Origin of the sequence: Pseudomonas fluorescens (genome assembly GCF_000968015.1) — a bacterium.
In the GTDB taxonomy this organism is placed as follows: Bacteria; Pseudomonadota; Gammaproteobacteria; order Pseudomonadales; family Pseudomonadaceae; genus Aquipseudomonas; species Aquipseudomonas fluorescens_W.
Genome location: NZ_LACH01000053.1, coordinates 57,672 through 113,489 on the forward strand (window position 1 = coordinate 57,672; position 55,818 = coordinate 113,489).

The window sequence follows — 55,818 nt, forward strand, 5'->3', positions numbered from 1 at the left end:
CGCGTTGCTGTAGAAAAGACGCTCCTGATCGGCGCTGGGCAGATCAGCAACGATGGATTTGAAACCGCTGTAGATGTCGTCGAATGAGCCGCACAGGCCGTCCACGGGGAAGTTGCTGGCGAACATCGCCCGATCAGTGCCGAACATGGCAATCACTTCGCGCACGATCCAGGCGTTGTCTTTGGCGCGCCACGCTTGGCCGGCCTGGCCCAGGCCGGAAATTTTCACCTGCACGTTAGGCCACTCAGCCAGCCGCGCCATCGCCAGACGCCAACCCGCCAGGCCTTCGGCACTGCGATCATTGGGCAACCCGGCGTGGTTGAGAATCAGCGTGGTGCCGGGAAAGTCCCGGGCCAGCCGTTCGGCCTCGTGCAGGTTCCACCACGGTGCCTGCAAATCGAAATGCAGCCCCAGCCCTTCGAGCGCGGCGAAACTGCGCCGCCAATATTCGTCGCTCATCAGGCTGCGAACGTGGCCGACCTGCGCAGGCGAAGTCGGTCCTCCAGGTTTGTGCCGCACGCTACGCACACACTTGAAACTGGCTTGCTCGCTCAGTACCGCGATGGCGTCCGGGTGGTCAAGCCAGGCCTGCGCCACGACTGCGTTCGGCACGCCGTATCGGGCGGCCAACCCCTCGATAAAAAGGGTTTCGCCAATCGGGTCTTGCGGGTCCCATTCGGTCTCGACATACACCGTTTGCACCACGCGATGCGGGCCGACGTCAGCGAAATAGTCGTCAGGAAAATAGCGGCGCTTGATCGCGCTGTAATCACCGTAACGAAACGGGATGCTGGCTTCGGGCGCCAGCCATGGATGGTCATTGATCGATGGGTCCCAGAAGTGATGATGGGCATCGATGATCGGGCCGTTCCACACATTAACCATGACGCACCTCGTCGAGGCTGATGAACAACGTCGCTAGAACAAACACCGCTGAGCACACTGCAAAGAACCCCAGCACCGGCGCAAAACCACCGGTCATCTGCAGAATGATTCCCACCAGAATCGGCACCGCAATGCCGCCGGTGCTGCCGGCCATGTTCATCACGCCGCCGATCAAGCCGACCCGCGCCGGTGCCGCCAGCAACGCCGGGAAGCTCCAGTAGAGGCTGCCCCACATCAGAAAAAATGCGGTCATGGCCAACAACGCCACGGCCGCAAAAGGATTGCTCAGGGTTGGCAGCAACAGGAACGCGCCGAGGGCTACCAGCCCGGAAAACGCCAGCAGGCTCTTGACCGCCACGCCACGGCTGACGCCTTTGCGGATCAGTCCGTCGCAAAGGAAACCACCCGTCAACGAACCCAGTGCGCCGCACACGAAGATCACGAACGTCGCAGCGCCAATGCCCTTGATATCGAAGCCGCGAGCCTGCGCCAGATAACTCGGCCCCCAAGTCAGCAGCCCGAAATACACCATCGCCCAACTGGCGCGACCGATCAGCAAACCGCTCAAGGATCGTGCCGCGATCCCCAAGCCTTTGACCGGCACACGCGCGGCTTCGGCAGCAGGCGTCGCGCGCCAGGCGTTGATCTTTTCCAGTTCTTCAGCATTCACCTGTGGATGACTGGCCGGGTCATCACGCAGATAACGCCGTGCGAGCCAGGCCAGCACCAGCGTCGCGATACCGGCGATCACGAACGCCAGACGCCATGAATCCAGCGAAGCAATCAAGTAGGCAATGATCAATCCGCCCAGCGCCACGCCCAACGGGCTGCCGCTGTCCATCAGCACCGCACCGCGACTGCGCTCGCTCGGGGCCAGCCACAGGGAAATCAACTTGCCGCCAGACGGAAACAACGGTGCCTCGGCGGCCCCGAGTGCGACCCGGGCGAACAACAATGACAACCCTCCGCTCGCAAACGCCGCCAGCACCTGGAACGTCCCCCACAACCCGGTGGACCAACTGATGACCCGGTGCGGCCCGAAGCGATCGATCATCCAGCCGCCAGGAATCTGCAACAGCGCATAGGCCCAGAAGAAGCTGCTGAGGATCAACCCTTGCAGGCTCGGCGACAGGGAAAATTCATGGGCGATGGTGGGCATCGCAATGGACAGTGAGACCCGGTCGATCAGGTTGACCATGGTCAACGCAAAGATTATCGCGAAGATCCGCCAGCGCACGCTGCTGGCTTTGGTCGTGCCGGTCAGCGGTGTTGCCGCTGCCGCCGCTGGCTGAGCAACTGCGCCAGGCAGATGCAGGGAAGCACTGGAACGAGCCATGGTGCGTACCTCGTTTTATTATTGTTGTGGATTGCCACGCTGCCGCTACATGACCGCGCTGGTGAGCACTATCGAAGGCTGCGTGATAACCGTCTAATCAAAACTTGAAATAAGGCGATAGCCTCGGGTTATGGCATGCCCTGCTTTCACGGCGCTTTCAACGTATGAGGCAACCCCCGGTTTTTCTCGCAAATGGCTCTGGCGCAAAGCCTTGAGCGATAACCGCGATTTTGGCTGCCATGACCTATAACCGCAGGCTATCGGTGTATGTATTGTTTTGACTAGACGCGGGCTCCGAGGCTTCACACACTCACTCCAGGCTTGCAGCTTTTGAGCACCGACAAGTCACTCATAACAACTACAAAAACGAGGCCCTTCCATGCGAAATGCATTCGTCCGTCGCACATCCCGTCTGTTTCTTGGCTGCACCCTGATCGCCGCCGGCGCCCTCCCCGCACTGGCCAGCGCTGCCTGGCAACCAGACAAGAACGTCGAAATCGTCGTCGCTGGCGGCCCCGGTGGCGGCACCGACCAGCTCGGTCGGCTGATCCAGTCGATCATCACCACCCACAAATTCCTCGACGTGAATACCATCGTCCTGAACAAGGGCGGCGGCAACGGCGCCGAAGCCTTTCTCGACTTGAAAATGAACAAGGGCGATCCCGAAAAACTGGTGATCGGCACCAACAACATCTACCTGTTGCCGCTGGTTTCCAAGCTCGGCTATCAATGGCAGGAACTCACCCCCATAGCCGCCGTGGCCGAGGATGATTTTATTCTCTGGAGCTACAAGGGTGCGCCGTGGAAGGACGCCAAAAGCTTCTACGAAGCGGTCAAGGCTGACCCGTCGAACCTGCGCATGGGCGGCAGTCAGTCCAAGGATGTCGACCAGACCCTGACCCTGCTGCTGAACCAGACCACCAACAGCAAACTGGTGTACATCCCGTTCAAGAGCGGCAGTGAAGCCGCGACCCAACTGGCCGGCAAACACATCGCCGCCAACGTCAACAACCCCAGCGAAAGCATCAGCCAATGGCGCGGCGATCAAGTCGAACCACTCTGTGTGTTCAGTAAAGAGCGCATGAGCTACACCGAGAAAGTCGCCGGCGAAAAATCCTGGGCCGACGTTCCAACCTGCCACGAACAGGGGCTGGGCATCGATCAATACCGCTTCCCGCGCACCGTGTTCATGCCCGGCGAAGTCACCGCCGAACAGCGGGCGTTCTATGTCGAGCTGATGCGCAAAGTCACCGAGACTCCGGAGTTCAAGGCCTACGTCAAACAGAACGCGTTGGTGCCGACCTTCCTCGAAGGCGAGCCGCTGACCGCCTACATTGAGAAAGACACCGCACGGGTCACGCCGGTGTTCAAAGAAGCCGGCTGGCTGAAAAACTGAGTTGTCCACGGCCGTCCGCCCTGCGCACGGCCGTCACCTCTGGAGGTGCTTTTCATGTCCCATTCTTCGGATTCACCAGCGCTGGTCGGTACCCGCTGGGTCGAACTCGGCCTGGCACTCTTCACCACGCTGATTGGCGCGGTGGTGATGTTCGGCAGCGTCGAACAAGGTATCGGCTGGGGCGATTCCGGCCCCGAGCCGGGTTACTTCCCCTTCTACATCGGCCTGATGCTGAGCGCCGCGAGCGTAGCCAATGGCGTGTTGACCGTGGTGCGCTGGCAAGCCCTGAGCATTTCATTCGTCAGCCGCAGTGCGTTCAAGCAAGTGTTGTCGGTGTTCATCCCGATTGCGCTGTTCGTCGGTGCCATGCCATTCACCGGCATCTACGTGGCCTCGGCCTGTTTCATCGCGTGGTTCATGTGGCGTGACAAGGTCCGCGCCAAGCCTTACGGCAAACTGATGATCGGCAGCGTGTCCCTTGGCGCGGTACTCGCCAGCTACCTGATTTTCGCGTTGTGGTTCAAGGTCCCGCTGGATGCCGGCCCGATGGGCGACTGGATTGCCCTGGCCGGGAGAACGTTCAAATGAGCGAATTCGATTCCCTGCTGCAAGGCATGAACCTGATCCTGACCCCGGGCCACATCGGCCTGATGGTGATCGGCGTGCTGCTGGGCATTCTGGTCGGCGTGTTGCCCGGCCTCGGCGCCCCTAATGGCGTGGCGTTGCTGCTGCCACTGACGTTCACCATGTCGCCGGTGTCGGCGATCATTCTGCTGTCGTGCATGTATTGGGGGGCGCTGTTCGGCGGTTCGATCACCTCGATTCTGTTCAATATTCCCGGTGAGCCCTCATCGGTGGCGACCACCTTTGACGGTTACCCGATGGCCCGCGAAGGTCGCGCTGCCGAAGCCCTGACCGCTGCGTTTAGTTCAGCATTGATCGGCGCGTTGGCCGGGGTGTTGTTGCTGACGTTCCTGTCGACAAAGATCGCCGCGTTCGCCATGTCGTTCAGCTCGCCGGAGTTCTTCGCGGTGTACCTGTTGGCGTTCTGCACCTTCATCGGCATGAGCAAGAACCCGCCGCTGAAAACCGTGGTCGCGATGATGATCGGTTTCGCCATGGCCGCCGTCGGCATGGACACTGTGTCCGGCAATCTGCGCCTGACCTTCGACCAGCCGATTCTTATGACCGGCATCAGTTTCGAAGTGGCGGTGATCGGCCTGTTCGGTATCGGCGAAATCCTCTGCACCGTCGAGGAAGGCCTGGTGTTTCGCGGCGAACATGCGCGCATCACGCCGATGATCATCTTGCGCACCTGGGCCAAGTTGCCGCGCTACTGGTGGACGATTGTGCGCAGCACGTTGGTCGGTTGCTGGATGGGCATCACGCCCGGCGGGCCAACGGCGGCGTCGTTCATGAGCTACAGCCTGGCGCGGCGTTTCTCGAAGAACCGCGAGAACTTCGGCAAAGGTGAACTTGAAGGCGTGATCGCCCCCGAAACCGCTGACCACGCTGCCGGTACCAGTGCCCTGCTGCCGATGTTGACCCTGGGCATTCCAGGGTCGGCGACGGCAGCGGTGATGCTCGGCGGTTTGATGATCTGGGGTCTGCACCCCGGCCCGACGCTGTTCGTCGAGCAGCATGATTTCGTCTGGGGCCTGATCGCCAGCATGTACCTGGGTAACGTCGTCAGTCTGATCGTGGTATTGGCCACCGTGCCGCTGTTCGCTTCGATCCTGCGGATTCCGTTCTCGATCATTGCGCCGATCATCATCATGGTCTGCGCCATCGGCGCCTACTCGGTGCACAACTCGTTCTTCGACGTGGTGCTGATGCTGGGCTTCGGCGCACTGGGTTATCTGTTCAAGAAACTCGGTTACCCGATCGCCCCGCTGGTGCTGGCTGCGGTGTTGGGGGACAAGGCTGAAGACGCATTCCGTCAGTCGATGCTGTTCTCTGACGGGCACCTGGGGATTTTCTGGTCCAACCCATTGGTGGGCAGCCTGACCACGGCGGCGCTGCTGATGCTGTTCTGGCCGTTGATTTCCAAGGTGCTGCAAACCCTGATGGGCCTGCGCAAACCACACATCGCCAAGCCAAAATCGGTGCTGTGACACAGCAATGCTGGCAACGCCTGACATTTGTTGTCAGGCTTGCCGCAGTCCTTTTTACGAGCATGGCCCATGACCCGAATTCCTGAAGCCAACGTGATCCACAGCCGACTGCGTCTGCGCCAACTGCGGCTGATGCTGGCGTTGCAGGAATTCGGCTCATTGCGCCGCGCCGCCGACCACATTGGCATGACCCAACCGGCGGCGACCAAAATGCTGCACGAGGCCGAGGACCTGCTCGGTGTCGAGCTCTTCGAACGCCTGCCTCGGGGCATGCGCTCTACCCCCTTCGGGGAAACCGTCATCTATTACGCGCGCATGGTGTTTGCCGAACTCAGCGGCATGCGGGAAGAACTGGTCGCGCTGGAATCCGGCAACCTTGGCCGGGTCGCGGTCGGTGCGATTCCGGCGCTGGCTTCGGGGCTGTTGACCCGCACCATCGCGACCTTGAAACAGAGCCATCCACGCCTGTCGATGAGCATCCAGGTCGATACCAGCGACGTGCTGGTGCAGGCACTTTTACAGGATCAACTGGATATCGTATTGGGCCGGATTCCGGCAGGTGCCCGGGCCGAAGAATTGCTCTTCGACAGCCTCGGCGAAGAAGCTTTGTGCGTGATTTCCGGTGCGCAAAATCCACTGGCACAGGAGACGCAGTTGAGCTGGGCGGAACTGCAAAACATGACCTGGGTACTGCAACAACATCCAAGCCCGATGCGCGCGATCATCAATCAGGTGTTTCACAATGCGCGGGTCGACATTCCCAGCAGCATCGTTGAAACCACCTCGATCATGACCCTGCTCTCGTTGGTGCAGCAGACCGACATGCTCGGCGTTACACCGGTGTCGGTGGTCGAGGACTATCCTGGCCGTGATTTGCTGGCGGTTTTGCCGATCAAGTTCGAAGCGCGGTTGCCGCCGTTTGGGCTGATCACTCGGCGTCATCGTATTCAATCGTCGGCGATGCAGGCGTTCATGAATTCGGTGCGGGCCGAGCATGCGCTGGCCAAATAAAAAAGGCCTGGAGCAATGCTCCAGGCCATTTTTTTATGCTGCTTTACGGAATACGAATACCAATCCAATGATGATCATCAACATGCCCAGCATGCTCAACGCCGCCAGCCGGTTGCCGAAAATCAGGTAGTCCATGACCGCCGTCACCGCCGGCACCAGGTAAAACAGACTGGTGACATTGACCAGGTTGCCCCGTGCAATCAACCGATACAGCAACAAGGTCGCCAGCACCGACACCACCAATCCCATCCACAACACCGGCACGATGAAACCGGTGCTGTGTTCGAAATGAAAGGGCTGGAAAGGTACGAAGATCCCGCAAAGCAACAGCCCCGCCAGGTACTGCACTGGCAACGTGCCGAGTGGATTGTCGGTGATGCGCTTTTGCATGATCGAACCGAACGTCATGCTCGCCAGCGCCAGCAAACCGAAGAGCATACCGGCCAATGACATACCGGCCAGACCGATGCCTTGGTAAACCACCATGATCAACCCGGCCAAACCCAGGGCCAAACCAAACATTCTGCTGGCTGATCGCTGACGCTCCATGATCACCACGGTAAGAATGGGCTGCACGCCCATGATCGTGGCCATGACGCCGGGTGTGACTTTCAGGTCCAGGGCCAGTAGATAGAAAATCTGATAAGCCCCCAGCAACACCACGCCCGTGGCCATCGCATACATCATCGGCTTGCCGCCCCTGGGCAGCTTCAACTTGAGCAACGGCACCAGCAGCACCAATCCGCAGATTGCGATAGCGAAGCGAATCAACAAAAAAGCAAAGGGTGACGCGTGGGCCAGGCCCCATTTGGAGAAGATCGCCCCGCTGCTCCACAGCAAAACGAACAGGCTCGTGGACGCCGCCGCGAGCGCGGTTTTTTTCGAAAGGACAAACATGAATACCACCTGTTGTCAGGCAAAAAGCCAACTCAGCCGAAGCTGAAATTCAGTAGTTTTTTTCAGGCGTGAGCTTTTTCAGACGGGCATGCGAACAGCAAAAAGAAGCTGATCAGCCCGAGAAGCCAACGCCTGGCGGTGATACGACTGCGCACACCGGCGTGCTACTGACAGGTGGAGGGTAATGACTGATCTGCGCAGGCTGCTGATTCCCGCACGGCACGACGCCAGCGTTGACCGCTGAATCGACTACCGCGTTGATGAGGGAAGCTGGCATGGGCTGATCTTTTTTGAGGGCCGTACTCGGGAAAGCAGGCGAACGCCGACTATAACCAGCGTGTGAGATGGATTGCAATGACTAAGCAGGAAGAACCAATAAGCAAGAGCCTTACACCAATCCCAGTGGCGAACCGGCGCATAAAAAAACCGCTCCCAACGAGCGGTTTTTTTATTCAGGAATCGGTATCAGCCAAACAACCAATACCCCAACAACGTCAATATCACCACCGCCAGCACCGGTCGCAGCACACGGTAGGCCTTTGGATTACGACGCTTCCACCGCTTGACCACACCGCTGAACTTGTCGCTGGAGTTCTTGCTCCAGGCGTAAGCCTGGTTAATCCCGCCAACACGTTCATCATCAAGATTCTGCGGTGCAGTGGCGCGCCCCAAAAAGCCACTGATCCAGCGGTTGATGCGGGTCATCAGGCGGTTGCTCAGCGGTCGTTCGATGTCGCAAAAAAGGATGACCCGAGTCTTGTCGGTTTCGTTCTTGACCCAATGCACGTAGGTTTCGTCGAACATCACGTCTTCGCCATCACGCCAGGCGTAGACCTGACCGTCGACGAAGATCCGGCAATCGTCGGAGTTCGGCGTCGACAGGCCCAAGTGATAACGCAGGGAACCGCCGAACGGATCACGGTGCGGGTTGAGGTGGCTGCCGCCTGGCAGCAACGCGAACATCGCGCCTTTGACGTTGGGAATGCTGCTGACCAGTGCCACGGTTTTCGGGCACAGGGCTTCGGCCGATGGCAGTGGTTTGTCGTACCACTTGAGGTAAAAACGCTTCCAGCCTTTCTTGAAGAACGAACCGAAGCCGGCGTCGTTGTTCTTTTCGGCGGCGCGGATGTAACCCTCGTCGAACAAATGCATCGCTTCGTCGCGGATGACTTCCCAGTTGTCCTTGAGCACATCCAGTTCCGGGAACTTGCTGCGGTCAAGATAGGGCTTGGATGGCACGCTGGAGAACAGGTACATCAAGGCGTTATAGGGCGCGAACAAAGCCGAGTGGTTGACGAACTGACGCAAGACCGGCAAACGCGCCTTGCCGCGCAAATGCACATAGAGAGTGCTGCAGAAGAACAGCAACAAAAGCGACGCCTTCGCGGCAAGGGAAACGGTCATCAACGACTCCTTGATAGTAGACAACTTTGCACAACGCCATTTACCCGACGTGGCAGTCAGCCATGATAAACACTACCGGCCTCGGGAAGAACCCGTGTATCTCAACATTCAGTGTTAAGGATTGTGCAATAAAGCACTTCTTAACATAAGGTTCCTGAACGGGGGCTGACCTGAATCACCCCCCTTACACAAGATCAAAAGATCGCAGCCTGCGGCAGCGCCTACTGCTGATTCTCCTGTTCGGTAAACAGATCACTGAACAGCATGCTCGACAGGTAGCGTTCACCGGAGTCCGGCAGGATCACCACGATGGTCTTGCCCTGCATTTCCGGGGTTTCCGCCAGGCGGACGGCCACCGCCATGGCGGCGCCGCAGGAAATGCCGCTCAAAATCCCTTCTTCCTGCATCAGGCGCAGGGCCATGGCCTTGGATTCTTCATCGCTGACCAACTCAACCCGATCGACCATCGACAGATCAAGATTCTTCGGCACAAAACCGGCCCCAATACCCTGGATCTTGTGAGGGCTCGGCTTGATTTCTTCACCGGCCATTGCCTGGGTGATGACTGGCGACACCACTGGCTCCACCGCCACCGAAATAATCGGTTTGCCCTGGGTATTCTTGATATACCGCGAAACCCCGGTAATGGTTCCACCCGTTCCAACGCCTGCCACCAGTACGTCGACTGCACCGTCGGTGTCGTTCCAGATTTCCGGACCGGTCGTTTTTTCGTGAATGGCGGGGTTAGCCGGGTTCTCGAACTGCGACGGCATGAAGTAGGCAGCCGGGTCGCTGGCGACAATTTCAGCTGCCTTTTCAATCGCTCCTTTCATGCCTTTGGCCGGTTCGGTCAGTACCAGTTCGGCCCCCAGTGCCTTGAGCACTTTGCGTCGTTCGATACTCATGGACGCCGGCATGGTCAGCATCAGCTTGTAACCGCGAGCCGCAGCAACGAACGCCAGGCCGATACCGGTATTGCCTGAGGTCGGTTCGACGATGGTCATGCCAGACTTGAGTTTGCCGGTGCTTTCGGCGTCCCAGATCATGTTTGCACCGATCCGGCACTTGACCGAGTAGCCAGGGTTACGCCCTTCGATCTTGGCCAGGATGGTCACGCCGCGCGGGGCGATACGGTTGATCTGCACCAACGGCGTATTGCCGATGGAATGGGCGTTGTCAGCGTAGATACGGCTCATGGCTGGGTCCTTATACAGCGTTAAATAAGCCCTCCAAGGTATTCCTGTTGCCCTTGATCGTCCAGTCAGTCGAACGTCCTGTAACCGCAGCAGTCAATGGCTTTACAACGCCAGAGATTTGCCATCATGAAACGCAGATACAGTTGGCCCCTATGGACCCTCGCCGGCCTCGTCGTGTTGCTGATTGCCCTGCACATCGCCCTGCCCTACATCGTGCGCGACTACCTGAATGACAAGCTGGCGAACATGGGCGACTACCGTGGCCAGATCACTGATGTGGACCTGGCCCTGTGGCGCGGTGCGTACAAAATCAACGGGCTGAAAATCGTCAAGGTCGAAGGCAAGGTCCCGGTGCCTTTCGTCAACGCGCCGCTGATCGACCTTTCCGTCAGCTGGCACTCGCTCTGGTACGACCACGCCGTGGTGGCCGAGGTGAAGTTCTTCAAACCCGAGGTGAACTTCGTCGACGGCGGTGCCAACAAGCAAAACTCCCAGACCGGTCAGGGCACCGACTGGCGTGCGCAGTTGAGCAAACTGGCACCCATTACCTTGAACGAAGTGCGGATCAACGATGGCAAGATCAGTTTCCGCAACTTCAATTCCAAGCCCCCCGTGAACATGAACGCCACTCAAGTCAACGCCAGCATTTACAACCTGACCAACGTGGTCGACACCAAAGGCAAACGCGACGCTCGCTTCGACGGCAAGGCTCTGCTGCTCGGGCACGCGCCACTGGAAACCACCGCCACTTTCGACCCTTTAAGCAACTTTGAAGATTTCGAGTTCCGCCTGCGGGCCAAAGACATCAAGCTCAAACGCATGAACGACTTTGCCTCCGCCTATGGCAAGTTCGACTTCAATGCCGGTCACGGTGATGTGGTCATTGAAGCGCAGGCTAAAAAAGCTCAATTAACGGGTTATATCAAACCGCTGCTGAAGGACGTCGACGTGTTCAATTGGCAGCAGGACGTCGAGAACAAGGACAAAGGGATTTTCCGCTCCATTTGGGAGGCCATCGTCGGCGGCTCCGAAACGGTGCTGAAAAACCAGGGAAAGAACCAGTTTGCGACTCGCGTGGAACTGAGCGGCAATGTGCATCGCCGAGATATCAGCGCATTCGAGGCTTTTTTGCAGATTTTACGCAATGGCTTCATCCAGGCCTTCAATGCCCAATACGAAAGGCCCAAGCCGGACGCCGGTTAAGGGTCAAGATGTGACGCCCCATTCAGAGACTGAATAAGCCGTCTGCGTTCACAGTCGACCGGGCACCGCGTTATAGTCGGGTACTACAATTATTGCGCCCCGCCCTGCTTCGTTCAGGTCGGCGTTACCGTTCGAGGATTAGCAGATGAAGTTCGAAGGCACCCAGGCCTACGTCGCCACCGATGACCTGAAGCTGGCGGTCAACGCCGCCATCACCCTGGAGCGTCCGCTGCTGGTCAAGGGCGAACCGGGCACCGGCAAGACCATGCTCGCCGAGCAACTGGCCGAGTCCTTCGGCGCCAAATTGATCACCTGGCACATCAAGTCCACCACCAAGGCGCATCAAGGCCTGTACGAGTACGACGCGGTCAGCCGTCTGCGCGACTCGCAGCTGGGCACGGAAAAGGTTCACGACGTTCGCAACTACCTGAAGAAAGGCAAGCTCTGGGAGGCTTTCGAGTCCGAAGAGCGGGTGATCCTGCTGATCGACGAAATCGACAAGGCCGACATCGAGTTCCCGAACGACTTGCTGCAAGAACTCGACAAGATGGAGTTCTACGTTTACGAGATCGACGAGACCATCAAGGCCAAGAAACGCCCGATCATCATCATTACCTCCAACAACGAGAAAGAACTGCCGGACGCGTTCCTGCGCCGCTGCTTCTTCCACTACATCGCCTTCCCGGATCGCACCACGATGCAGAGGATCGTCGATGTGCACTACCCGAACATCAAGAAAGACCTGGTCAGCGAAGCGCTGGACGTGTTCTTCGACGTGCGCAAAGTGCCGGGCCTGAAGAAGAAGCCATCGACTTCCGAACTGGTGGACTGGCTGAAGCTGCTGATGGCCGACAACATCGGCGAAGCGGTGCTGCGCGAGCGCGATCCGACCAAGGCTATTCCGCCGCTGGCAGGCGCTTTGGTGAAGAACGAACAGGACGTGCAATTGCTTGAACGTCTGGCGTTCATGAGCCGTCGCGGCACTCGCTGATCCCTCTGTTTAACAAGATAGAGGGCGATAGCCATGCTGCTTAACCTGTTCAATGAAATGCGCGCAGCCAAAGTGCCGGTCTCGGTACGGGAGCTGCTGGACCTGATCAACGCGCTGAAGCAGCGCGTGACCTTCGCCGACATGGACGAGTTTTACTACCTGTCCCGGGCGATTCTGGTGAAGGACGAAAAGCATTTCGACAAGTTCGACCGGGCGTTCGGTGCCTATTTCAACGGTCTGGAAAAACTCGACGACCACCTCCAGGCATTGATCCCGGAAGACTGGCTGCGCAAGGAGTTCGAGCGTTCGCTGACCGACGAAGAGCGGGCGGCGATCCAGTCCCTCGGCGGCCTGGACAAGCTGATCGAGGAGTTCAAGAAACGCCTCGAAGAACAGAAAGAACGTCATGCCGGCGGTAACAAGTGGATCGGCACCGGCGGCACCAGCCCGTTCGGCTCCGGCGGCTTCAACCCGGAAGGCATTCGGGTCGGCGATGCCGGCAAGCGTCAGGGCAAAGCGGTCAAGGTCTGGGATCAGCGCGAGTACAAGAACCTCGACGATTCGGTGGAGCTGGGCACGCGCAACATCAAGGTCGCCCTTCGCCGGCTGCGCAAATTCGCGCGCCAGGGTGCGGCGGAAGAGCTGGACATCGATGGCACCATCGACCACACCGCGCGCGATGCCGGGCTACTGAATATTCAGATGCGTCCAGAGCGGCGCAACACCATCAAGCTGTTGCTGCTGTTCGACATCGGCGGCTCGATGGACGCCCATGTGAAGATCTGCGAAGAGCTGTTCTCGGCCTGCAAGACCGAGTTCAAGCACTTGGAGTATTTCTACTTCCACAACTTCATTTATGAATCGGTGTGGAAGAACAACATGCGCCGCACGTCCGAGCGCACTTCGACCCAGGACCTGCTGCACAAATACGGCGCCGACTACAAAGTGATCTTCATCGGTGACGCCGCCATGGCACCGTACGAAATCACCCAGGCCGGCGGCAGCGTCGAGCACTGGAACGAAGAAGCGGGTTATGTGTGGATGCAGCGGTTCATGGAGAAGTACAAGAAGGTCATCTGGATCAACCCGTATCCGAAAGATACGTGGGGCTATACGTCGTCGACCAACATCGTGAGGGACTTGATCAACGACCAGATGTACCCGCTGACGTTGCGGGGGTTGGAGGAAGGGATGCGGTTTCTTTCCAAATAGAGCGCGGACCTTGTGGCGAGGGGGCTTGCCCCCGTTCGACTGCGCAGCAGTCGCAAAACCAGAGCATGCGGTATTTCTGAAACACCGCGGTTTCAGACTTTGGGGCTGCTTCGCAACCCAACGGGGGCAAGCCCCCTCGCCACAATTAAAAGCGCTTTAAATACTCGACTTGCTCCCGATGCGCCACATCCTGCACCACCGGTTTCAACCGCACCTGCGTCCCCGGCAGACACTGCGCCAGCCGTGCCAATGCCAACGGCGTCAACGCCCCTAATCGCGGATAGCCGCCAATGGTCTGCCGATCATTGAGCAGCACAATCGGCTGCCCGTCCGGCGGCACCTGAACCGCACCCAGCGGGATGCCTTCGGAAATCATCGACTTACCCTGATACTGCAACGCCGTTCCCAGCAAGCGGATGCCCATCCGGTCGGCACGGCTGTCGAGGGTCCAGACGCTGTTGAACGCGTCGAACGAACTCTGCCCACTGAACTCACCGATCTGGGCACCGAGCACCAGGTCCAGTGGCGCGTTGAGTTTGAAATCCGGTACCTGTTCGCGCGCCAACTCCCGCAGCAGGAGCAGCGAGCTGCCCGAGTAGCTCAACTGCGCATCTTTGGCCAACGCCCGGCCCATACCATCCAGCCCGCCGAGTTCCTCACGGACCACCGTTGCGCTGCTGCCTAACACCTTTGGCGCATCAAATCCGCCCGGGGCCGCCAAATAAGCCCGAGCCCCAAGCAGTGGTTGAGTGAATTGCAATTGCTGACCTTTGTTCAGCCTGAAACTGCGCCACGGTGCCAACGCCTCGCCATCCACCTGCGCCCCCAGATCCGCCCCGGCCAACGCCAGCACGCAATCCTCTTTGGCAACGACGGTGAACCCGCCGAGAGTGATTTCAATCACCGATGCATCCAGGCTATTGCCCAGCAACCAATTGGCCCACGACATCGACCGCCAATCCGCCGCCCCGCCCTGGGTCACGCCCAGATGCCGTACGCCGAAACGGCCAGCGTCCTGCAACAGGCACAGCGGTGTACTCGCTTCTATTGATAGACGGCTCATGCCTGCGCCTCCAACGGCGTGTCATCACCGCCCAGATTGATGAATTCGGCATGGCTGACGGCTTCGAAGCGCACCGTGTCGCCGGGTTGCATCAGGCTGTAGCCGTCGCGTTCGCGGTCGAACAATTTGGCCGGGGTGCGACCGATCAGATTCCAGCCACCGGGGGACACCACCGGGTAAGCGGCCGTTTGGCGTTCGGCAATGCCGACACTGCCTGCGGCTACCTTTTTACGCGGAGTGTTCAGACGCGGCGCAGCCAGTGCTTCTTCCACCAGCCCCATGAAGGCGAAACCCGGTGCGAAACCCAAGGCGAATACCTGATATTCGCGCTCGCTGTGGCGACGGATCACTTCATCCACGGCCAATCCGCTGCGCTGGGACAACAGGCTCAACTCCGGGCCAACGCTCAAGTCATACCAGACCGGCAACACATGACATTTGCCGCGGGTGCAGGCGTTGGGCGACAGATCGATCGAGGCCTCTGCGATCAGCTCCCGAGCCTGGACCGGACTCAGCGCGGTCAGATCGTAATGCACCATCAACGTCGTATAGGACGGCACCAGATCGATCAGATGCCCGGCGAATGCAGCACGCAGACTTTCACTGGCGGCGAGCATCCACGGCATGTTCGCTTCGGCTATCTCATCGAACAGGCGCACCATCAAGCAATCCAGCGCCACCACTTCTACCCGCAGGTTCATGGCGCGCTCTGCTGATCAAGTGCTTCGCGAATACGCCGCACGGCAGCTACCGAACTGGCATTGTCGCCGTGTACGCAAAGGGTGTTGGCCTGCAAGTGCAAGGCACTGCCATCGCTGGCCGTGAGGTTGCCGCCGCGGGCAATGGTCAGCGCCTGCTCGATGATTGTTTCGGGATCGTGATGCACCGCGCCCGGCAGTTGCCGCGAAACCAGCATTCCCGCGCTGTCGTAGGCGCGATCGGCGAAGGCTTCGAACCACAGTGTCACGCCGTATTCATCGCCCAATCGCTGGGCTGCGCTGTTGTCGCGAGTGGCCATCAACATCAGCGGTAACTCACGATCATAGGACGCCACAGCCTGAAGCACGGCGCGCAATTGCGCCGGGTTGGCCATCATGTCGTTGTACATCGCACCGTGTGGCTTGACGTAACTCACCCGACCGCCCTGAGCCCGGCAAATGCCGTCGAGGGCGCCGATCTGGTAATGCACAATGTCCTGAAGTTCCTGGGCGGTGTAGGCCATGGAACGGCGGCCGAAGCCGACCAGATCCTGATACGCCGGATGTGCACCGATCTGAACCCCGTTGCTCAGGGCCAGGCTGACAGTCTTGCGCATGATGCTCGGGTCGCCGGCATGGAAGCCGCAGGCGATGTTGGCACAATCGATGAAGGGCATGACCTCGGCATCCAGACCCATGGTCCAGTTGCCGAAACTCTCGCCGATGTCGCAGTTCAATAGCAGGCGGCTCACGGTGAACACTCCTGTAAGTTTTATTCTTTTCTATCTGTAAGGCATTTGCCCGCAGATTATCAATTACTCGGCTTCGAGTTGCTTGCCACGGGTTTCCGGCAGGCTCAGGGCCGCAAGGATCACCACCCCGTAGGACACCGCCGCAAAAGCACCGATTCCCACACTCAATGGCACCTTCTGGCTCATCAAGCCGATCAACAGTGGGAACAGCGCCGCCAGCGCCCGGCCGATGTTGTAGCAAAAGCCCTGACCCGAACCGCGAATCCGCGTCGGAAACAGCTCGGTCAAAAACGCGCCCATGCCGCTGAAGATCCCCGAGGCGAAGAAGCCCAGAGGAAAGCCCAGCCAGAGCATCACGCCATTGCTGACCGGCAATTGGGTGTAGAGCAGAACAATGGTGAACGACCCGATAGCGAACAGAATGAAGTTCTTTTTACGTCCGAGGATGTCAGTCAAATACGCGCTGATGACGTAACCGACGTAGGAACCGACGATCACCATCGCCAGATAACCGCCCGTACCGAGTACGCTCAAACCGCGTTCGTTCTTCAGAAAGGTCGGCAACCAGGAAGTGATCGCGTAGTAACCGCCCAGAGCACCGGTGGTCAGCACCGAAGCGCGAATCGTGGTGAAAAGGATGCCGGGAGCGAAGATCTCGTAGAATTTTGCCGGATTGCTGGGTTCTTGCTTAGCCTTGGCTTCGCGATAGATTTCCGGGTCCTTGACCAGTCGGCGGACGAAGATCACGAAAATCGCCGGTACGATGCCAAGGATGAACAGTGCGCGCCAGGCGTCTTCCGGTGGCAGCACCGAGAACAGCAGCGCATACAAGATCGCCGTCAGTCCCCAACCCAATGCCCACCCGGATTGCACCATGCCAACAGCCTTGCCACGGTCCTTGGCGCGAATCACTTCACCCATCAGCACCGCGCCGGCGGTCCATTCGCCGCCGAAACCGAAGCCCATCAACGTGCGGCTGATCAGCAGTTGTTCGTAGTTCTGGGCGAAGCCGCAGAGGAAGGTGAAGAAGGCGAACCACAGAACGGTCAGTTGCAGCGTGCGTACGCGACCGATGCGGTCGGACAAAATCCCGGCTACCCAACCGCCGATGGCCGAGGCGATCAGGGTGCTGGTGTGAATCAACCCGGCCTCGCCGGTGGTGATGCCCCACATCGCAATCAGGGTCGGCACCACGAAGCTGAGCATCTGGGTGTCCATGCCGTCCAGGCCATAGCCGATCTTGCAGCTCCAGAAGGTGCGGCGTTCCTGCTTGTTGATGTTGTGGTACCAGTCGAAAGGTCCCGGGCGAACCTTGGCTTTGGGGATGTCGAGCGTGTCGGGCGCACTCATGGCAAATCTCCGCGCTAATTTTTATTGGTATTGTTCTGAGCCCCGACGACGCCTATCGTGGGAACCGGATGGCCTGATTTTTGGGCGCTTTACCCTGCTACGTCCAACTAATAAAAACCCGCTTTAGACATAAGAAAAACTTGTCCCTATGAACCTGAAGTTTCTCGAGACCTTTGTCTGGGTCGCCCGACTCAAGAGTTTTCGCCTGACGGCAGACAAGCTCTTCACCACCCAGGCGTCGATTTCCAGCCGCATTGCCGTGCTCGAAGGCGAGCTCGGGGTGAAGCTGTTCCTGCGCGATTCACGTGGCGTGAGCCTGACGCCCGAAGGCTTGAAAGTGCTCGAGTACGCCGAGCAAATGATGGACACCATGCAATCCCTCAAGCAGTCGATCGAAACCCGTTCGAGCAAGGTCGGACGGGTTCGCATCGGCGTGATGGACACGGTCATCCATACCTGGTTGAGCCCGTTGGTGGCGCAAATGATGGATCACTATCCGCTGGTGGAAATCGAGTTGGTGGCCGATACCGCGCTCAACCTCTGCGATCAGCTGCAAAAAGGCTTTCTCGATCTGATCCTGCAAACCGACCTGTTGCGTCAGGAAAGCGTGCGCAGCCTTGAGCTGGCCAGTCATCCGATGGGCTGGATCGTTGCCAGCAATTCGATCTACAACCGCGAGTATTCCGGCATTGCCGATCTGGCGCGCGAGCGCATCATTACTTACTCGAAAAACTCACACCCGCATCAGGACATTTTGAGTTTGATGCAGGCCAATGGCGTCATGGCACCACGGCTCAACTGCGTGAACTCGGTATCGGCGATCACCCGGTTGCTGCGCGACGGTTTCGGTATTGGCGCGCTGCCGCCGGTGCTGGTAGCCGAGGAACTGGCGCGGGGGGAATTGACCTTGCTGGCCATTGATCAACGGCCACCGAATTTGCAGGTGGTGGTGTCGTGGCGGGTTGGCGTGGAGTGGGTCGAGGAGATTGTTTCGTTATGTCAGCAGGTGCTGGACGGGTATGCGAAGAAGGTGGGAGAGGACTACATCGCGTTGAGTCGTTGAAGATCAAAAGATCGCAGCCTCGTTTCACTCGACAGCTCCTACAGGGGAATGCAAAACCCTTGTAGGAGCTGTCGAGTGAAACGAGGCTGCGATCTTTGGCGGATCAAAGCCCCCGCACATCTCGATCTTCGATTGGCCGGCTCTGGCGCAGGCGTTTGCCGCCCAGCACCACCCAGTCGATCAGACGGAACAGGCATTCAATGCCGAACGACAACAGCAACGCCCCGCTCATGCCCCAGATCATCGCTTCCGGCGTCAGCAGGATCTGGTAGCTGTAGCCGTTCCAGGTTTCCTTGCGAATATCCGGATCAGCCGCCAGCGCAACCTGCAGGAGGCGGATGTACCACGGGCCCTGCATGGCCTGGAACTGTTTATCGAGCGCCAGCTGACGGGTCAGCAAGGTGCTCAGGCTGTCGGCATCGCTGCGAAAAATCGGGTCTTCGCTGGCGCGGTAATGGGCCACCAACGCCTGCACGTCACCCTTGAAGAACTGATTCGCCGTGCCCTGAAAACCGCTCAGACTGGTCTGCGCCTCAATCAGATGCGCTTCGACCCGTTTGGCATAATCGCTGATGAACCCTGGCACCTGGACACCGATCAACAGGCCCGCCGCGAACAACACCAGCCGTAGATAACTGAGCAACATGAAGGGAGTCCTTATTCGGTCTTGCCCTGGCTGACGCATTCACCGCGTCGCCAGAGGCTCCATTGGCCCGGTTCGTAGCGGGTCCAGGTTTCGTTTTCGGTCAAGGGTTCGGTGGCGATCACCGTGACCACGTCGTTGGGCGTGGTTTCGGCCTGGAAATCGACGATCACATCGACGTCCTTCAAGCGCGCCGGACCGAACGGCGCGCGACGAGTGATTTGCGCCAGTTTGGTCGAGCAATAGCAGAACAACCAATCGCCATCGCTGAGCAGGCAGTTGAACACGCCTTTGCTGCGGTATTCGGCGCAGGCGGCCACCAGGTCTGGCAGCAGTTCTTCAATTTCTACCGGTTCCGGGAACGCAGCGCGCACGCGGTTGAGCAAATCGCAGAACGCCGCTTCGCTGTCGGTATCACCGACCGGGCGGTAAAAACTCTTGATCGGTTGAAACTCCGCGAGCTGGCCGTTGTGGGCGAAACACCAGTTACGCCCCCACAGCTCGCGCACGAATGGATGGGTATTGGACAGGCAGACTTTGCCGACATTGGCCTGGCGGATGTGCCCGATCACCACTTCGCTCTTGATCGGATAGCGCTGCACCAGGTTCGCGACTTCGGACTCACAGCTCGCCGCCGGGTCCTGAAACAGACGCAGGCCACGGCCCTCGTAAAAGGCGATGCCCCAGCCGTCACGGTGCGGACCGGTGCGGCCGCCGCGTTGCATCAGCCCGGTGAAGCTGAACACGATATCGGTCGGGACATTGGCGCTCATGCCCAATAACTCACACATGCTCGGATTCTCGCTGAAAGGCAGGGGCACGTTTACAGACGCGGTTCGACCCGCATTCGCTGAGGGTTGCTCGGCACCGGTGGACGACCGTAACGATCATCGCCCGCACCACCGAAAGGATGATCCTCTTCAAGGTCATCGGCCCGGGCCGCAGCCTTGGCGGCGGCAGCCTGTTCGTTGCGAGCGTTGGACGCGCGTTCGATAGGGAAACGGATCGCCACGAATACCAGGTAAATGCCGAAGGCGATCATGCCGTACATGAACAGGTCGGAAATCGCCCGCCAGGCGTTGTTGCCGACCTTGAACAATAGATCAAGGGCAGTAATGGCGATGGCCGGGGCAACCTTTTCCTTCACCGGATCAATGATGGTCGGGCTGAACAGCAACACGGCAACCAATAGCCGTAACGGCTCACGCAGCCAGCGCCACATCCAGCGGGTGATGCGCATCCACACCAACAGGCAGCCCAAAGCGGCAAAGGCGTAGAGGCCCCAAGCGATCAGATAGTCGTTCTCGGTCATGGTGTCCATGGCAAGGCAGGCAAAGAGGCGCTTATAGTAACGACTTTTCGCACGTCAGGCTGCCTCAATACCTGTCTGTGAAGCGCAACCCCTGTGGGAGCGGGCTTGCTCGCGAAAGCGGTGGGTCAGTCAACCAAGATGTTGAACGTGCTGGCCTCTTCGCGAGCAAGCCCGCTCCCACAAGTTGCGAAGCCCTTATTCTGTACATTGCTCGAGAGTCCTTCATGCCCCTATCCGTCAACGTTTCCGACGCTCCCATTGCCCACAAGGCCGAAGGCGACGACCCGTATGCCTGGCTGCAGGAGCGCGACACCGACGCGGTGCTCGACTACCTGAAAGCGGAAAACCGCTACCAAGAGGCACAAACCGCCGATCAGGCCGGGTTGCGTGAAACCCTGTTCGAAGAAATCAAGGGCCGGATTCTCGAAACCGATCTGTCCTTGCCCTCCCCTTGGGGTCCGTACCTGTATTACACGCGCACCACGGCCGGTGATGAATACGCCCGTCATTACCGCTGCCCGCGCCCGGCCGATGACAGCCTGCAGCTCGACGAAAGCCAGGAACTGTTGCTGCTGGACCCGAACGAACTGGCCAACGGCGGCTTCTTTTCCCTGGGCGCGTTCAGTATCAGCCCGGACCACCAGCGTCTGGCCTACAGCATCGACGCCACGGGCGATGAGATTTTCACGCTGTTCGTGAAGGAATTGTCCAACGGCCGCGTCAGTGAACTGGAATTCCAGGATTGCGACGGCAGCATGACCTGGGCCAATGACAGCCTGACGCTGTTCTTCGGCGAGCTGGACGAGACCCATCGCCCGCACAAACTGTTCCGCTATAGGCTGGACGGTACGGCGGCCGAAGAAGTGTTCCATGAGCCGGACGGTCGATTCTTCATGCATTGCTACCGCTCCAGTTCCGAGCAGCAATTGCTGCTGTCCCTGGGCAGCAAAACCACCAGCGAAGTCTGGGTGCTTGACGCGTTCCAGCCGCAGCAGGCCTTTACCTGCATCGCCCCGAGGGTTGAAGACCATGAGTACGACGTCGACCACGGCGCGCTCGACGGTCAATGGACCTGGTTCATTCGCACCAATCGCGACGGCATCAACTTTGCCCTGTACCACGCCGTAGACACCGGCGTGGCGCCGACCGAGGCCGATTGGCAGAACCTGATCCCCCACAGCGACACGGTGATGATCGAAGGCATGAGCCTGAATGCCGACGCCATGACCCTGAGCTTGCGTGAAGGTGGCTTGCCGATCATCGAAGTTCATCCGCAAGACCTCCCGAGCTACCGCGTGCAATTACCGGATGCGGCCTACAGCCTGCACGTGCAGAACAGCCTGGAATTCGTCAGCGACAGGATCCGCCTGCGCTATGAAGCGCTGAACCGTCCTGCGCAAATCCGCCAACTGGTATTGGGCAGCGGCGAGCAGAAAGTCCTCAAGGAAACCCCGGTGCTCGGTCCGTTCGACGCCGATGCCTACGTCAGTCAGCGCCTGTGGGCGACCGCACCTGACGGTACGAAAGTGCCGATCAGCCTCGTCGTCAAACGCGAAGCCCTCGGCAAGCCAACGCCGCTTTACCTGTACGGTTATGGCGCTTACGGCGAAAGCCTCGACCCGTGGTTCTCCCACGCCCGCTTGAGTCTGCTGGATCGTGGCGTGGCGTTCGCCATCGCTCACGTGCGTGGCGGCGGTGAACTGGGCGAAGCCTGGTATCGCGCCGGCAAGCAGGAACACAAACACAACACCTTCAGCGACTTCATCGCCTGCGCCGAACACCTGATCGCCAGTGGTTTTACTACTTCACAGCAATTGGCGATCAGCGGCGGCAGCGCCGGTGGCCTGCTGATCGGCGCGGTGCTCAATCAGCGGCCGGAGCTGTTCGGCGCAGCGATTGCCGAAGTACCGTTCGTCGACGTGCTGAACACCATGCTCGACCCGGATCTACCGTTGACCGTCACCGAATATGACGAGTGGGGCAATCCTGAAGAACCTGACGTCTATGATCGGATCAAGGCCTACGCCCCGTACGAAAACGTCACCGCACAAGCCTATCCGGCGACCCTGGTAATCGCCGGCTACAACGACAGCCGCGTGCAGTACTGGGAAGCGGCCAAGTGGGTGGCGAAATTACGCGCGACCAAAACCGACACCAATCCCCTGCTGCTCAAGACCGAATTGGGTGCCGGGCATGGCGGGATGAGCGGTCGTTATCAGGGATTGCGTGACGTAGCACTCGAATACGCATTTGTTTTCAAGGTTTTGGGCATCGCCTGAGGAACTTGGCCCGGCGTGTCGGTCTTAACACCGAACACCGGGCTGACGCAGCTCCCTGTAGCAGCTGGCGAAGCCTGCGTTCGGCTGCGAAGCAGTCGTTAATCCGGCTTACTCGGTTTATCTGACGAACCGCGTTGGCCGATTTTACGACTGCTTCGCAGCCGAACGCAGCCTTCGGCAGCTGCTACATAGAATCGCGACATTCTCGCCAGACCGGAACAGCAACAGACACAAGAAAAAGACCGTGACGACATGTCAGAACCGACCTTACTGAACAACGAAATTCGCGACTGGCTGATGGACTGTGGCCTGTTCGATCAACTGCTGCCGGCGGACTTCGCCACGGCCTCGGGCTACTTCAGCATCAGCACCATTGCTCAGGGCGAAGAGATTTTCCACGAGGGCGATGCCGGCAGCTTCATGTGCATCATCCACACTGGCCAGGTGGCGGTGCAGAAAACCAACAGCGAAGGTCACCTGGTGACCATGGCAATGTTGCGCAGCGGTCGGGCGTTCGGCGAAATGGCCGTACTCGATGGCGAACGGCGCTCTGCCAGTTGCGTGGCCGCGAGCAATTGTCAGTTACTCAACCTGGGCAAGGACTCGTTGGAAAAGATGCTCAACGATGCGCCGAAAATCGCCGCCAAAATCATCCGCGCCCTCGCCGTCTCCCTCTCCAAGCGCCTGCGCATGGCCGATGGGCAACTGCTCTCGCAGCAGGTTTAACCACCGGGCGATTTGGCTTTCGACGGGTTTTGCTCCAGCCCCGGCAGTGGCTGGTCCTTGGTGGGCGGGCTAGGCATTTCAATGGGCACCAACGGCGGACCGCCACTGCCGGGCCCGACCTTGGGCACGCTGGTCGGGGTGATTTGCGGGTACGGTGTCGGGGTCGCGGTGCCGGGCGAACCGGGCAGCGGCGCAGGGCTGGTTGGAATGGTTTGCAACTGCTGGGCCTGCACTGCAGTTATCGAGAGCGCGGCCAAGGCAATGACCGTTAGAATGGTGCGCTTCATCAATGGCTCCGTTGGCCTTGTTGTCTGTTTGCAGGCTACTCCCAACTGCGCGTGTTTGCCTTCCCCCTCTTATGCCAATTTCTCCTCAAGTGAGTCCCATGAAACGTTTCGTTCTGCTCGACACCACTCCAATTCCTGAAAATGGCGGTGCCTTGTGCCTGTTCGAATACGGTGAGGATTTCGTCATCAAGATCCAGGGCGGCGACGGCGGGCAACTGATGAACACCCGCATGCACGGCTCGGAAGACGCTCTGGCGGAGATCCCGTGCCGCAAAGTGGCTGGCCGGCCGAATTCGCGCGTGCTGATCGGCGGCCTGGGCATGGGCTTCACCCTCGCCTCAGCCCTCAAGCATCTAGGCAAGACCGCTGAAGTGGTGGTCGCCGAACTGGTACCGGGCGTGGTGGAGTGGAACCGTGGACCGCTGGGAGAGAAAGCCGGGAGCCCGCTGCTCGACCCACGCACGGTCATTCGCATGGAAGACGTGGCCAAAGTCCTGCAGGCCGAGCCGCAAGGCTTCGACGCGATCATGCTCGACGTCGACAACGGCCCCGAAGGCCTGACCCAGAAGGCCAACAGCTGGCTCTACTCCGCTGGCGGCCTGAGTGCCTGCGCCAAGGCCCTGCGGCCCAAAGGCGTGCTGGCCGTCTGGTCCGCGAGCGCAGACCGACAGTTTTCCGACAAACTGAAGAAGGCCGGCTTCAAGGCCGAGGAAGTCCAGGTCTTCGCCCACGGCAACAAAGGCACCCGCCACACCATCTGGATTGCCGAGAAGCTCAAGGGCTGAGCTAAACTGCGTTTAATACCGTCATTAGTCTTTTTACAAAGGTGAACCCATGAGTTCGTCAACACCTGCGACCAACACGTCGAAACTGGACCGCATCCTTGCCGACAATCAGCGCGACAAGGAAATGGGTTACCGCGACAAGGCCCTGAAAATGTACCCGCACGTGTGCGGTCGCTGCGCCCGTGAGTTTTCCGGCAAGCGCCTGAGCGAACTGACCGTGCACCACCGCGACCACAACCACGACAACAACCCTCAGGACGGCTCGAACTGGGAATTGTTGTGCCTGTATTGCCACGACAACGAACACTCGCGGTACACCGACCAACAGTATTTCGATGAAGGCTCGCTGAGTTCGCCAAAAATCGCCAAGGCGACGCACAACCCATTTGCCGCGTTGGCGGGGTTGATGAAGAAGGAAGACTGAAGATTTTATTTGCCTGACCTGGCCTCATCGCGAGCAAGCTCGCTCCCACAGTGATTGGCGGTGAGCAAAAATGCTGTGTACGCCGCAGAACCTGAGGGAGCGAGCTTGCTCNNGCTCCGGGCGGCGTTCCGACGATAGCGGCTAGCCAGACACCACCAATCTCCAAACCGAACACCCCTCCCCCAATCCCCGTATAATCGCCGTTTTTTCCCCGAAGGCACCCGCTCGTGGCAGACAAACGGTACAGCTGCATTGGTTTGTATAACCCCAAATCACCGGAGAACGTCGGTTCGGTGATGCGCGCCGCTGGCTGCTATGGCGTGGCGTCCGTGTTCTACACCGGCAAACGTTATGAACGCGCCGCCGACTTCGTCACCGACACCAAGCGCGTCCACTACGACATTCCGCTGATCGGCATCGATGATCTGAAGAAAATCCTGCCGCTGGGCTGCGTTCCGGTCGCTGTGGAACTGGTGGACGGCGCCCGTTCGCTGCCGGAATACACGCACCCGGACCGCGCGCTGTACATCTTCGGCCCGGAAGACGGCTCTCTGGATAAAGAGATTCGCGACTGGTGCGAAGACGTGGTCTACATCCCGACCACCGGTTGCATGAACCTGGCGGCCACCGTCAACGTCGTGCTCTATGACCGTATGTCCAAGGGACTCAACACCCGTTCCGGGGCGAAATTTCGTTGATTCACCAAACATTCGATGGAACAAGCCGCCCGCCTTGGCAGTCAGCTTAAATATCTATTCTTGAAGCAGTCATTCCAGCCAGGAGACAGATCATGAGCGAACTCAAACGCGTAGAACGCATCGAATCCACCCCGTTTCAGACTCACACGGAGCAGAACGTGCAGGGTTGGGAACGCATCGGCTCCCTGGCCGGCGGCGTGGTGATGGTGGGCAAGGGCCTGCGTCGCGGTGGTGTGTTCGGCTTGATTCAAGTGGCGATCGGCGGCGTGGCCCTGGCGCGTGGTATTACCGGGCACAGTTCGGCGAAAAGCCTGCTGGAGAAAAGCCGTCAGGACATGAACAACGTGCGGGCGAAGATTCAGCGGGCGGGTGAAGAGTTGAACCGGTTGAAGGCGAATGCTGAAGCCGCGACCAAGACCGCTACCGTGACCGGTAATGATTCTTTGAAGTCGCCGAAAACCGGGGTTTGACTTCTTAAGATAAAAAATCGCAGCCTCGTTTCACTCGACAGCTCCTACATTGGAATGCGTATCCCTGTAGGAGCTGTCGAGTGAAACGAGGCTGCGATCTTTTGATTTTCTATTGCAACAACTCGGTATCGAGGACTTTGGAAGACTCGCCGATCACACTCTCGGCCAGTTGAACAAATTCCTTGGTATCCACGCTCTCCAAATGCATCGCCCCACGCAACACATCATCCAGCGAACGCTTGTTGCGGGTCTTCAGGCGAATCTCGCGATCCAGTTCCTGCAATAACACGACCGCTTTCGACACCTGCGCCGGGCTGACCTGCTCAGCGCGCAAGGTTGTGACCTTTTGGCTGTCCTTGGCCAACTTCTTCTGCAAACTCTCATACCGCTCGTCACTCATGCCACCGGCGCGGCGCACCAGTTCGATGGCGTAATACTCGGCAAATCCTTCGCTGATCCAGTCACTGCGCTGCTGATCGTTGATCCGTCCGAACACCTGCGCCAATTCCCGCACCAGCGCACTGCTGCCGCTTTCGCTGACCATCGGCAGACGCGTGTTCAGATAGATCGATTCGTGCGCGCCCAGACTGCCGCGCCACATCGGGTCGTTGGCGCCGACAATCAGCAATTTGACGGGATGCCGGGGATACACCGCCTGCACTTGCGGCCAGACAAAGGTCAGCAGTGTCAACACATCCATGCGGCGCATGCCCTGGCCCTGAGGCGAGGCGACGGTGACCTCGGTTTCCCCAAGCCGCGTGCGACGGCTGCCGAGGTGACCGGCGAGCATCCAGCCCGTGGGCCGGTCGAACAAGCGAGAAACGTTATCGACCCGAAATTTGTTCTTGCCGATTCGCGGCCAGGCGGTTTCAACGCTTTTCCAGCCGGTGGGCAATTCGAACTCAAGGCGTGAGACCAGCTCAATACCGTCCTGCTGATCGAGTTTGGCTGCCGGCACCAGATCGTCGCCGCGCATCAACGCCCAGGTCGGCGTCATGCGCGTATCGAAGCTGCCGCTCTTGCGCCCGTGGCTGATGCGCACGCGGTAGGTCAGGCTGGCCTTGTCGGCGGCCGGATGCCAGACACCGCGGGCCTGCTTGCCCGGCGTGAGCTGCCATTGGCCATCGGCCTTGAAATCGCTGTAGTGACTACCATCGCCCAGGTCGAAATCCAGACTGCGCACCGCCGAACCCTGAGCCAGAGTCAGCCGCACTTCGGCCTGATCGCTTTGCGGCAACAGGCGCACGTGGTAATCCAGATCAACCTTCTTCGCCGCCCACGCGGGCGAACCCAGGACTAATAATCCAAAGGACAACGCCAGCCGCAATCCCACAGCCATACACACTCCTTGTGGCGAGCGAGCTTGCTCGCGCTGGGCTGCTTGGCAGCCCTGAATTCTAATAATCACTGCCGATTTTGTGAGTGGGAATTAACCCGCCCGGAAAATCAGATGGTCTTCCCAATCGTCTTCGGCCACGCTGCCTTCGGCGAGCATGCGCCCGGATTGTGAAATTCGTTCGTGGTGCACTGCATCGCGATCACCGCACACCAAGTGATGCCAGAGCGGAAGATCCTTGCCTTCGCTGACCAGGCGATAACCGCAGGTCGGTGGCAGCCACTTGAACTCGTCAGCCTTGCCCGGCGTGAGCTGGATGCAATCGGGGACGAAGTCGCGGCGGTTCGGGTAATCGGTGCACTGGCAGGTTTTCAGGTCCAGCAGTTTGCAGGCGATGCGCGTGTAATAGACGCTGTTGTCGTCTTCATCTTCGAGCTTTTGCAGGCAGCACAGGCCGCAACCGTCGCACAGCGATTCCCACTCCTGCGGATCGAGTTGATCGAGGGTTTTGCGTATCCAGAACGGTTCGACTTTGGCGGCCATGGCTCAAGCATCAACATCAGGTGGTGAAAAGGCCGTCAGTCTAGTGCCAAGGCCCTTGTGGGCCAAGCGTTGGCGACTGCCGGTAAAAACGAGCTTGTCAGTTATTGTGCCGCCCAGTAGGGTTTTGCGTCGCCCCTCACCTTCAAACGTAGCAAGGAATCTCTTGATGAGTGCCAATCCACGCGTTGCCGACTATGCCATCCACCCTCAGTTCACCGACCGCTGGTCGCCCCGTGCCTTCACCGGCGAAGCGATCTGCGAAGAAACCCTGCTGAGCTTCTTCGAAGCTGCACGCTGGGCGCCATCGGCCTACAACTCGCAACCTTGGCGGTTTCTGTATGCGCGTCGCGACACGCCAAACTGGGAGCGCTATCTGGGGCTGCTGAACGAATTCAACCGCAGCTGGGCGCAACACGCCTCGGCACTGGTGATCGTAATCTCGAAAACCACCTTCGCGGTGCCTGGCGCCACCGAAGAAACCCCGGCCTTGTGGCACACCTTCGACACCGGTTCCGCGTGGGGCCATTTGGCGCTGCAAGCGAGCATCAGCGGCTGGCACACCCACGGCATGGCCGGTTTCGACCAGGACCTGACCCGCAAGGAGCTGAACATTCCTGAAGGATATGCGCTGCACGCAGCGGTAGCGGTGGGCAAACTGGGCGACAAGGCGACGCTGGCGGACTATCTGCAAGCACGTGAAGAACCGAGCCCGCGTCGCCCGCTGAGCGAGTTGGCCGCCGAGGGCGACTTCACCCTCTAAGCTACACCGCAAAACCCATGTGGGAGCGAGCTTGCTCGCGATGAGGCCGTCACATTCAACATCAACGTGACTGTCACACCGCCATCGCGAGCAAGCTCGCTCCCACAGGTTTTGCACAATATTCAAGAAAGCGGTGGATTCAATACCCGCGATTGAAATCCACTTCCCCGCGCAACGCCTCACCCGCCTGATACGCCCGCAGGTTCTCGACAAACAGATTCACCATCATCGATGGCGAGGTCGGTGCCGAGCTGTGGCCCGTCAGCAGCAGGCCCCAAGCGGTCCAGAACGGATGACGTTGCGGCAGCGGCTCCTGACGGCAGACATCGATCACCGCACCGGCCAGATGCCCTTCTTTCAAGGCCTCCACCAGGTCCGCGTCGACCACTGCCACGCCGCGTCCGACGTTGATGAACAACCCGGTCGGCTTGAATTGCTTGAACAGCGCCGCGTCGTACAGGTCGTGGGTGTTCGGTGTATTCGGCAGCAGATTGATCACGTAATCGACTTCACCCACCAGACGCGGCAAATCAGCCAGCGCCCCGACTTCGACAAACGGCGCCTGCTCGCGGGCTTCGCTGGCGATGCCGTACAACTCGACGCCAAACGGCACAAGAAACTGCGCCACGGTCTGGCCAATGTCACCGGTGCCGACGATCAACACTTTGCGCCCGGCCAGGCTTTGGCCATGGCGACTGTCCCACTTGCGCTCGACCTGGCTGACCAGCCGCGGCAGCACTTCGCGCTCGTGGCCGAGTATGTAGGTCAGCACGTATTCGGCCATGACCTGACCGAAAATCCCTACCGCCCGGGTCAGGCGATAGTGACGTGGCAAGCCGTCGGCCAGCAGCGGCGTAATGCCCGCCCAGGTCGATTGCAGCCATTGTGGCTCGTGGCCCTGACGCAGCAAGGTCGCCAGCAGATCCGGCTGACCGAGCCAGATCGGACAATCAGCGGCCAGGCTGGCCAGTTCGGCGGAGTCGCCGCTGGTCAGTACTTCCAGGTCAGGTGCTGCTTGACGCAACAGCTGGGCGTACACCGGGTGGTCGTGTTCAGCAATCAGAACGCGCATGGTTCAAACCTTTCAAAAACAGTGCAGACGGCCGCCGATGGAGTAATGCTCCATCGCCTTGGCCATCGCCAAAATCATTCCAGTGTTTCATAAAGGCTCTGAACAGAGCCTGCCTGCCGGTCACATCGGGTCGTTGCGGCGCAGCAATTCTTCCGGCAAGTGTTCGATGTATTCGTCTTCGGCCGGCGGCATTTGCAAGTGGTAACCCTGCTTCTCAAGGTTTTCCAGCACCACGGTGATGTCCTCGCGCGACAGTTTGCGCTCGGGGGTCAGCACCAGGTCGAAGGCGTGATGCGGTTTGCCGAAGGCGGCCATCAGACTTTCCGGGACGCGCTCCAGTGCATCGCTTTTGAGCACATAGAGGTACATCTCGTTCTTCTTCAAGCTTCGGTAGATGGAGCAAATACGTTTCAAGGCTGTTCTCCGGCGGTGGCCAGGCTGTCGAGCAGCGCCTGGCCCATCAATTCGCGGCGCCAGCCACGCAGCGAATCAGGCAATTGATAAGGACCGTTGGGATAGCCACTCTTGAGCAGCGCTTCCAGGGTTTTCTTGCGCAGCATCAGCTCCGGCGCAATGTTCAGGCGTTCGGCTTCGGCCTGGCCGATCGCACGCAGCTGTTTGACCAGCGTGGCGGCGTCCACCGGCAAAGGCTCCGGCACCGCTGGCGGCCATTGATCAGGCGACACACTGCCAGAGCGCTTGATCAGATCAAGCAGAAACTCGCCGTCCTGACGCACGGTACGCGGGTGCATGTCTTCGATTTTCGCCAACGCGCCGAGGTTGTCCGGCTGAGTCCGCGCCAGCGGCCACAGGGAATGCTCACGCACGATGCGGTTGCGCGGCAGATCACGGGCGCGGGCTTCGCGCTCGCGCCAGGCGCACAGTTCACGCAACACGGCGAGCTGGGCGCGGGAAAGCTTCCAGGCCAGCTTGGCTTCGCGATAGACCTCATATGGATCAACTTCGCGGCGCAGGTTGGCCACCAGCTCGGCACCGTCTTCCAGGACCCAGGCGTACTTGTCGTCAGAAAGCTTCGGACGAAGCTGTACGAAAACTTCCGCCAGGTGCAAAGCATCTTCGGCGGCGTAGCTGATTTGGGTGTCGGAAAGCGGACGTTGCAGCCAGTCGGAACGGGTCTCGCCCTTGGGCAGGTCGATGCCGAGTACTTCCTGCACCAGCCGCGAATACCCCATGGAAAAACCGAGGTTCAGGTAAGCGGCGGCCAACTGAGTGTCGAACAGTGGCGCCGGCAGGCTGCCGGTCAGGCGCAGCAGGACTTCGAGGTCTTCGCTGCACGCATGGACGACTTTGACCACGGCCGGGTTTTCCAGCAACGCGGCCAGCGGCTGCCAGTTATCGATGCTCAGTGGATCAATCAGGTAAGCGCGTACGCCATCGCCGATCTGCAGCAGGCCTGCAATCGGATAAAAGGTGTCGACCCGCATGAATTCGGTGTCGAGGGCAACGAATGGCAGCTGCTGCCACTCGGCGCAAAACTGACCGAGGCTATCGTTGTCGCGAATCCAGTGAATATCGATGGCCACACGGCTCTCCCTTGAAGAATGGCGCGCAGTATATATCGCCCCCGGCGATTTCCGCGCATTCACTGAACAAGAGCTTTAGCGAAAATGCCTGCCGGACGGCAAGAAATGTCTGACAAGTGGAGACTAGCCGGCCTTACGCAGTACATAGACGCGCATCCGCGCACAGCCGGGCAGGAAATCCTGATGACTGAGCAAACGCAAACCTGCGCGCTTGAACTCGGCTTCCACGTCGGCCTTGCTGGCCAGCGGTCGGGCCGGAACGCCCTGTGCATCCGTGCGTCGGCCTTTGAAATGAGCATCGACCCGTACCGCCACAATCACCGTATCGCGACTGACCCGATGGAACTCCTTAAGCATGGCCAAGCGATGCTCGGGGCAGGCGATGTGTTGAAACAGTTGCATGCAAAAAATGCAGTCAACCGCATTCGCCGGCAAGCCGATGTCGAACGCTGAACTCTGAAAGGTCTTGACCCGTTTCAGCAGGTTCTGCGGATGGTGGGTGCGGGCATGATCGAGGATGTCCTGCGACGGGTCGGCCGCGAGAATCACCCGGTTGGCATGCTCGGCCAGAACCGGCCAGAAGCGCCCGACACCGCAGGCCAAATCGAGAACCAGGCCCGGCTCGCCAGCAGCCTTGAGCGCGTTGCGCACCAGTTGCTCGTCACGCCAGAACGTCAACCGCCCGGCCAGGCCACGCGGTCGCGGCTGAAGACAGACGCGGGCGTGCTCCTCGTCGTAGCGCCGGGCGATCTCAAGCTCGATGGCGGATGGGGATTGAGCGGACATGTGCAATGGCTCTCGGGGGAAACTCTGCCGGCCGCAAGTTAGCGACCGGGGCATGAAAAAAGGTTGAGGTACTCACTCTGTGGCCAATACGCCGTCGATCACCGCACCGCGACACCCGGCAAACATATCCAGGTCCTGGTTGTAGACCTTGCTCTTGACCTCCAGCAAACCGAGCATCGAATGGAACAGGTTGTCCTGGCTCAAGGGCTTTTCGCGACTCAGTTGCAGGCAATGGGTGTCCACCGAGAACGACTTTTGATAGCTGTCTGAAAACCATGCAAGCATCGCGACATGTTTTTGTTGTTCTGGCGCGAGCATGTAAGGCGTGCCATGCAGGAACAAGTTGTACTCGCCCAGGGATTCGCCATGGTCCGACAGATAGAGCATCGCGGTGTCGACTTTGCCCTGATTGTTACGCAACAGATCGATCAAGGTGGACAGCACGTGGTCGGTATACACCAGGGTGTTGTCGTAGCCATTGACGATACTTTCGCGACTGCAATTGTTCAGGGCGTTACTTTCACAAACCGGGGTGAAGCGCTCGTATTCTTTCGGGTAGCGCTTGAAGTATTCCGGACCGTGACTGCCCATCTGGTGCAACACCAGTACCGTGTCTTTATCCAGGGTATCGATGAAGTGCTGCAAACCCTGCAGCAGGATTTCATCGCGGCATTCGCTATTGGCACACAGCACCGGGTCTTTCAGGTTACTGACGTCGTCGACAGTAACCCTATCGCAAGTACCTTTGCAGCCCGATTGGTTATCGCGCCAGATCACGTCGAGACCCGCGCGTTTGAGTACATCCAGCAGGCCTTCCTGGTTCTTGGCCTTGCTGGCGTTGTAATTCTTGCGGCCCATGTCGGAAAACATGCACGGCACCGACACCGCTGTTTCCGTCCCGCAGGAATGCACGTCGGTGAACGCGATCAGGCCGGCTTCTTTAGCCAGTTTCGGTGTGGTGTCACGGTTATACCCCAGGATCCCGAAGTTCTCGGCCCGGGCACTTTCGCCCACCACCAGCACGGTCAGGGATTTGCGGCTGTGGGTTTGCCAGGCGGGATTTCGCTGGGCATCTTCGCCCAGTTTGACGAAGGGTTGCCGCGCAGACGCGACCTGCTCACGCAGATAGCCGGCCGAGGCGCCGATGTAGTTGCTCGGCACCACCATCAGGCGCAACTCATGGTGGTTGCGAAACAATGAGGACAACCCTTGATAGTTAACCAGTGCGACGCCACCGATCACAGCAACTGACGCGACACTCACGAGAACTTTACTGAGTAGTTCACGGTGCCAGCGACGGTAACTAACCGGCGTCTTCCATAGCAAAATGGACGGCAAAACACCGAGCAAAACAATATAAACAAGCAACTTGATCGAAAGTAAGTCACGCACTTCCGTCGCATTGGTTTGAGCAAAGTTACGCAACATGCCGGTGTCAATCAAAACACCGTATTGGCTCATGAAATACGCCACCCCGGCACTGATCATAAAGAGCAGGGTCAAGACCGGTTTGAGCACAGGCCGGAACGCGAGCAGGGTCAGCACAATGTTGAAGGCGGCCAGAATCATCAAGCCGAAAGCCACGCGCATGACGATGCCCTGACCGTCAGATGCCGTGATTTCAAACAGGTGTTGCCAGAGAACAAGATTGAAGCCCGATAATAGAAACGCGCTGGCAATCAGTGTCACCCACTCGGGGCGCACGGCTTTAATCTTCAACATGATGATCGGCTGGTCCTGAAAAGAAGTGCCTTCGGTAAATGTGAAAATTTCGTTTACCGCGGCAGCACTAATTTTAGGCAGCCAGCCATCAATTTTTTGTGAAAAAGAAGCTAACGATTAGTCGGCTCGTGGCACCAGGCCAACATTTTTGGCTTATTTGAGAATGGTTGAGGTTCGGTTCGGTTCAGGCTTGATGCAAATACCAGCGCCAATCCTGTTCGCCGACCTCGCCCATGAACTGGCGATACTCGGCACGTTTTACCGCCAGATACACGCCGAGGAACTCACCGCCGAACGCTTCCCGTGCCCAGCTCGAACCTTCCAGCGCCCGCAACGTGGTCAGCCAGTCAGTCGGCAACAGTTCCGTGGCCTGGGCGTAGCCATTGCCCTCCACCGGCGCGCCAGGATCGAGCTGTTCGCGAATACCGCGATGGATCCCGGCCAGAATCGCCGCAGCCGCCAGATACGGGTTGGCGTCGGCGCCACAGATGCGGTGTTCGATATGCCGGGAAAACGCCGGCCCGCCGGGCACGCGCAAACTCACGGTGCGATTGTCCACGCCCCACGTGGGGGCCAGCGGCGCATAGCTGTTGGTCTGGAAGCGTCGGTAAGAGTTGGCGTTCGGACAGAACAGCAGCAATGAATCGAGTAACGTACTGAGCATCCCGCCGACCGCCTGTTTGAGCAGTGGCGTGCCGTCCGGGGCTTCGCTGGCGAACAGGTTGTTGCCCTCCTTGTCCGCCAGGCTGACGTGCATGTGCATGCCAGTGCCCGCCAGGTCATCGAACGGTTTGGCCATGAAGCACGCTGTCATCCCGTGCTTGTGGGCCACGCCTTTGACCAGCCGTTTGTAGCGCACCGCCTCGTCCATCGCCTGCAAGGCATCGGGGCGGTGTTCGAGGGTGATTTCCACTTGCCCCGGCGCGTATTCGGAAATCGCCGTGCGCGCCGGAATACCCTGGAGTTTGCAGGCGCTGTAGAGATCGGCCAGAAACGGCTCGATTTGCTCCAGCTCACGCAAGCCATAGACCTGAGTGCCTCGCGGTCGCCCGCCATCGACATCCCGCGCCGGTTGCGGCCGACCATTGCTATCGCGTTGCTGATCCAGCAGGTAGAACTCCAGCTCCGCCGCCATCACCGGGTAATAACCGTCGGCCTGCAAACCTTCGATGACGTTCGCCAGCAGATGCCGTGGATCGGCAATCGTCGCGGGCATGCCCTCCTTCGGGTGCATGCTGACCTGCACCGCCGCCGTTGGAATCAGCCGCCACGGCATGCGCGTCAAACTGCCGCTGATCGGATACGCCCGGCAGTCGATATCGCCAACGTCCCAGACCAGGCCGGAGTTTTCCACGTCATCGCCGTTGATGGTCAGTCCAAGAATGGTGCTCGGCAATGGCCGCCCGCTTTCGTACACCGCCAGCAATTCATCGCGGTGCAACAACTTGCCCCGAGGTACACCGTTGTTGTCGAGGATGAACAACTCGAACATCTCGATATCCGGGTTCTGTTCCAGAAAGGTCAGGGCTTCTTGCTTGGAGGCGAAAGATGTCGTGGCAACACTCATGGGAATTCTCTTATTTCCGCGTCAGGCAAACGCACAGGCGTCGCCGCTTTGATCCCGGCGCATAGCGCGGGACCTATAAGAACAATCAACGGGAAATGCAGGAATCCGGTGGGCGCGCGTGACGGCAGTGCCACAGCGCCCAAAAGGCTAATTCGGAGGGAAGTGCGACGGGGCAACCGTCCATAGATAAAACCGCTGAGAACAGATGACCAGCAGCGTCACACGGGCGGTTAAGTCGTTAAATCGGGATTTGAAGAACTTTGGATGTGGGATGGCTAAACATTCTATAGCCATCCTAGATCCAATGTAGGAGCCAGCCTGCTCGCGAAGGCGGTGTGACAGTCGATATTTATGGTAACTGACACTCCGTCTTCGCGAGCCGGCTCGCTCCCACAGGGGATCTGTGTCTCGGCAGAGGTATTTAATTTCTAAATACTGCTCCGGACTTTCTGATTTGCGGCCCGCAGGCCTCGCGCGCCTAATCGGCTCCTTGTCATTCAAGGTCAGATCGATGGAAAACGTTCGCGCAATCTTCCGCCCCGCCCTCTGGCTGATGTTCAGCATCATGCTTGTCGCCCTGAACCTGCGGCCCTCCATGGCCGCCGTCGGTCCGTTGCTGTCGGCGATTCGCGGCGACATTGCACTGAGTTTTAGCCTGGCCTCGCTGTTGACCATGCTGCCAGTGATGGCGATGGGGCTGGCGATGTTCTTTGGGCTCGGCGTCAGCCAACGAATCGGCGAACAACGCACCGTGGTGTTCTCGCTGTTGATCATCGGCGTGGCCACGGTGTCGCGGTTATTCCTCGATTCGGCGGCCGAACTGATCCTCAGCGCCGTGCTGGCGGGTATCGGTATCGCGCTGATCCAGGCATTGATGCCGGCGCTGATCAAATCCCGCTTCAGCGACAACGTTTCCGTGTGCATGGGGCTCTACGTCACGTCGATCATGGGCGGCGCAGCGATTGCGGCATCGTTTGCGCCGCTGATGATGATCCGCACTGGCAGCTGGCGCGTAGGCCTGGCGATCTGGGCGGCGCTGGCGCTTTTAGCGTTGCTGTTTTGGTGCGTGCAACGTGAAAGGCTGCCGGCACAGCCTGCTCAGGCGCAGCGCAATGTCTCCTTCTTCGGCAATTCCCGCGCCTGGCTGCTCGCCATCTTCTTCGGCCTGGGCACCGCGTCCTACACCTGTGTGCTGGCCTGGCTGGCGCCGTACTACGTAGAAAAGGGTTGGGGCGAACAAAACGCCGGGTTGCTGCTGGGTTTCTTGACCGCCATGGAAGTGTTGTCCGGCCTGCTGACACCGGCCATCGCCAACCGCAGCCGTGACCGGCGCGTGGTGCTGGTGGTGTTGCTGTCGCTGATCATGGCGGGTTTTTGCGGGCTTATTCTCAGCCCGCAGTACCTGAGTCTGTTGTGGCCATGTCTACTGGGGCTCGGCATCGGCGGACTGTTCCCGATGAGCCTGATCGTGTCCCTGGATCATCTGGACAATCCCCAGCGTGCCGGCGGCCTGACCGCGTTCGTGCAAGGCATCGGCTACCTGATCGCCGGTCTCTCCCCGCTGATTGCCGGGTTGATCCGCGATCAGCTTGGCAGCTTCGAATGGGCCTGGTGGTCACTGACCGGCGTTATGGCACTGATGATCCTGATGGTTTTGCGCTTCGATCCGCGGCATTACGCCCAACACATTCACTGACCCGGACACCCCACCATGAAACACACCGGTTTCGTCGCCGCTCACGTCGGCATGCTGATCTGGGCACTGTTGATCGCTGCATCGTTTTCTGCGGCAGCACAGGTCAACCAAGCCATTGACCCGATCCTGCTGACCGGTTTGCGCCTGCTGTTCTGCGCCCTGGTGTTTTTGCCGCTGCTGCTGATCAAGGGCGATACCGCCATGACCGTCCTCGGACTGTTCGGCCATGCCGTGCTCGGCTTGCTGCTGGCGGTGTATTTCGGCTCGCTGTTCGAAGCATTGCGCTACACCTCGGCCGTCAATACCGGAACGATGTTCACCTTGGTGCCACTACTGACATTGCTGTTCGAAGCCGTATTGATGCCCGACAGCAACCTGAAACAGCGGGTGCTGCCGATGCTGATGGCCGCTGCCGGGGCCGTGTTGCTGGTTTTGAAAGGCACAGGCCCTGGCGAGCTGCCTTCGTTGTATGCAGTGTCGGTGTATGGCGTCGGTTGCCTGGCGATGGCGTTCTACTCGCCCCTGAGTCAACGGCTCAAGGCCAGCAGCCTCAAGGGTCGCGGACCGGTGGGCATGACGTTCTGGAACATGCTGTTTGGCGCGCTGTTTCTGCTGGCATTCTGTGGGTTCAGCGGCGGCTGGCGATCGGCGTCATTGCTGACTGTGAGCGATTTCTGGTGGCTGATTTACCTGGCGGTGTTCGCCACGCTGGCGACCTTCTGGCTGCTGCATCGGGCCATCGGCGTTATCGCCCCTTCCTCGGTCATTTCCTACATTTACCTGAGTACGCTGTTCCTCACATTGTTTCACTGGTTCTGGTTACGTCTGTCGCCACTGCCGCTGGAAATCATTGGCGCGCTGCTGGTGGGAGTCGGTATGTGGGCACTGCTGATGTCCAGCCGCCGCGGGGTGCCTGCAGCCGTTCAGGGCTGAAGGCCTCTGGAACCGCCCCACAACTTTCCATGAATACGCCTACAAGGCATTCTCCTGGCACCATCGTTCCGTTAGGATCACTTGCACAAGTTTGCGCACAGTCAGCGCAAGGAGCACAGCGAGACGAACGGATGTTGAACAGTAACTTGCTTAGAAAGCTCGATATGCAGGACCTCATGGTGTTTATCGCCGTGTATGAGCAAAGCAGCGTCAGCGGTGTATCCGAGGCGCTCTGCGTCAGCCAGTCCACCGTGAGTTACTGCCTGAAAAAACTGCGTACCAGTTTCGAAGACGAGCTGTTCATCAATACCCGCGCGGGCATGCGCCCTACCTACAAAGCCAGCACCATGTACGCCCACGTGCTGAAGATCCTCGAAAGCATCAACCTGTGTCACGCCGGTGCGCCAGCATTTGACCCCACCCTGCAACCCGTCACCTTCAATATCTGCGCACCGGAATACTTCGAGCAGTTGATCCTGCCGCGCCTGTTGAAAAGCTTCGATTTCGCCGACCTGCCAGTGATGGTCAACATGCACAAGTTCGAAACCGACATCCCGGCCGAAGAACTGCGCGACGGCAGCCTCGACCTGGTGATTTGCTTCGGCCCGAACTTTCATCGCAGTCACGGCGATTTCAAATCCCGGCTGCTGCTGGAGGACGACCTGGTCTGTGTCTTCGATAAACGTGCCACACCGCCGGAGCCGCGTTTAAGCCTGCAAGCCTTCGTCGAACGCCGGCACGTGTTCCCGACACCCTGGACGTCCACCACCAACATGGTCGACGGCTGGCTGGCACAGCAGGCGCAAAAACGGCAGATTGTCGCGCGGTCCAACAGCTACAGCGCGGCACTGAAGATGATCACCGGCACCGACTTCATCCTGACCCTGCCTCGGCGTATCCAGCAATTGCTGGCCAACGAGGCGATCTTCAATCATTGCGAAGCACCCAACGGCTTGCCGGGTTTCAGCCTCGAGATGCAATGGAGCCAGAATGTCGATCAGGACAGCGCCAACACCTGGCTGCGCGAGCAAGTGGTCAAGGCCTGCACCGAGCAAGAAATGGCCTGAAACTCAGTGACTGATAGCAATCTTGGTGTAGGACTCTCGATCGATGTCGAGGATTTCCACGGCCAGTTGGACTTCAATGTCCGTCGGCCAATCACACAGCTCCTGCACCACAGCCAGCAAACTTTCGGACAACTGCTTCTTGATCTGCGGTGAGCGACCGCTCAACAGTGCCAGTTTCACATGCACAAAGGCTCGCTCACCTGACACCGTGCCGACCTTGAACGTCTCAACCTTCACCGCTCGACTCTTGATGTCGTATTCGGCAGCAAACTGACCGGAAGCCACCAACGTATTGTTAAGCCGGATCAACGCCAGGTCGGCATTGAGCTCGGGCAGGTTGGCGGTGTATTCCATGTGCAGGTGAGGCATGACTGAGCTCCTGAAAGTGGGCAGAAAAGGTCGTACATATAACACAGCACCGCCCTCACTCGGGCAGTGGTTACTCCGCGCGCTCACTCATGAACGCCTCCAGCCGCGACCTCAACCAGCGCTCGGCGGGGTCGGTATCGACATGACTGAGCCAGACCATCGACAGATCCAGGGTCGGCGTCTTGAACGGGAACGGCTCCTTGAACAGTTGGCCAGACGCGGCCATCGCGTCGGCGGCGTAGTCCGGCAGACTGGCGATCAGATCGGTCCCGGCGAGCAAGGCCGGTAGCGAGCTGTATTGCGGCACGGAAAGGACGACTTGGCGCGTACGACCAATCTCCGCCAGCCACTCATCGGCGTAACCACTGACATTGGCGGTATGGGAAACCAGCACGTGCGGTCGTGCGCAATACTCATCGAGCGTCAGCGGTGTGTCCGATGCGTCCGCACGCAAAATGCAGGGCAGGATGTGCCGCAACAACTTGCGCTTGGCGTTGGCCGGCAGCCCGCGAGTCTGGCTGATACCCACGGTGATATCGCCGGACGCCAGCAAATCCGGAATCCGCCAGTAATCGACATGCTGCACCACAAACACCACCTTCGGTGCTTCATGGCGCAAGGCGCGCAGCAACGGCGGCAGCAGGCCAAACTCGACATCGTCCGACAGCCCGATACGAAAGGTCATGGTGCTGCTGGCGGGGTCGAAATCATGGGTCAGGCTCAACGCCACCGACAACGAATCCAGCGCCGGAGACAGGTGCAGGATGATTTCCTCGGCCCGCGCCGTCGGCTCCATGCGATGGCCGACCCGGATAAACAGCGGGTCGTTGAACATCGTGCGCAAGCGATTGAGTGCCGAACTGATGGTCGGCTGGCCGAGAAACAATTTCTCCGCCACCCGGGTGACGTTGCGTTCGAGCATCAGCGTTTCAAACACCACCATCAGGTTGATGTCGGCCTTGCGCAGTTCGTTACGATTCATCCACTGACCCCTCTCCCAAATCTGATGACAGTTTAGGTAGGCGTCGCAATCGGCGTCTATGCGACTCAAGCAGTTTGCGTTTTATCTGGATTCAGGCAGCGGCACCCATAACCGTAAGACCGCCTGTTGAAACGAAGCTGCTCTGGCTGAGCAGCTTCACCGCCTGAAGCCTAGATTTCCTTGACCGGGGTCTGATCGTGGGTCCCTTTGATCAAGCTGATGGCATGCACACAATCAGACTTGTTGACGTAAGCCTCCCCGCTGGCAATTGTTTCATGGTTTCCCGCCCTCAAACGCCACCGCCATTGACCTTTGCCGGTCTGTGCGATGCCACGGGTTTGCCTGTAAATCTCAAAATACATTGCTCGCTCCTTGCGATTGCTGATGACGGCAGATCAGTGATCTGCGAAACCAGAGTAGATGAGGTTTTTTTGCGGCAACGGGTTTCAATGTCAGGGGATATTTCGCAGATACAGCCTTGATTGGCGGGACGACCAATAGATTCGGGGGGCGGTAAATTGGGTGACTGCGCTGAGTAACTTTTCCCTTGAAGAGGCATATTTTTCTTACGCTGCGGTGCTGTCTGTTCCGACGCAAAAAACGCTGATTCGGGCCTTTGGTGATCGCCCGGTAATACATGCCATACAGACTGTTCACTGATTTTTCTGCTGAGTTGAATCGTCAGCGGACAGGGCCAAAGGCTGTTCTTCCACCAGCACGGCATCTTCCTCAAGTTCTGTTTGAGGTTGAGCCGCTACCGTGGTGGTAGCTGGGGCACGATGGGGCAGGAAAACCCGCACAACCCTTTCAATCAGTGAAAGGACTCCATAGGTGATGAAGCCAAAGATCAGTCCGACAACCACAATGCTCAAAGGGTGCATCTGCTCTGCGTCGGGACTTTCCAACATGTAGCTAAAAGCCTGAACAGCAACGGCCAGGCAGGCTGCAAATGCTGCCACCAGCTTCACAAACACCCAAAACCGTCGCCATCTGTTCATGCACTCACCCGTCATCCGGTGATTTGCTCTGTATTGCATGATAGCTAATGACCCGGGTTACACCGAAAGTCAGAAAAAACTCATGTGGGATCGCTGACAGAAAGGCGACTCTCTTCAACAGATTGCGCAATCTGTTGATCGAAATCACTCATCGATACAGCGTATCTTGGCGGAGGTAGCGGCAACGCGGCTGCAGGGGTGCGAGGCGCTATTAGAGGCCTCTGCCAAACAGGCTTTCGAGGCTCACGATGAAAACTACTGACAAGTCGGGTGGCACTTCGGTTACTGCGCCAATCGAGAAGGCGTCAACAGGCAACGTCTGGCGCACCATGCCTGGCGGCATCTGGGCGTTGGGCTTCGTCTCGATGCTGATGGACATCTCCTCAGAGATGATCCATGCATTGTTGCCGCTCTATATGGTCACAGTACTGGGCACCTCCGTTTTGGCCGTGGGTCTCATCGAAGGCATAGCCGAGGCTACGGCCTCGATCACCAAGGTATTCTCCGGAGCTCTCAGTGATCGACTGGGCAAGCGCAAACTGCTCGCGGCGCTGGGGTATGGGTTGGGGGCACTGTCCAAACCGATCTTTCCTTTGGCGGGCTCTCTGGACTGGTTGACCGGGGCTCGCTTTATCGACCGCATTGGCAAAGGTATTCGCGGCGCCCCGCGCGATGCGTTGGTGGCCGACATCACGCCGCCCGCGATCCGTGGAGCAGCTTTCGGCCTGCGGCAAACGCTGGATACCGTTGGTGCATTCCTGGGACCGTTGCTGGCAATCGGATTGATGTGGCTGACCGCGAACCACTTCCAGACTGTGTTCTGGGTGGCTGTCATCCCGGCCTTCCTTGCCGTCGCGGTGCTGCTGGTGTTCGTTCATGAGCCCAAACAAGTGGAAGGGACGCACCGGGTGCGGGTGCCCTTGAGCCGGCGGGAACTGACCCGACTGGGCGCTGGCTACTGGTGGGTGGTGGGTGTCGCTGCGGTGTTCACCCTGGCGCGTTTCAGCGAAGCCTTTCTGATTCTGCGAGGCCAAGCCGTCGGGCTGGCGCCGATGTGGGCGCCAGCGGTGCTTGTCTTGATGGGGGTGGCGTATTCACTGTCAGCCTATCCCGCCGGAGTCTTGTCTGATCGTGTCAGCCGCGTGGCGGTGCTCGGCGTGGGTCTGATCTTGCTGATTGCTGCCGACCTGACTCTGGCGTTCGCGCCGGGTATCGATGGCCTGGCCGTCGGCGTCGTTCTTTGGGGGCTGCACATGGGGTTTACCCAAGGGATATTCGCCGCCCTGATCGCCGATTGCGCGCCGGCTGAACTGCGCGGGACGGCATTTGGCATGTTCAATCTGTTGACCGGGTTGACCTTGCTGCTGGCCAGCGTCATCGCTGGGGCGCTGTGGGACACGGTAGGCTTCCAAGGCACTTTCTTGATGGGCGGGGGCTTTGCTGTTCTGGCTTTGCTGGGATTGTGGGTGATCCAGGCGAGAGTTCAGGTTCGATAGCAAAGAGCGATACCGCTTATGTTTAGCAAAAAAGTCGTACCGCTCTCCGGGAAAACAGGCGGCAAATTTGCGCTGAAACGAAACGCCAGAAACGAAAAAGCCCCTGAAATCTTTAAAAATTTCAGGGGCTTAGTCTTATTCAATAATGGCGGAGAGATAGGGATTCGAACCCTAGGTACCGGTGAAGGTACAACGGATTTCGAATCCGTCCCATTCGGCCACTCTGGCATCTCTCCAACGGCGCGCATCATAACAACACTTTTGCCGGAAGCGAACCCCCTAAGCGAAATTTTTCCGTGCTATCAGATGCTTGCGTCGATTAAAGCGGTACGCCCAGACGATTGGCGACTTCTTCGTAGGCTTCGATGACGTCACCGAGGCCCTGACGGAAGCGGTCCTTGTCCATTTTCTTGCCGGTCGCCTTGTCCCACAGACGGCAGCCGTCCGGGCTGAACTCGTCGCCCAGAACGATGGAGCCGTCAGAGAACACGCCGAATTCCAGTTTGAAGTCGACCAGCAGCAGGCCGGCGTCGTCGAACAGTTTGCTCAGGACTTCGTTGACCTTGAGCGACAGTTCCTTCATGCGAACCAGTTGCTCGGCGGTGCCCCAACCGAAGGCCACGACGTGGGATTCGTTGATGAACGGGTCGCCCTTGGCGTCGTCCTTCAGGAACAGCTCGAAGGTGTAAGGGTTGAGCTTCATGCCCTCTTCGACACCCAGGCGCTTGACCAGGCTGCCGGCGGCGTAGTTACGTACGACGCACTCGACCGGGATCATGTCGAGCTTCTTCACCAGGCATTCGTTGTCGCCCAGCAGTTTGTCGAATTGGGTCGGCACGCCGGCTGCTTCGAGTTTCTGCATGATGAAGGCGTTGAACTTGTTGTTCACCATGCCTTTGCGGTCGAGCTGCTCGATGCGCTTGCCGTCGAACGCCGAAGTGTCGTTGCGAAACAGCAGGATCAAGCGGTCAGCGTCGTCGGTCTTGAAAACCGATTTGGCTTTGCCGCGGTAGAGTTCTTCACGTTTTTCCATGATGGGCTCCGCTTGCTAAGTAGGTGGGCTAGGCGATGTGTCGCCAGTCGAGCCCTGAATCTTGATCGGCCAGTTGCAGCCAGTCCGGGTCGCACCCGAGGGTGTCGACAAAACATTGCCGGGCCAGCTGCGGCAGGTTGTTCTTGCTGCTCAGATGGGCCAGGACCAGGTGTTGCAGGCCTTGCCAGCCCAACTCGGACACCAGGAATGCCGCCTGATGGTTGTTCAAATGCCCCAGTTCACCGCCCACCCGCTGCTTGAGAAAGTAGGGGTAGTGACCGCGAGCCAGCATGTCACGGCAATGGTTGGACTCGATCATCAACGCATCGAGATCCCGATAGCCGTCCAGCACCTTGTTGCAATACGAGCCCAGGTCGGTCAACAGGCCGAAACGCCGCTCACCGTCACTGAAGACGTATTGCGTCGGCTCCTGTGCATCATGGGCCACGGCAATGACGCCGATGCTCAGTGCGCCGATCTGCAGTTGCTCGCCGCCGGCCAGAAGGCCAGCCGGTTCAATTGGTTTGCGCATCCCGCGCAGGGTACCGCGACTGAGGTAGACAGGCAGATTGTAGCGCCGAGACAGCAAACCCACGCCATGCACGTGGTCGGCATGTTCGTGGGTCACGAGTATCGCGCTCAACTGCGCAGGGTTCACACCCAGGCGCAGCAGGCGTTTTTCGGTTTCCCGCAGGGAGAAACCACAATCCACCAGCACATACGTGTCAGCGCTGGCTATCAGCGTGCCGTTCCCTTGGCTACCGCTGCCGAGAACGGCAAAACGCATGTGATCAGCCCAGGTTGTCCTGAATCACGCTCAACACTTTGCGCGCCACGTCTGCTGGCGCCACGGTGTTGATGTTTTTCTCGACGGTGACCTGGACGTTGTCGCCAACCTTGCTCAGGCGAACCTGATAGCGTTCGGCACGGGCTTCAACTTCTTCCTTGCTCGGCGCGCTGCCGAACAGGCCGCTGAAGAAACCAGGTTTCTCGTCTTTCTTCTCGGCTTTTTCAGACAGGTTGATGTAGTACAGACCCAGGCTGCGGTTGATGTCTTCTACGCGCCATTCGCCCTGTTCCAGCGCACGACCGACGCTCGACCAGGCACGATCCAGATCGGTGCCGACGTTCAGGACAGGGTTACCGCTGCCGTCTTCGCTCAGACTGACACGACCTGGCGTATCGGAGTCACGCGAAGCCAGCATGGAGACCGAACCGCCCTTCTCCGAGGTGCGGCTCATGCTCGCGAGCATGTCGTCGACCAGTGCAGCGTCCAGGCCAGTGTTGACCGAACGGTTGGTGAAGGCCACGTCGGAGGTGCTACCGGCAGGACGCTCGGCGCTGACCACGTAGATTTCACTGGTGTTGCGCTGCACGCCTGGCTCGATGCGGACCCGCACGCGGGTTTCGCTGTCGGCGCCGACACCGGCTGCGCTCAGGCGCTTGGCCATCGCGGCGGACAGTTCGTCGGAATGCTGCCAGGTAGTGGTGAATTCGCCGGTTTGCGGACGCTGTTCGTCCAGACGGAAACCGTTGTCCTGGAAAAACTGCACGGCCACTGGCCAGACTTCGGCCGGCGGGTTCTGAGCGACGATCCAGCGCGAATCACCGGTCTTTTGCAGGGAGTAGGCGCTGGCGTCAGCCGCTGCCGACAACGGCTGCGGACGAGGAACGATGTACTCGCCCTTGACGGTGTCATCGGCCACGTTGCGCGGGATCGGCAACAGCGGATCCAGACGTTTGGCAGTGCTGACATCCGGCGGCAGTTGCATGGGTGCAGTCTGTTGCGCTTCCAGGTAATCGCTACCGCGGTCACGGAAATAACCTTCCGGGCCCCAGACCCATCCGCAGCCACTGGTGCTGGAGATGATCAAGGCAAGTGCGGAAAGTCCGGCCAATCGCTTCATGCGTAGTACTTCCTCAATTAAACCAGGACGCCGGACTGGCGCATGGCCTGCCGCAGCGGTTCGTGACAGGCAGCACTGAGCCAGGTGAGCGGCAGACGGATACCGTCCGGCATCAAGCCCATTTCATGCAGTGCCCATTTCACGGGGATAGGGTTGGATTCGATAAACAGGGTTTTATTGAGCGGCATCAGCTTTTCGTGAATCGCGCGAGCCGTGACGGCGTCGCCTTTCAGCGCAGCGTTGCACAGGTCGGCCATATCGCGCGGTGCGACGTTGGCGGTGACCGAGATGTTGCCTTTGCCGCCGAGCAGGATCAGTTCGACTGCGGTGGCGTCGTCACCCGACAGCACCACGAAGTCTTTGCTCACGCCGTCGATGATGGCTTTGGCACGGCTCAGGTCGCCGGTGGCTTCCTTGATGCCGATGATGTTTTTCACGGTCGACAGGCGGATCACGGTTTCGGTCAGCATGTCGCAGGCCGTACGGCCCGGCACGTTGTACAGGATCTGCGGGATGTCGACGGCTTCGGCGATGGCCTTGAAGTGCTGGTACAAGCCTTCCTGGGTCGGCTTGTTGTAATACGGGGTGACCAGCAGGCAAGCATCGGCGCCGGCGGTCTTCGCATTGGTGGTCAGCTCGATGGCTTCGCGAGTCGAGTTGGCGCCGGTACCGGCGATCACCGGAATGCGCCCTGCAACCTGCTTCACCACGTAACGAATCACTTCGATGTGCTCGTTCACGTCAAGGGTGGCCGATTCACCTGTAGTGCCGACCGCCACGATCGCGTGGGTGCCGTTTTGCAGGTGAAAGTCCACCAGTTTGCTCAGGCTGTCCCAGTCGAGACGACCTTGTGCATCCATGGGTGTGACCAGTGCCACCATACTGCCCGCAATCATGCAACCGCTCCTGCCGGAAAAAGAGAGCGGTAATGGTACTGGCGCCAAGATGCTTGTACAAGCGAAGTACTGCGCTGCTGCCATTCCCCTTGGCGCTGCTTTTCGCTACCCTTCAGACTTTGATCGGTACTGATAAGCTCGTACGCCGGGTTCCAGCCTCCATTTTCGGCATCACAAGCCCCGATCCAGCGTTGCCACCCTTCGCTCTTGCCACTCTGGAGCATGTTGCAACCTTGCGCCTCGGGTTTTTTGAATTCGCATCCGCAGGCTCGCCCCCAGTAAAAAAAGCCCGTAGAAGTATCGACCGCTCATCGCTTTAGGAATGCTGCATGTCCACCCCCACAGTTCGCGAACAATTCCTTGTCATCAGTGCCCTCGGCGCCAACCCCATGGAGCTGACTAACGTCCTGTGCCGCGCCAGCCATGAAAACCGCTGCGCCGTGGTCACTTCCCGCCTGACCCGTCACGGCGAGTGCAGTGCGTTGATCCTCGAGATCTCCGGCAGCTGGGACGCCCTGGCGCGCCTCGAGGGCAGCCTGTCGAGCCTCGCCAAGAAGCACGCCTTTACGGTCAATGTGGTGCGCAGCGCAGCGCTGGAGAATCGTCCTCAAGCCCTGCCATACGTCGCTTATGTCAGCTCGGCTTACCGCTCGGACATCATCAACGAGCTGTGCCAGTTCTTCATGGACCACAACGTCGAGCTGGAGAACCTGACCTGCGACACCTATCAGGCTCCGCAAACCGGCGGCACCATGCTCAATGCCACGTTTACCGTGACCTTGCCGGCCGGTGTGCAGATCAGTTGGCTGCGCGATCAGTTCCTGGATTTCGCCGACGCGCTGAACCTGGATGCCCTGATCGAACCGTGGCGCCCACAAAACCCAATGTAAGGAAGCTTTCATGGCCGTTGCCATCGACCAACCGGTTGCCGACTTCGAAGCACCCGCCACCAGCGGGCAGACCGTCAGCCTCGCGAGCCTCAAAGGCAAGCAAGTGGTGATTTACTTCTATCCGAAGGACAGCACACCGGGATGCACCACCCAGGGTCAGGGCTTTCGTGATCAGCTTGATGCTTTTAAAGCCGCCAACACCGAAGTCTTCGGCGTGTCCCGCGACAGCCTGAAATCACACGAAAACTTCAAGGCCAAGCAGGCGTTCACCTTCGAACTGATCAGCGACAAGGAAGAAGCGCTCTGCCAGCAGTTCGATGTGATCAAGCTGAAAAAGCTCTATGGCAAAGAATATATGGGCGTTGATCGCAGCACGTTCCTGATCGACAAGGACGGTGTGCTGCGTCAGGAATGGCGCGGTGTGAAGGTGCCGGGCCATGTGGATGCTGTTCTGGCTGCCGCTCAGGCGTTAAACAAAGCCTGAATATTTGGCGTTCTTTCGGACGCTATCGCGAGCAGGCTCGCTCCCACAGTTGACCGAGTTGTTGAGACATATACGATCAAATGTGGGACCGAGCTTGCTCGGGATGAGGCCATCAGCCTCGTTGAAGGACAAGAGCCACCCGTTAAAGCAGCGGCGCCACCACCGGCTCTTTGCGCGGCCACGCATCCAGTACGGCCTTGAACAGGGTTGCTAGCGGAATCGCAAAGAACACCCCCCAAAAGCCCCACAGCCCGCCAAACAACAACACCGCGCAGATGATCGCCACCGGATGCAGATTGACCGCTTCCGAGAACAGCAGCGGCACCAGCACGTTGCCGTCCAGCGTCTGAATGATCCCGTAGACCGCCATCAAATAGATGAACTGATCACTCCAGCCCCACTGGAACAGTGCAATCAGCATGACCGGCACGGTCACCACCACAGCGCCGACGTAAGGCACCACCACCGATACGCCCACCAGTAATGCCAGCAGTGCCGCGTAGTTCAGCCCCAGAACAACGAAACCGATGTAGGTCACGCCACCGCAAATGAAAATCTCGATGACCTTGCCGCGAATGTAATTGGCGATCTGCCGGTTCATCTCATGAGCGACGCGGGTGATCAGCGCCCGCTCACGGGGCAAGTAACCACGCACCCACTGACCGATCATCTCCCGGTCCTTGAGAAAGAAAAACACCAGGATCGGCACCAGCACCAGATAGATCATGATGTTCACCAGCAACGGCAGACTCGACAGCGAGAACGTCAGCGCCCACTGCCCGAACTTGCCAATCTCGCCGCGCGCCACTTCGATGGCCTGCAGCACCTGCTCGTCGGATACCAGATGCGGGTAGCGCTCCGGCAACAGCAATAACAGCGACTGCCACTTGGCGAGCATGCCGGGTAACTCGTTGAACAGCGTGATCAACTGATGCCAGAGCAATGGCACCACAACCACGATGAACACCAGCAATAGCCCCATGAACAACGCAAAGACCAACCCCACCGCCACCCCGCCCGGCATGCGCAGGCGCTCGAGAGTGACGACCAACCCTTGCATCAGATACGCCAGCACCATCCCGGCCAGCACTGGCGCGAGCATGCCGCCCAGCGTTAGCACGGCGGTAAACGCCAGAAACAGCAGGACCGCCAGCACAACGGCCTCTTCATCGGAGAAGTAGCGCTGAATCCAGTCGCGTAACACTTTGAACATCAATAATCCTTAGAAACGAACGCAGCACAATTCAGGCTTTTTTCAACCAGTAGCGGTAAACACCCGCTTCATCTTCCTCACGAAGCAGCGTATGACCGGCCAATCGGGCAAAGGTGCGAAAATCGCGCTGTGAGCCCGCATCGGTGGCAATTACCTTCAGCACTGCGCCGCTGGCCAGTCGATTGAGTTCCATTTTGGCCTTGAGCAACGGCAAGGGGCAGTTCAGGCCGCTGGCGTCGAGCTCGGCGTCATGGGCTACAGCGTCGGTCATTGCATCACTCCGGGGTCAGGTAGTCGGGCGGCTAGAATATCTGGTCCGAAGCGTAGTGTCCGGCTACAGTAAGGTCTTTGTCGACTAAGGCTTTGTGCATGACTTTTTTGCGCCCTACCCTGCTGACGCTCGCTTGCCTGCTCGCCTCACCGGGCTTCGCCGACGACCTGCCGTCACTCGGCGACGCCAGTTCTGCCATCGTCTCGCCGCAACAGGAACACCAGTTGGGCCGTGCCTGGCTGGCGCTGTTGCGCAGTCAGGTTTCGCAGCTCAACGATCCACAGCTCAAGGACTACGTCGAATCCAGCGTTTACAGGCTGGTAGAGACCAGCCAGGTCAATGACCGGCGCCTGGAGTTCATCCTGATCAACAGCCCGCAACTCAACGCCTTCGCGGCACCGGGCGGCATTGTCGGGGTTAACGGCGGCTTGTTCCTCAATGCCCAGACCGAAGGCGAATATGCCTCGGTACTCGCTCACGAATTGGCTCACTTGTCGCAGCGCCACTTCGCCCGTGGCGTCGAAGCCCAACAGCGCATGCAGGTGCCAATGATGGCCGCGCTGCTGGCCGGGATCGTGATTGCCGCAGCCGGCGCCGGCGATGCCGGGATTGCAGCCATTGCGGGTACGCAGGCGGCGGCCGTTCAGGAACAGCGGCGTTTCTCTCGCCAGAACGAACAGGAAGCTGACCGCATCGGCATCCTCAATCTGGAAAAGGCCGGTTACGACCCCCGCTCGATGCCGACCATGTTCGAGCGATTGGCGCGCCAATACCGCTTTGACGCCAAGCCACCGGAATTTCTGCTGACTCACCCGGTGACTGAGTCGCGGATCGCTGACACGCGCAACCGCGCCGAACAGGCAAAACCCGGCGGCATCGAAGACACTATGCGTTATCAGCTGATTCGTGCGCGGGTCCAGTTGATCTATGAAGAAACCCCTGGCCTGGGCGCCAAACGCTTTCGCGCCCAGCTTGATGAAAACCCGAAAAATGATGTCGCTCGCTATGGCCTGGCTATCGCCCAGATCAAGGGCGGCCAGCTGAATGAAGCACGGGAAAACCTCAAGCTGCTGCTGGCCAAGTCGCCAAACGAGATCATCTACAACCTGGCGCAGGTCGATCTGGACATCACCAACAATCGTCTGCCGGACGCCCAGTCCCGGGTTGACCGGATGTTGACGCAGTATCCCGGCAACTATCCGCTGAATTCGGTGCGTGTCGATCTGCTGCTCAAGCAGAACCGTGCGCCCGACGCGGAAAAAGCACTGGAGAATCTGCTCAAGAGCCGTCCGGACGATCCGGACGTCTGGTACATGGTGGCCGAGACTCGCGGTCTGTCAGGCAACATCATCGGCCTGCATCAGGCCCGCGCCGAGTATTTCGCCCTGGTCGGGGATTACCGTCAGGCCATCCAGCAACTGGACTTCGCCAAGCGCAAGGCAGGCACCAACTTCCCGCTGTCGTCGCGGATCGACGCACGGCAACGTGAGCTGATGGAGGAAGAGCGCATGATCAAGGACATGATGGGCTGACGCTTGTCAGAAAAATTTCAGACACAAAAAAACCGCCTCTTTCGAGGCGGTTTTTTATTCAACCAACAACCGGATTATTCAGCCAGTTTGAAGGTGATGAAGCTGGCGCGTCCTTGACGCAGAACCCGCATCGACACCGAGCGGTTCTTCGGCAGCGCCTTGGCGATATCCGTGAACTCCTTGGTGGAACCGATTGCCTGATTGTTCAGGTGAGTGATCACGTCGCCTGGCTGCAGGCCAATCAGAGAAGCAGGACCGTCCTGGACTTCCTTGATCACGACGCCGCCTTTGAGGTCGTAGGTTTTCTTCTGTTCATCAGTCAGCTCGACCACGGAAACACCCAAGCGATTGCTGCTGCGCTCGGTGCTGGATTTCGGCAGCGCATCCAGCTCTTTGCCTTCTTCCGGGATAGCGCCGACAGTCAACTCGACATTCTTGCGCTTACCTTCACGAATCACTTCCAGATCAGCTTTCGAACCGGCCTTCAGCGCGCCCACCAGGTGTGGCAGATCGGCGGACATGACGATCGGTTGGCCGTTCATGCTCAGGATCACGTCCCCTACTTGCAGGCCACCCTTGGCAGCCGGGCCGTCATCCTGGATCTGAGCCACCAGCGCACCGGCCGGCTTATCCAGACCGAACGACTCGGCCAGGTCCTTGTTCACTTCCTGAATCACCACACCCAACCAGCCACGGCTGACTTTGCCGCCGCTTTTGAGCTGATTGGAAACGTCCATCGCGACATCGATAGGGATCGCGAACGACACGCCCATGAAGCCGCCGGACCGGGTGTAGATCTGCGAGTTGATGCCGACCACTTCACCGGCCAGGTTGAACAGCGGACCACCGGAGTTACCCGGGTTGATCGGCACGTCGGTCTGGATGAACGGCACATAGTTTTCGTTCGGCAGGCTGCGACCGATGGCGCTGACGATGCCTTGGGTCACGGTATGGTCGAAACCGAATGGCGAGCCAATCGCCACGACCCACTGGCCGGCTTTCAGATCCTGGGATTTGCCGAGTTTCAAGACCGGCAGATCCTTGCCTTCGATTTTCAACAGCGCCACATCGGAACGTGGATCGGTGCCGATCAGCTTGGCCTTCAATTCGCTGCGGTCGGCGAGACGAACGAGAATTTCGTCGGCATCGGCGATTACATGGTTGTTGGTCAGGATGTAGCCATCAGGCGAGATGATGAAGCCCGAACCCAGGGACTGGGCTTCGCGCTGACGATCACCGCGTGGCGCACGAGGCTGTGGCGGCATGCCGCGCTCGAAGAACTCGCGCAGCATTGGCGGCAAGTCATCAAGGTTAGGCATCTCCTGGCTCGACACTTTGCGGTCCGGCAGTTTCTGCGTGGTACTGATGTTCACCACCGCGGGCGAGGCCTGCTCGACCAACTGTGTGAAGTCAGGCAACTCGGCCGCCTGAACAGCGACCGCCTGACCAAGCACCAGCACGGTGGCAAAAATGGAGAGATAAGACTTCAAGCGTGGTATCGACATACGGCTCCCGTTACGACGAGCATGGTTAAGCGATATGGAGCAAGGAACACCGGGAACGATACGCCGGTATTTTTGTTCCGGGAACAACAAACAAGGCCAGAGCCGAGAGGCTCTGACCTATAGAAAAAATCGGGAATATTTGCAAGTTGAAATGCTCACCAAACATTTCGATTTCAGCTCACTACTTGGTTGCAGTGGCGTCGCTGCGCATGGATAGCGCAATCCGCTCAGCGGTGCCAATCGGAATCTCACCGACCACGGTCACCATCATTTCGCCTTGCGGGGTAGTCAAGCGTCGGGAAACTGCAGCGGTCGGCCCCAACTGGGTGCGAGTGTCAGTAATTGTTGCGCCATTCAATGGTTCAAGGAAAACCGAGAAACGGGCCAGACCGTCGTCATACATCAGACTGTTGACTTGGGTTTTGGTCTCTGGATCCTTGCGGGAGGTACTACTGGTCAGCTCGAAACCAGGTGGTAACCAGTCCGAACGCCATACTTGCGCTGCCTTGATGGCAGAAGCCTTGTCGCTGTCGAGGACAACCGTTTTGCAATCGGCGCCTGGCTGCAAGTCACTGTCGGACGGAACATCGGCGGTAACCAGTTGAGTGAACTGGAATCGCTCCAGCAACTGCCCTCGTTCATTCAGAAGCAATGATTTGAGAGGCAGGCCGGTTTCTTTATCCAGATGCAATTCAAAACCGTAGCGGTGTTGATCGCGAGGTGTCAGTGAAACGATCACTGCCGCACGCCCGGCCACACGCGACTTGCCAATGACGGCAAGGTCATACCAATTCTTTAACTTTTGTGGATCGAGTGTGCGAGCAGAGGAGCTGGGAGAATCTCCAAGCCCTGCGATCAGGATGCCGCTGACGCATTGAGTACGCCCATCAATGCGTACGACTTCCTGTGCCGAGCCATCGAGCTGGAGTAAACGCTCGCGGACCTTGCCATCCTGGACACGGTGCCAGATGTTGTGGGTAGAAAAACTACCGTTACGCTCGTAGACGAATGTACCGTGAAAACTTTGCTGTTGCTCGGCTTGGCCCAGACGGGTCAACCAGTCCTGGGCTTCATCAGCATGGGCTGGAACAACAAACCAGCCACCGAGCAGAAGCGTAAGTAGAGGGATGGCGCGCATGATCCTCCTTAACGGTTTTCCAGACTGGCTGCACGAGCGTAAGGCAGAGCGCTCTCAGTACCTTTCAGTGCAGCCTGTTGAGCATGTTGGCGCAAGTAGCCTGGCAGACGCTGATCGTGCCAGCCCGGCTGACCTTGCAATACGCCGTTGGCCATAGGGCCAGTGGCTTCCGAACTCTCATTGTAGCCTGCTAATACAGCTGGACCCTTGACCTGAGGAACGGCCAGACCAGGTTGACTGGATTGCTGAGCCAATTCGACCCCAGCGATCTCGTCCTGGTTATACAGACGAACACCTGCCAGTACGGCGAGGGTTACCGAAGCAGCGACCGCCAGACGACCCAGGCTGCGCCATGGACCACGGGTGGCTTTTGCAGGTACAGCTTCGTCAGCCAGCGCAGCAGAGACTGCCGCAGCGATATCCAGACGTGGAAGCAGCAGATCCTTGTGCATAACTGCCCGAGCGATTTGATAACGAGCCCAGGTATCACGGGTTTCGACATCGTCAAAGGCATTCAATACCCGACGCAATTCCAATTCGTCCGCTTCGTTATCCATCACTGCGGACAGCGATTCCTGCAGGGCTTCACGACTCATGGCGTTCCTCTCTTGGCTATCGCCGCTGTCTCAGTTTTCCTGCAACAACGGCTGCAGGGCTTTATCGATGGCTTCCCGAGCGCGGAAAATCCGGGAGCGCACGGTACCCACCGGACATTGCATGACCGCTGCAATGTCCTCGTAACTCAGACCATCGAATTCACGTAAAGTTAAAGCCGTACGCAAATCTTCTGGAAGTTGCTGGATGGTTCGATGGACGGTGCCTTCGATCTCATCCCGCAGCAATGCACGCTCTGGCGACTCGAGATCCTTGAGGCCATGATCGCCATCGTAGAACTCTGCATCTTCGGAACTGACATCGCTATCCGGCGGCCGACGGCCGCGTGAAACCAGATAGTTCTTCGCCGTGTTGATGGCGATGCGGTAAAGCCACGTATAAAACGCGCTGTCCCCGCGAAAATTGCCAAGTGCACGGTACGCCTTGATAAAGGCTTCCTGCGCCACATCCTGGGCTTCATGGGTGTCGTGCACGAAACGCACGATCAACCCGAGAATTTTGTGCTGGTATTTCAGCACTAGCAGATCGAAAGCTCGCTTGTCGCCGCGTTGAACGCGCTCGACGAGCTGCTGATCCTCTTCCTGGGTTAGCATGAACACTCCTCGATAAGCTCGGAGGAGGCTTGCATAACTAAACGACCAGGCTTGCAAACATAGACTCGGGCTTTTCGCAAAAGTTCTCCCCCTCCAAGCAAGTTTCCTGCGGGCTCTGATTTGGCACGCACGAAAAGCGCAGCTCGGCATGACCCGGCTGCGCGAATAATCTTGTCATCGGATTCGCCGGGAAGGACCAAACCGCAAGTCCCACCCCGAAGCCGACACTGTCCTTCTTTTCAGGCACCGTCTATTGATCTTGGGCCTTTGGCAAAAGTTCCAAATATTTATAGCCGCGCGAAAGCGACATTGTGCAACCGTGAATAGAAAAAGAGTGTTAAATCGCTGATACAGTCTCCTTGTCGCCGACCGGCCGAAAAACCATCCGACGAAGCGTCAGATATTTTCCGTCACAGTAGTTTCACAATGCCATATGCGCTCGGGTATTGTGCCGCTCCCCCCCTCTATATACTAGTGGGCTGTGTGGCTGCCTTGACTCGCCGTTCCAGGAGTCATGCGCCAACCCCGACCCGGGTCGCTTTGAGCGGAATCCTGAAATGAGCCAACAGTTTCAACATGATGTTCTGGTCATTGGCAGCGGCGCTGCCGGTTTGAGCCTTGCGCTGACCCTGCCCGACCACCTGCGCATTGCCGTACTGAGCAAAGGTGATCTCG

Annotated in this window: 59 protein-coding genes and 1 tRNA gene (2 of these 60 running past the window's edge); 23 read left to right on the plus strand and 37 right to left on the minus strand. The window is 58.9% G+C overall.

Annotated features, from left to right (window positions below; all coding sequences use genetic code 11):
• Positions 1–885, minus strand: the 5' portion of a protein-coding gene (locus VD17_RS22235) for an amidohydrolase family protein (protein ID WP_046055681.1). Its footprint begins 72 nt before the window's first position; only the first 885 of its 957 coding nucleotides appear in the window; it begins with the start codon at positions 883–885; the stop codon falls past the left edge of the window.
• Entirely contained in the window at positions 878–2,221 is a 1,344-nt protein-coding gene (locus tag VD17_RS22240; protein ID WP_046055682.1) for an MFS transporter, read from the minus strand. The genes VD17_RS22235 and VD17_RS22240 overlap by 8 nt, the downstream gene beginning before the upstream one ends.
• Positions 2,222–2,600: 379 nt before the next feature.
• Here VD17_RS22240 and VD17_RS22245 point away from each other — a divergent pair, with 379 nt between their 5' ends.
• The 4 genes from VD17_RS22245 to VD17_RS22260 all read left to right on the plus strand — a co-directional run bounded on the left by VD17_RS22245 (position 2,601) and on the right by VD17_RS22260 (position 6,742).
• A complete protein-coding gene (locus VD17_RS22245) occupies positions 2,601–3,617 on the plus strand; it encodes a Bug family tripartite tricarboxylate transporter substrate binding protein (RefSeq protein WP_046055683.1) in 1,017 nt (338 codons plus the stop codon).
• A 54-nt stretch (positions 3,618–3,671) separates the two neighbouring features.
• Entirely contained in the window at positions 3,672–4,205 is a 534-nt protein-coding gene (locus VD17_RS22250) for a tripartite tricarboxylate transporter TctB family protein (protein WP_046055684.1), read from the plus strand.
• Positions 4,202–5,731 (plus strand): tripartite tricarboxylate transporter permease, encoded by a 1,530-nt coding sequence (locus VD17_RS22255; RefSeq protein ID WP_046055685.1) that lies wholly within the window; start codon positions 4,202–4,204, stop codon positions 5,729–5,731. Before VD17_RS22250 ends, VD17_RS22255 begins: the two co-directional genes overlap by 4 nt.
• Positions 5,732–5,800: 69 nt before the next feature.
• A complete protein-coding gene (locus tag VD17_RS22260; RefSeq protein WP_046055686.1) occupies positions 5,801–6,742 on the plus strand; it encodes a LysR family transcriptional regulator in 942 nt (313 codons plus the stop codon).
• 33 nt (positions 6,743–6,775) lie between these two features.
• Here the strand turns inward: VD17_RS22260 and VD17_RS22265 are convergent, their stop codons facing one another.
• From VD17_RS22265 to cysK, 4 genes are all read right to left on the minus strand, one after another.
• Positions 6,776–7,639 (minus strand): DMT family transporter, encoded by an 864-nt coding sequence (locus VD17_RS22265; protein ID WP_046055687.1) that lies wholly within the window; start codon positions 7,637–7,639, stop codon positions 6,776–6,778.
• A 112-nt stretch (positions 7,640–7,751) separates the two neighbouring features.
• Positions 7,752–7,916 carry a hypothetical protein gene (locus VD17_RS32285; protein ID WP_165353262.1) on the minus strand — a complete coding sequence of 55 codons (165 nt, stop codon included), beginning with the start codon at positions 7,914–7,916 and terminating at the stop codon, positions 7,752–7,754.
• 188 nt (positions 7,917–8,104) lie between these two features.
• On the minus strand, positions 8,105–9,043 hold the full coding sequence (locus tag VD17_RS22270; RefSeq protein WP_046055688.1) for an aspartyl/asparaginyl beta-hydroxylase domain-containing protein: 939 nt from the start codon (positions 9,041–9,043) through the stop codon (positions 8,105–8,107).
• 221 nt (positions 9,044–9,264) lie between these two features.
• A complete protein-coding gene (cysK, locus tag VD17_RS22275; RefSeq protein WP_046055689.1) occupies positions 9,265–10,239 on the minus strand; it encodes a cysteine synthase A in 975 nt (324 codons plus the stop codon).
• A 96-nt stretch (positions 10,240–10,335) separates the two neighbouring features.
• Here cysK and VD17_RS22280 point away from each other — a divergent pair, with 96 nt between their 5' ends.
• The 3 genes from VD17_RS22280 (at position 10,336) to VD17_RS22290 (ending at position 13,645) form a co-directional block, all read left to right on the plus strand.
• On the plus strand, positions 10,336–11,442 hold the full coding sequence (locus VD17_RS22280) for a DUF748 domain-containing protein (protein ID WP_440130580.1): 1,107 nt from the start codon (positions 10,336–10,338) through the stop codon (positions 11,440–11,442).
• A 145-nt stretch (positions 11,443–11,587) separates the two neighbouring features.
• Positions 11,588–12,433, plus strand: coding sequence for an AAA family ATPase (locus tag VD17_RS22285; RefSeq protein ID WP_008153159.1), 846 nt, complete (start codon positions 11,588–11,590; stop codon positions 12,431–12,433).
• Between the two features lie 33 nt (positions 12,434–12,466).
• Entirely contained in the window at positions 12,467–13,645 is a 1,179-nt protein-coding gene (locus tag VD17_RS22290) for a vWA domain-containing protein (protein ID WP_033056157.1), read from the plus strand.
• A 145-nt stretch (positions 13,646–13,790) separates the two neighbouring features.
• On the opposite strand, the gene VD17_RS22295 is transcribed toward VD17_RS22290, so the two are convergent.
• The 4 genes from VD17_RS22295 to VD17_RS22310 all read right to left on the minus strand — a co-directional run bounded on the left by VD17_RS22295 (position 13,791) and on the right by VD17_RS22310 (position 17,508).
• Complete coding sequence (locus VD17_RS22295) at positions 13,791–14,708, minus strand: biotin-dependent carboxyltransferase family protein (RefSeq protein WP_046055691.1); 918 nt, start codon at positions 14,706–14,708, stop codon at positions 13,791–13,793.
• Positions 14,705–15,409 (minus strand): 5-oxoprolinase subunit B family protein, encoded by a 705-nt coding sequence (locus tag VD17_RS22300; protein ID WP_046055692.1) that lies wholly within the window; start codon positions 15,407–15,409, stop codon positions 14,705–14,707. The genes VD17_RS22295 and VD17_RS22300 overlap by 4 nt, the downstream gene beginning before the upstream one ends.
• On the minus strand, positions 15,406–16,158 hold the full coding sequence (locus VD17_RS22305; protein ID WP_046046091.1) for a 5-oxoprolinase subunit PxpA: 753 nt from the start codon (positions 16,156–16,158) through the stop codon (positions 15,406–15,408). Before VD17_RS22305 ends, VD17_RS22300 begins: the two co-directional genes overlap by 4 nt.
• Before the next feature lie 63 nt (positions 16,159–16,221).
• Positions 16,222–17,508 (minus strand): MFS transporter, encoded by a 1,287-nt coding sequence (locus VD17_RS22310; protein WP_046055693.1) that lies wholly within the window; start codon positions 17,506–17,508, stop codon positions 16,222–16,224.
• A 148-nt stretch (positions 17,509–17,656) separates the two neighbouring features.
• Between VD17_RS22310 and VD17_RS22315 the strand changes: the two genes are divergently transcribed.
• The gene (locus VD17_RS22315) at positions 17,657–18,571 is read left to right on the plus strand and encodes a LysR family transcriptional regulator (RefSeq protein WP_046055694.1); all 915 of its coding nucleotides are present in this window, start codon (positions 17,657–17,659) and stop codon (positions 18,569–18,571) included.
• A 103-nt stretch (positions 18,572–18,674) separates the two neighbouring features.
• Here VD17_RS22315 and VD17_RS22320 read toward each other — a convergent pair whose 3' ends face one another.
• From VD17_RS22320 to VD17_RS22330, 3 genes are read right to left on the minus strand one after another with little or no spacing between them, the layout of a single operon-like run.
• Positions 18,675–19,217 (minus strand): DUF2937 family protein, encoded by a 543-nt coding sequence (locus VD17_RS22320; protein ID WP_046055695.1) that lies wholly within the window; start codon positions 19,215–19,217, stop codon positions 18,675–18,677.
• 11 nt (positions 19,218–19,228) lie between these two features.
• A complete protein-coding gene (locus tag VD17_RS22325; protein ID WP_033054032.1) occupies positions 19,229–20,005 on the minus strand; it encodes a class II glutamine amidotransferase in 777 nt (258 codons plus the stop codon).
• Between the two features lie 32 nt (positions 20,006–20,037).
• Complete coding sequence (locus VD17_RS22330; protein WP_046055696.1) at positions 20,038–20,535, minus strand: hypothetical protein; 498 nt, start codon at positions 20,533–20,535, stop codon at positions 20,038–20,040.
• A 215-nt stretch (positions 20,536–20,750) separates the two neighbouring features.
• Between VD17_RS22330 and VD17_RS22335 the strand changes: the two genes are divergently transcribed.
• Both VD17_RS22335 and VD17_RS22340 read left to right on the plus strand, forming a co-directional pair.
• The gene (locus VD17_RS22335; protein ID WP_046055697.1) at positions 20,751–22,805 is read left to right on the plus strand and encodes a S9 family peptidase; all 2,055 of its coding nucleotides are present in this window, start codon (positions 20,751–20,753) and stop codon (positions 22,803–22,805) included.
• Positions 22,806–23,057: 252 nt separating this feature from the next.
• Positions 23,058–23,531, plus strand: coding sequence for a Crp/Fnr family transcriptional regulator (locus VD17_RS22340; RefSeq protein WP_046055698.1), 474 nt, complete (start codon positions 23,058–23,060; stop codon positions 23,529–23,531).
• Here VD17_RS22340 and VD17_RS22345 read toward each other — a convergent pair.
• Entirely contained in the window at positions 23,528–23,818 is a 291-nt protein-coding gene (locus tag VD17_RS22345) for a hypothetical protein (RefSeq protein WP_008153134.1), read from the minus strand. The genes VD17_RS22340 and VD17_RS22345 overlap by 4 nt on opposite strands.
• A 98-nt stretch (positions 23,819–23,916) precedes the next feature.
• On the opposite strand from VD17_RS22345, the gene VD17_RS22350 reads away from it, so the two are divergent.
• The 4 genes from VD17_RS22350 (at position 23,917) to VD17_RS22365 (ending at position 26,195) form a co-directional block, all read left to right on the plus strand.
• Complete coding sequence (locus VD17_RS22350) at positions 23,917–24,603, plus strand: spermidine synthase (RefSeq protein WP_046046099.1); 687 nt, start codon at positions 23,917–23,919, stop codon at positions 24,601–24,603.
• Positions 24,604–24,652: 49 nt separating this feature from the next.
• Positions 24,653–25,027 (plus strand): YajD family HNH nuclease, encoded by a 375-nt coding sequence (locus VD17_RS22355; protein WP_046055699.1) that lies wholly within the window; start codon positions 24,653–24,655, stop codon positions 25,025–25,027.
• A gap of 227 nt (positions 25,028–25,254) precedes the next feature.
• The gene (locus VD17_RS22360; protein ID WP_007944014.1) at positions 25,255–25,725 is read left to right on the plus strand and encodes an RNA methyltransferase; all 471 of its coding nucleotides are present in this window, start codon (positions 25,255–25,257) and stop codon (positions 25,723–25,725) included.
• 92 nt (positions 25,726–25,817) lie between these two features.
• Positions 25,818–26,195, plus strand: coding sequence for a YgaP family membrane protein (locus VD17_RS22365; RefSeq protein ID WP_046055700.1), 378 nt, complete (start codon positions 25,818–25,820; stop codon positions 26,193–26,195).
• 109 nt (positions 26,196–26,304) lie between these two features.
• Here the strand turns inward: VD17_RS22365 and VD17_RS22370 are convergent, their stop codons facing one another.
• Positions 26,305–27,534: a hypothetical protein gene (locus VD17_RS22370; RefSeq protein WP_046055701.1), complete on the minus strand. Its 1,230-nt coding sequence runs from the start codon at positions 27,532–27,534 to the stop codon at positions 26,305–26,307.
• Positions 27,535–27,624: 90 nt separating this feature from the next.
• Positions 27,625–28,074, minus strand: coding sequence for a YcgN family cysteine cluster protein (locus VD17_RS22375; protein WP_033054039.1), 450 nt, complete (start codon positions 28,072–28,074; stop codon positions 27,625–27,627).
• A 166-nt stretch (positions 28,075–28,240) separates the two neighbouring features.
• Between VD17_RS22375 and VD17_RS22380 the strand changes: the two genes are divergently transcribed.
• Positions 28,241–28,834, plus strand: coding sequence for a nitroreductase family protein (locus VD17_RS22380; RefSeq protein ID WP_046055702.1), 594 nt, complete (start codon positions 28,241–28,243; stop codon positions 28,832–28,834).
• A 139-nt stretch (positions 28,835–28,973) separates the two neighbouring features.
• On the opposite strand, the gene VD17_RS22385 is transcribed toward VD17_RS22380, so the two are convergent.
• From VD17_RS22385 to VD17_RS22410, 6 genes are all read right to left on the minus strand, one after another.
• On the minus strand, positions 28,974–29,906 hold the full coding sequence (locus tag VD17_RS22385) for a D-2-hydroxyacid dehydrogenase (protein WP_046055703.1): 933 nt from the start codon (positions 29,904–29,906) through the stop codon (positions 28,974–28,976).
• 120 nt (positions 29,907–30,026) lie between these two features.
• Positions 30,027–30,320, minus strand: a complete 294-nt coding sequence (locus VD17_RS22390) for a YcgL domain-containing protein (protein WP_007898694.1) — start codon at positions 30,318–30,320, stop codon at positions 30,027–30,029.
• The gene (rnd, locus tag VD17_RS22395; protein WP_033054042.1) at positions 30,317–31,450 is read right to left on the minus strand and encodes a ribonuclease D; all 1,134 of its coding nucleotides are present in this window, start codon (positions 31,448–31,450) and stop codon (positions 30,317–30,319) included. The genes VD17_RS22390 and rnd overlap by 4 nt, the downstream gene beginning before the upstream one ends.
• A 123-nt stretch (positions 31,451–31,573) precedes the next feature.
• On the minus strand, positions 31,574–32,236 hold the full coding sequence (locus tag VD17_RS22400) for a class I SAM-dependent methyltransferase (RefSeq protein WP_046055704.1): 663 nt from the start codon (positions 32,234–32,236) through the stop codon (positions 31,574–31,576).
• Positions 32,237–32,308: 72 nt separating this feature from the next.
• A complete protein-coding gene (locus VD17_RS22405) occupies positions 32,309–33,958 on the minus strand; it encodes a phosphoethanolamine transferase (RefSeq protein WP_046055705.1) in 1,650 nt (549 codons plus the stop codon).
• Between the two features lie 184 nt (positions 33,959–34,142).
• Entirely contained in the window at positions 34,143–35,525 is a 1,383-nt protein-coding gene (locus VD17_RS22410) for a glutamine synthetase family protein (protein ID WP_046055706.1), read from the minus strand.
• 511 nt (positions 35,526–36,036) lie between these two features.
• Here VD17_RS22410 and VD17_RS22415 point away from each other — a divergent pair.
• The 3 genes from VD17_RS22415 (at position 36,037) to VD17_RS22425 (ending at position 39,221) form a co-directional block, all read left to right on the plus strand.
• A complete protein-coding gene (locus tag VD17_RS22415) occupies positions 36,037–37,221 on the plus strand; it encodes a cyanate transporter (protein ID WP_046055707.1) in 1,185 nt (394 codons plus the stop codon).
• Positions 37,222–37,236: 15 nt separating this feature from the next.
• Positions 37,237–38,154, plus strand: a complete 918-nt coding sequence (locus VD17_RS22420) for a DMT family transporter (RefSeq protein ID WP_046055708.1) — start codon at positions 37,237–37,239, stop codon at positions 38,152–38,154.
• Between the two features lie 131 nt (positions 38,155–38,285).
• On the plus strand, positions 38,286–39,221 hold the full coding sequence (locus VD17_RS22425) for a LysR family transcriptional regulator (RefSeq protein WP_046055709.1): 936 nt from the start codon (positions 38,286–38,288) through the stop codon (positions 39,219–39,221).
• A gap of 3 nt (positions 39,222–39,224) precedes the next feature.
• On the opposite strand, the gene VD17_RS22430 is transcribed toward VD17_RS22425, so the two are convergent.
• The 4 genes from VD17_RS22430 to VD17_RS22445 all read right to left on the minus strand — a co-directional run bounded on the left by VD17_RS22430 (position 39,225) and on the right by VD17_RS22445 (position 41,570).
• On the minus strand, positions 39,225–39,590 hold the full coding sequence (locus tag VD17_RS22430) for a 5-carboxymethyl-2-hydroxymuconate Delta-isomerase (RefSeq protein WP_046055710.1): 366 nt from the start codon (positions 39,588–39,590) through the stop codon (positions 39,225–39,227).
• A 70-nt stretch (positions 39,591–39,660) separates the two neighbouring features.
• Positions 39,661–40,572 (minus strand): LysR substrate-binding domain-containing protein, encoded by a 912-nt coding sequence (locus VD17_RS22435; protein WP_046055711.1) that lies wholly within the window; start codon positions 40,570–40,572, stop codon positions 39,661–39,663.
• Positions 40,573–40,742: 170 nt separating this feature from the next.
• Entirely contained in the window at positions 40,743–40,934 is a 192-nt protein-coding gene (locus VD17_RS22440; protein ID WP_008074435.1) for a YegP family protein, read from the minus strand.
• 291 nt (positions 40,935–41,225) lie between these two features.
• Complete coding sequence (locus VD17_RS22445; RefSeq protein WP_046055795.1) at positions 41,226–41,570, minus strand: hypothetical protein; 345 nt, start codon at positions 41,568–41,570, stop codon at positions 41,226–41,228.
• A gap of 329 nt (positions 41,571–41,899) precedes the next feature.
• On the opposite strand from VD17_RS22445, the gene VD17_RS22450 reads away from it, so the two are divergent.
• The gene (locus VD17_RS22450) at positions 41,900–43,066 is read left to right on the plus strand and encodes an MFS transporter (RefSeq protein ID WP_185753199.1); all 1,167 of its coding nucleotides are present in this window, start codon (positions 41,900–41,902) and stop codon (positions 43,064–43,066) included.
• A 146-nt stretch (positions 43,067–43,212) separates the two neighbouring features.
• Here VD17_RS22450 and VD17_RS22455 read toward each other — a convergent pair.
• The 5 genes from VD17_RS22455 to dapA all read right to left on the minus strand — a co-directional run bounded on the left by VD17_RS22455 (position 43,213) and on the right by dapA (position 46,902).
• A tRNA-Ser gene (locus tag VD17_RS22455) sits at positions 43,213–43,302 on the minus strand.
• 83 nt (positions 43,303–43,385) lie between these two features.
• Entirely contained in the window at positions 43,386–44,099 is a 714-nt protein-coding gene (gene purC / locus VD17_RS22460) for a phosphoribosylaminoimidazolesuccinocarboxamide synthase (protein ID WP_008034929.1), read from the minus strand.
• A 28-nt stretch (positions 44,100–44,127) separates the two neighbouring features.
• A complete protein-coding gene (locus tag VD17_RS22465; RefSeq protein ID WP_008153089.1) occupies positions 44,128–44,886 on the minus strand; it encodes an MBL fold metallo-hydrolase in 759 nt (252 codons plus the stop codon).
• Positions 44,887–44,890: 4 nt separating this feature from the next.
• The gene (gene bamC / locus VD17_RS22470) at positions 44,891–46,006 is read right to left on the minus strand and encodes an outer membrane protein assembly factor BamC (protein ID WP_046055713.1); all 1,116 of its coding nucleotides are present in this window, start codon (positions 46,004–46,006) and stop codon (positions 44,891–44,893) included.
• A 17-nt stretch (positions 46,007–46,023) separates the two neighbouring features.
• A complete protein-coding gene (gene dapA / locus VD17_RS22475; protein ID WP_033054058.1) occupies positions 46,024–46,902 on the minus strand; it encodes a 4-hydroxy-tetrahydrodipicolinate synthase in 879 nt (292 codons plus the stop codon).
• A gap of 329 nt (positions 46,903–47,231) precedes the next feature.
• Between dapA and VD17_RS22480 the strand changes: the two genes are divergently transcribed.
• Both VD17_RS22480 and VD17_RS22485 read left to right on the plus strand, forming a co-directional pair.
• A complete protein-coding gene (locus tag VD17_RS22480) occupies positions 47,232–47,792 on the plus strand; it encodes a glycine cleavage system protein R (protein ID WP_046055714.1) in 561 nt (186 codons plus the stop codon).
• 10 nt (positions 47,793–47,802) lie between these two features.
• Complete coding sequence (locus VD17_RS22485) at positions 47,803–48,276, plus strand: peroxiredoxin (RefSeq protein WP_033054060.1); 474 nt, start codon at positions 47,803–47,805, stop codon at positions 48,274–48,276.
• Between the two features lie 142 nt (positions 48,277–48,418).
• Here the strand turns inward: VD17_RS22485 and VD17_RS22490 are convergent, their stop codons facing one another.
• On the minus strand, positions 48,419–49,489 hold the full coding sequence (locus VD17_RS22490; RefSeq protein ID WP_046055715.1) for an AI-2E family transporter: 1,071 nt from the start codon (positions 49,487–49,489) through the stop codon (positions 48,419–48,421).
• A 31-nt stretch (positions 49,490–49,520) separates the two neighbouring features.
• Positions 49,521–49,760: a sulfurtransferase TusA family protein gene (locus VD17_RS22495; protein WP_007930235.1), complete on the minus strand. Its 240-nt coding sequence runs from the start codon at positions 49,758–49,760 to the stop codon at positions 49,521–49,523.
• Positions 49,761–49,858: 98 nt separating this feature from the next.
• On the opposite strand from VD17_RS22495, the gene VD17_RS22500 reads away from it, so the two are divergent.
• Positions 49,859–51,292 carry a M48 family metalloprotease gene (locus VD17_RS22500; RefSeq protein WP_046055716.1) on the plus strand — a complete coding sequence of 478 codons (1,434 nt, stop codon included), beginning with the start codon at positions 49,859–49,861 and terminating at the stop codon, positions 51,290–51,292.
• A 74-nt stretch (positions 51,293–51,366) separates the two neighbouring features.
• On the opposite strand, the gene VD17_RS22505 is transcribed toward VD17_RS22500, so the two are convergent.
• From VD17_RS22505 to rpoE, 4 genes are all read right to left on the minus strand, one after another.
• Positions 51,367–52,797: a DegQ family serine endoprotease gene (locus VD17_RS22505; protein WP_046055717.1), complete on the minus strand. Its 1,431-nt coding sequence runs from the start codon at positions 52,795–52,797 to the stop codon at positions 51,367–51,369.
• Between the two features lie 181 nt (positions 52,798–52,978).
• Positions 52,979–53,935 carry a MucB/RseB C-terminal domain-containing protein gene (locus VD17_RS22510; protein ID WP_046055718.1) on the minus strand — a complete coding sequence of 319 codons (957 nt, stop codon included), beginning with the start codon at positions 53,933–53,935 and terminating at the stop codon, positions 52,979–52,981.
• An 8-nt stretch (positions 53,936–53,943) separates the two neighbouring features.
• Positions 53,944–54,531, minus strand: a complete 588-nt coding sequence (locus VD17_RS22515; protein WP_046055719.1) for a sigma-E factor negative regulatory protein — start codon at positions 54,529–54,531, stop codon at positions 53,944–53,946.
• A 30-nt stretch (positions 54,532–54,561) separates the two neighbouring features.
• Positions 54,562–55,143 (minus strand): RNA polymerase sigma factor RpoE, encoded by a 582-nt coding sequence (gene rpoE / locus VD17_RS22520; protein ID WP_007944079.1) that lies wholly within the window; start codon positions 55,141–55,143, stop codon positions 54,562–54,564.
• Between the two features lie 557 nt (positions 55,144–55,700).
• Here rpoE and nadB point away from each other — a divergent pair.
• Positions 55,701–55,818 carry the start of an L-aspartate oxidase gene (gene nadB, locus VD17_RS22525; protein WP_046055720.1) on the plus strand. 1,499 nt of this gene lie beyond the right edge of the window, so only the first 118 of its 1,617 coding nucleotides appear in the window; the start codon lies at positions 55,701–55,703; its stop codon lies beyond the right edge, outside the window.

Bases quoted from the DNA above. Each gene is read 5' to 3' on its own strand.
- VD17_RS22480 (WP_046055714.1), top strand. From the start codon at position 47,232: ATGTCCACCCCCACAGTTCGCGAACAATTCCTTGTCATCAGTGCCCTC.
- VD17_RS22325 (WP_033054032.1), bottom strand. From the start codon at position 20,005: ATGTGTGAGTTATTGGGCATGAGCGCCAATGTCCCGACCGATATCGTG.
- VD17_RS22490 (WP_046055715.1), bottom strand. From the start codon at position 49,489: ATGTTCAAAGTGTTACGCGACTGGATTCAGCGCTACTTCTCCGATGAA.
- dapA (WP_033054058.1), bottom strand. From the start codon at position 46,902: ATGATTGCGGGCAGTATGGTGGCACTGGTCACACCCATGGATGCACAA.
- VD17_RS22285 (WP_008153159.1), top strand. From the start codon at position 11,588: ATGAAGTTCGAAGGCACCCAGGCCTACGTCGCCACCGATGACCTGAAG.
- VD17_RS22450 (WP_185753199.1), top strand. From the start codon at position 41,900: ATGCCTGGCGGCATCTGGGCGTTGGGCTTCGTCTCGATGCTGATGGAC.
- VD17_RS22315 (WP_046055694.1), top strand. From the start codon at position 17,657: ATGAACCTGAAGTTTCTCGAGACCTTTGTCTGGGTCGCCCGACTCAAG.
- VD17_RS22270 (WP_046055688.1), bottom strand. From the start codon at position 9,043: ATGACCGTTTCCCTTGCCGCGAAGGCGTCGCTTTTGTTGCTGTTCTTC.
- VD17_RS22340 (WP_046055698.1), top strand. From the start codon at position 23,058: ATGTCAGAACCGACCTTACTGAACAACGAAATTCGCGACTGGCTGATG.
- VD17_RS22495 (WP_007930235.1), bottom strand. From the start codon at position 49,760: ATGACCGACGCTGTAGCCCATGACGCCGAGCTCGACGCCAGCGGCCTG.
- VD17_RS22240 (WP_046055682.1), bottom strand. From the start codon at position 2,221: ATGGCTCGTTCCAGTGCTTCCCTGCATCTGCCTGGCGCAGTTGCTCAG.
- VD17_RS22265 (WP_046055687.1), bottom strand. From the start codon at position 7,639: ATGTTTGTCCTTTCGAAAAAAACCGCGCTCGCGGCGGCGTCCACGAGC.
- VD17_RS32285 (WP_165353262.1), bottom strand. From the start codon at position 7,916: ATGCCAGCTTCCCTCATCAACGCGGTAGTCGATTCAGCGGTCAACGCT.
- VD17_RS22250 (WP_046055684.1), top strand. From the start codon at position 3,672: ATGTCCCATTCTTCGGATTCACCAGCGCTGGTCGGTACCCGCTGGGTC.
- VD17_RS22410 (WP_046055706.1), bottom strand. From the start codon at position 35,525: ATGAGTGTTGCCACGACATCTTTCGCCTCCAAGCAAGAAGCCCTGACC.
- VD17_RS22255 (WP_046055685.1), top strand. From the start codon at position 4,202: ATGAGCGAATTCGATTCCCTGCTGCAAGGCATGAACCTGATCCTGACC.
- VD17_RS22375 (WP_033054039.1), bottom strand. From the start codon at position 28,074: ATGGCCGCCAAAGTCGAACCGTTCTGGATACGCAAAACCCTCGATCAA.
- VD17_RS22260 (WP_046055686.1), top strand. From the start codon at position 5,801: ATGACCCGAATTCCTGAAGCCAACGTGATCCACAGCCGACTGCGTCTG.
- VD17_RS22485 (WP_033054060.1), top strand. From the start codon at position 47,803: ATGGCCGTTGCCATCGACCAACCGGTTGCCGACTTCGAAGCACCCGCC.
- VD17_RS22370 (WP_046055701.1), bottom strand. From the start codon at position 27,534: ATGGCTGTGGGATTGCGGCTGGCGTTGTCCTTTGGATTATTAGTCCTG.
- VD17_RS22415 (WP_046055707.1), top strand. From the start codon at position 36,037: ATGGAAAACGTTCGCGCAATCTTCCGCCCCGCCCTCTGGCTGATGTTC.
- VD17_RS22290 (WP_033056157.1), top strand. From the start codon at position 12,467: ATGCTGCTTAACCTGTTCAATGAAATGCGCGCAGCCAAAGTGCCGGTC.
- VD17_RS22380 (WP_046055702.1), top strand. From the start codon at position 28,241: ATGAGTGCCAATCCACGCGTTGCCGACTATGCCATCCACCCTCAGTTC.
- VD17_RS22515 (WP_046055719.1), bottom strand. From the start codon at position 54,531: ATGAGTCGTGAAGCCCTGCAGGAATCGCTGTCCGCAGTGATGGATAAC.
- VD17_RS22245 (WP_046055683.1), top strand. From the start codon at position 2,601: ATGCGAAATGCATTCGTCCGTCGCACATCCCGTCTGTTTCTTGGCTGC.
- VD17_RS22365 (WP_046055700.1), top strand. From the start codon at position 25,818: ATGAGCGAACTCAAACGCGTAGAACGCATCGAATCCACCCCGTTTCAG.
- VD17_RS22405 (WP_046055705.1), bottom strand. From the start codon at position 33,958: ATGTTGAAGATTAAAGCCGTGCGCCCCGAGTGGGTGACACTGATTGCC.
- VD17_RS22425 (WP_046055709.1), top strand. From the start codon at position 38,286: ATGTTGAACAGTAACTTGCTTAGAAAGCTCGATATGCAGGACCTCATG.
- VD17_RS22335 (WP_046055697.1), top strand. From the start codon at position 20,751: ATGCCCCTATCCGTCAACGTTTCCGACGCTCCCATTGCCCACAAGGCC.
- VD17_RS22400 (WP_046055704.1), bottom strand. From the start codon at position 32,236: ATGTCCGCTCAATCCCCATCCGCCATCGAGCTTGAGATCGCCCGGCGC.
- VD17_RS22435 (WP_046055711.1), bottom strand. From the start codon at position 40,572: ATGAATCGTAACGAACTGCGCAAGGCCGACATCAACCTGATGGTGGTG.
- VD17_RS22300 (WP_046055692.1), bottom strand. From the start codon at position 15,409: ATGAACCTGCGGGTAGAAGTGGTGGCGCTGGATTGCTTGATGGTGCGC.
- VD17_RS22430 (WP_046055710.1), bottom strand. From the start codon at position 39,590: ATGCCTCACCTGCACATGGAATACACCGCCAACCTGCCCGAGCTCAAT.
- VD17_RS22445 (WP_046055795.1), bottom strand. From the start codon at position 41,570: ATGAACAGATGGCGACGGTTTTGGGTGTTTGTGAAGCTGGTGGCAGCA.
- VD17_RS22320 (WP_046055695.1), bottom strand. From the start codon at position 19,217: ATGTTGCTCAGTTATCTACGGCTGGTGTTGTTCGCGGCGGGCCTGTTG.
- bamC (WP_046055713.1), bottom strand. From the start codon at position 46,006: ATGAAGCGATTGGCCGGACTTTCCGCACTTGCCTTGATCATCTCCAGC.
- VD17_RS22280 (WP_440130580.1), top strand. From the start codon at position 10,336: ATGGCTTTACAACGCCAGAGATTTGCCATCATGAAACGCAGATACAGT.
- purC (WP_008034929.1), bottom strand. From the start codon at position 44,099: ATGGAAAAACGTGAAGAACTCTACCGCGGCAAAGCCAAATCGGTTTTC.
- VD17_RS22295 (WP_046055691.1), bottom strand. From the start codon at position 14,708: ATGAGCCGTCTATCAATAGAAGCGAGTACACCGCTGTGCCTGTTGCAG.
- VD17_RS22505 (WP_046055717.1), bottom strand. From the start codon at position 52,797: ATGTCGATACCACGCTTGAAGTCTTATCTCTCCATTTTTGCCACCGTG.
- VD17_RS22310 (WP_046055693.1), bottom strand. From the start codon at position 17,508: ATGAGTGCGCCCGACACGCTCGACATCCCCAAAGCCAAGGTTCGCCCG.
- VD17_RS22500 (WP_046055716.1), top strand. From the start codon at position 49,859: ATGACTTTTTTGCGCCCTACCCTGCTGACGCTCGCTTGCCTGCTCGCC.
- VD17_RS22345 (WP_008153134.1), bottom strand. From the start codon at position 23,818: ATGAAGCGCACCATTCTAACGGTCATTGCCTTGGCCGCGCTCTCGATA.
- VD17_RS22465 (WP_008153089.1), bottom strand. From the start codon at position 44,886: ATGCGTTTTGCCGTTCTCGGCAGCGGTAGCCAAGGGAACGGCACGCTG.
- VD17_RS22440 (WP_008074435.1), bottom strand. From the start codon at position 40,934: ATGTATTTTGAGATTTACAGGCAAACCCGTGGCATCGCACAGACCGGC.
- VD17_RS22355 (WP_046055699.1), top strand. From the start codon at position 24,653: ATGAGTTCGTCAACACCTGCGACCAACACGTCGAAACTGGACCGCATC.
- VD17_RS22420 (WP_046055708.1), top strand. From the start codon at position 37,237: ATGAAACACACCGGTTTCGTCGCCGCTCACGTCGGCATGCTGATCTGG.
- VD17_RS22330 (WP_046055696.1), bottom strand. From the start codon at position 20,535: ATGGACACCATGACCGAGAACGACTATCTGATCGCTTGGGGCCTCTAC.
- VD17_RS22510 (WP_046055718.1), bottom strand. From the start codon at position 53,935: ATGCGCGCCATCCCTCTACTTACGCTTCTGCTCGGTGGCTGGTTTGTT.
- VD17_RS22350 (WP_046046099.1), top strand. From the start codon at position 23,917: ATGAAACGTTTCGTTCTGCTCGACACCACTCCAATTCCTGAAAATGGC.
- cysK (WP_046055689.1), bottom strand. From the start codon at position 10,239: ATGAGCCGTATCTACGCTGACAACGCCCATTCCATCGGCAATACGCCG.
- rpoE (WP_007944079.1), bottom strand. From the start codon at position 55,143: ATGCTAACCCAGGAAGAGGATCAGCAGCTCGTCGAGCGCGTTCAACGC.
- VD17_RS22385 (WP_046055703.1), bottom strand. From the start codon at position 29,906: ATGCGCGTTCTGATTGCTGAACACGACCACCCGGTGTACGCCCAGCTG.